This window comes from Sphingobium sp., from assembly GCF_036170395.1.
Classification (GTDB): Bacteria; Pseudomonadota; Alphaproteobacteria; order Sphingomonadales; family Sphingomonadaceae; genus Sphingobium.
Genome location: NZ_JAVHPD010000011.1, coordinates 1 through 54,751, shown reverse-complemented (window position 1 = coordinate 54,751; position 54,751 = coordinate 1). Strand labels below are relative to the sequence as shown.

Annotated in this window: 52 protein-coding genes and 1 tRNA gene; 38 read left to right on the top strand and 15 right to left on the bottom strand. The window is 66.4% G+C overall.

Features of this window, described 5'->3' with window-relative positions:
* A partial coding sequence (locus tag V2B31_RS04635) for an Ig-like domain-containing protein (RefSeq protein ID WP_328275833.1) occupies window positions 1–2,543 on the top strand: 2,543 nt, incomplete at its 5' end.
* Window positions 2,544–2,672: 129 nt separating this feature from the next.
* Entirely contained in the window at window positions 2,673–2,870 is a 198-nt protein-coding gene (locus V2B31_RS04630; RefSeq protein WP_328275831.1) for a hypothetical protein, read from the top strand.
* 44 nt (window positions 2,871–2,914) lie between these two features.
* Here V2B31_RS04630 and V2B31_RS04625 read toward each other — a convergent pair whose 3' ends face one another.
* Entirely contained in the window at window positions 2,915–4,549 is a 1,635-nt protein-coding gene (locus tag V2B31_RS04625) for an alkaline phosphatase family protein (protein WP_328275828.1), read from the bottom strand.
* A gap of 231 nt (window positions 4,550–4,780) precedes the next feature.
* Between V2B31_RS04625 and V2B31_RS04620 the strand changes: the two genes are divergently transcribed.
* The 10 genes from V2B31_RS04620 to V2B31_RS04575 all read left to right on the top strand — a co-directional run bounded on the left by V2B31_RS04620 (window position 4,781) and on the right by V2B31_RS04575 (window position 14,910).
* Complete coding sequence (locus tag V2B31_RS04620) at window positions 4,781–6,808, top strand: protein-disulfide reductase DsbD family protein (protein WP_328275826.1); 2,028 nt, start codon at window positions 4,781–4,783, stop codon at window positions 6,806–6,808.
* A gap of 1 nt (window position 6,809) precedes the next feature.
* A complete protein-coding gene (locus V2B31_RS04615) occupies window positions 6,810–7,547 on the top strand; it encodes a TlyA family RNA methyltransferase (RefSeq protein WP_328275824.1) in 738 nt (245 codons plus the stop codon).
* A gap of 96 nt (window positions 7,548–7,643) precedes the next feature.
* Window positions 7,644–8,693: an efflux RND transporter periplasmic adaptor subunit gene (locus V2B31_RS04610; protein WP_328275822.1), complete on the top strand. Its 1,050-nt coding sequence runs from the start codon at window positions 7,644–7,646 to the stop codon at window positions 8,691–8,693.
* A gap of 4 nt (window positions 8,694–8,697) precedes the next feature.
* Window positions 8,698–11,802 (top strand): efflux RND transporter permease subunit, encoded by a 3,105-nt coding sequence (locus tag V2B31_RS04605; RefSeq protein ID WP_328275819.1) that lies wholly within the window; start codon window positions 8,698–8,700, stop codon window positions 11,800–11,802.
* A gap of 28 nt (window positions 11,803–11,830) precedes the next feature.
* Window positions 11,831–12,382 (top strand): TspO/MBR family protein, encoded by a 552-nt coding sequence (locus tag V2B31_RS04600; protein WP_328275815.1) that lies wholly within the window; start codon window positions 11,831–11,833, stop codon window positions 12,380–12,382.
* 41 nt (window positions 12,383–12,423) lie between these two features.
* Window positions 12,424–12,675, top strand: coding sequence for an accessory factor UbiK family protein (locus V2B31_RS04595; protein WP_328275813.1), 252 nt, complete (start codon window positions 12,424–12,426; stop codon window positions 12,673–12,675).
* A gap of 57 nt (window positions 12,676–12,732) precedes the next feature.
* Entirely contained in the window at window positions 12,733–13,239 is a 507-nt protein-coding gene (locus V2B31_RS04590) for a YbjN domain-containing protein (protein ID WP_328275811.1), read from the top strand.
* 66 nt (window positions 13,240–13,305) lie between these two features.
* Window positions 13,306–14,058, top strand: a complete 753-nt coding sequence (locus V2B31_RS04585; protein WP_328275893.1) for a pyrroline-5-carboxylate reductase family protein — start codon at window positions 13,306–13,308, stop codon at window positions 14,056–14,058.
* 12 nt (window positions 14,059–14,070) lie between these two features.
* Window positions 14,071–14,574: an asparaginase domain-containing protein gene (locus V2B31_RS04580; RefSeq protein WP_328275809.1), complete on the top strand. Its 504-nt coding sequence runs from the start codon at window positions 14,071–14,073 to the stop codon at window positions 14,572–14,574.
* Window positions 14,575–14,652: 78 nt separating this feature from the next.
* On the top strand, window positions 14,653–14,910 hold the full coding sequence (locus V2B31_RS04575; protein ID WP_328275807.1) for a hypothetical protein: 258 nt from the start codon (window positions 14,653–14,655) through the stop codon (window positions 14,908–14,910).
* A gap of 203 nt (window positions 14,911–15,113) precedes the next feature.
* Here the strand turns inward: V2B31_RS04575 and V2B31_RS04570 are convergent, their stop codons facing one another.
* The 4 genes from V2B31_RS04570 to V2B31_RS04555 form a co-directional block, all read right to left on the bottom strand.
* Window positions 15,114–15,641, bottom strand: a complete 528-nt coding sequence (locus tag V2B31_RS04570) for a CarD family transcriptional regulator (protein WP_328275805.1) — start codon at window positions 15,639–15,641, stop codon at window positions 15,114–15,116.
* A 239-nt stretch (window positions 15,642–15,880) separates the two neighbouring features.
* On the bottom strand, window positions 15,881–16,219 hold the full coding sequence (gene fdxA, locus V2B31_RS04565; protein WP_328275803.1) for a ferredoxin FdxA: 339 nt from the start codon (window positions 16,217–16,219) through the stop codon (window positions 15,881–15,883).
* A 96-nt stretch (window positions 16,220–16,315) separates the two neighbouring features.
* Window positions 16,316–16,609 (bottom strand): RNA-binding S4 domain-containing protein, encoded by a 294-nt coding sequence (locus tag V2B31_RS04560; RefSeq protein WP_328275800.1) that lies wholly within the window; start codon window positions 16,607–16,609, stop codon window positions 16,316–16,318.
* Complete coding sequence (locus tag V2B31_RS04555) at window positions 16,602–19,304, bottom strand: helicase-related protein (protein ID WP_328275796.1); 2,703 nt, start codon at window positions 19,302–19,304, stop codon at window positions 16,602–16,604. Before V2B31_RS04555 ends, V2B31_RS04560 begins: the two co-directional genes overlap by 8 nt.
* Window positions 19,305–19,530: 226 nt before the next feature.
* Between V2B31_RS04555 and V2B31_RS04550 the strand changes: the two genes are divergently transcribed.
* Complete coding sequence (locus V2B31_RS04550) at window positions 19,531–21,048, top strand: M23 family metallopeptidase (protein ID WP_328275792.1); 1,518 nt, start codon at window positions 19,531–19,533, stop codon at window positions 21,046–21,048.
* Between the two features lie 40 nt (window positions 21,049–21,088).
* A complete protein-coding gene (locus tag V2B31_RS04545; protein WP_328275790.1) occupies window positions 21,089–21,892 on the top strand; it encodes a nucleotidyltransferase family protein in 804 nt (267 codons plus the stop codon).
* 250 nt (window positions 21,893–22,142) lie between these two features.
* Here the strand turns inward: V2B31_RS04545 and purL are convergent, their stop codons facing one another.
* The 3 genes from purL to V2B31_RS04530 form a co-directional block, all read right to left on the bottom strand.
* Window positions 22,143–24,320, bottom strand: a complete 2,178-nt coding sequence (gene purL, locus V2B31_RS04540) for a phosphoribosylformylglycinamidine synthase subunit PurL (RefSeq protein WP_328275788.1) — start codon at window positions 24,318–24,320, stop codon at window positions 22,143–22,145.
* 63 nt (window positions 24,321–24,383) lie between these two features.
* Complete coding sequence (locus V2B31_RS04535) at window positions 24,384–24,662, bottom strand: hypothetical protein (protein WP_328275786.1); 279 nt, start codon at window positions 24,660–24,662, stop codon at window positions 24,384–24,386.
* A gap of 111 nt (window positions 24,663–24,773) precedes the next feature.
* Window positions 24,774–25,157: a hypothetical protein gene (locus tag V2B31_RS04530; protein ID WP_328275784.1), complete on the bottom strand. Its 384-nt coding sequence runs from the start codon at window positions 25,155–25,157 to the stop codon at window positions 24,774–24,776.
* A gap of 181 nt (window positions 25,158–25,338) precedes the next feature.
* On the opposite strand from V2B31_RS04530, the gene V2B31_RS04525 reads away from it, so the two are divergent.
* From V2B31_RS04525 to queA, 5 genes are all read left to right on the top strand, one after another.
* Complete coding sequence (locus V2B31_RS04525) at window positions 25,339–25,593, top strand: exodeoxyribonuclease VII small subunit (RefSeq protein WP_328275782.1); 255 nt, start codon at window positions 25,339–25,341, stop codon at window positions 25,591–25,593.
* A gap of 7 nt (window positions 25,594–25,600) precedes the next feature.
* The gene (locus V2B31_RS04520; RefSeq protein ID WP_328275780.1) at window positions 25,601–26,500 is read left to right on the top strand and encodes a polyprenyl synthetase family protein; all 900 of its coding nucleotides are present in this window, start codon (window positions 25,601–25,603) and stop codon (window positions 26,498–26,500) included.
* A gap of 4 nt (window positions 26,501–26,504) precedes the next feature.
* Window positions 26,505–27,017 (top strand): pantetheine-phosphate adenylyltransferase, encoded by a 513-nt coding sequence (gene coaD / locus V2B31_RS04515; protein ID WP_328275778.1) that lies wholly within the window; start codon window positions 26,505–26,507, stop codon window positions 27,015–27,017.
* Window positions 27,018–27,118: 101 nt separating this feature from the next.
* The gene (locus V2B31_RS04510; protein WP_328275776.1) at window positions 27,119–27,856 is read left to right on the top strand and encodes a peptidylprolyl isomerase; all 738 of its coding nucleotides are present in this window, start codon (window positions 27,119–27,121) and stop codon (window positions 27,854–27,856) included.
* Window positions 27,857–27,957: 101 nt separating this feature from the next.
* The gene (gene queA, locus V2B31_RS04505) at window positions 27,958–28,986 is read left to right on the top strand and encodes a tRNA preQ1(34) S-adenosylmethionine ribosyltransferase-isomerase QueA (protein ID WP_328275891.1); all 1,029 of its coding nucleotides are present in this window, start codon (window positions 27,958–27,960) and stop codon (window positions 28,984–28,986) included.
* 5 nt (window positions 28,987–28,991) lie between these two features.
* On the opposite strand, the gene V2B31_RS04500 is transcribed toward queA, so the two are convergent.
* Complete coding sequence (locus V2B31_RS04500; protein WP_328275774.1) at window positions 28,992–29,330, bottom strand: DMT family protein; 339 nt, start codon at window positions 29,328–29,330, stop codon at window positions 28,992–28,994.
* 121 nt (window positions 29,331–29,451) lie between these two features.
* Window positions 29,452–30,384 carry a DUF2171 domain-containing protein gene (locus V2B31_RS04495; RefSeq protein ID WP_328275771.1) on the bottom strand — a complete coding sequence of 311 codons (933 nt, stop codon included), beginning with the start codon at window positions 30,382–30,384 and terminating at the stop codon, window positions 29,452–29,454.
* A 201-nt stretch (window positions 30,385–30,585) separates the two neighbouring features.
* Here V2B31_RS04495 and V2B31_RS04490 point away from each other — a divergent pair.
* The 3 genes from V2B31_RS04490 (at window position 30,586) to V2B31_RS04480 (ending at window position 32,225) form a co-directional block, all read left to right on the top strand.
* Window positions 30,586–30,661, top strand: a tRNA-Ala gene (locus V2B31_RS04490).
* Between the two features lie 33 nt (window positions 30,662–30,694).
* Window positions 30,695–31,465, top strand: a complete 771-nt coding sequence (locus tag V2B31_RS04485) for an NUDIX hydrolase (RefSeq protein ID WP_328275768.1) — start codon at window positions 30,695–30,697, stop codon at window positions 31,463–31,465.
* Between the two features lie 34 nt (window positions 31,466–31,499).
* Complete coding sequence (locus V2B31_RS04480; RefSeq protein WP_328275766.1) at window positions 31,500–32,225, top strand: extensin-like domain-containing protein; 726 nt, start codon at window positions 31,500–31,502, stop codon at window positions 32,223–32,225.
* Between the two features lie 133 nt (window positions 32,226–32,358).
* On the opposite strand, the gene trpE is transcribed toward V2B31_RS04480, so the two are convergent.
* Both trpE and V2B31_RS04470 read right to left on the bottom strand, forming a co-directional pair.
* A complete protein-coding gene (gene trpE / locus V2B31_RS04475; protein WP_328275764.1) occupies window positions 32,359–33,873 on the bottom strand; it encodes an anthranilate synthase component I in 1,515 nt (504 codons plus the stop codon).
* A 4-nt stretch (window positions 33,874–33,877) separates the two neighbouring features.
* Window positions 33,878–35,830: a SurA N-terminal domain-containing protein gene (locus V2B31_RS04470; protein WP_328275762.1), complete on the bottom strand. Its 1,953-nt coding sequence runs from the start codon at window positions 35,828–35,830 to the stop codon at window positions 33,878–33,880.
* A 205-nt stretch (window positions 35,831–36,035) separates the two neighbouring features.
* On the opposite strand from V2B31_RS04470, the gene tpiA reads away from it, so the two are divergent.
* From tpiA to V2B31_RS04450, 4 genes are all read left to right on the top strand, one after another.
* Window positions 36,036–36,797: a triose-phosphate isomerase gene (gene tpiA / locus V2B31_RS04465; RefSeq protein ID WP_328275760.1), complete on the top strand. Its 762-nt coding sequence runs from the start codon at window positions 36,036–36,038 to the stop codon at window positions 36,795–36,797.
* 136 nt (window positions 36,798–36,933) lie between these two features.
* Window positions 36,934–37,821, top strand: a complete 888-nt coding sequence (locus V2B31_RS04460; RefSeq protein WP_328275758.1) for a hypothetical protein — start codon at window positions 36,934–36,936, stop codon at window positions 37,819–37,821.
* Window positions 37,822–37,909: 88 nt separating this feature from the next.
* Window positions 37,910–38,284, top strand: coding sequence for a preprotein translocase subunit SecG (gene secG, locus V2B31_RS04455; protein WP_328275756.1), 375 nt, complete (start codon window positions 37,910–37,912; stop codon window positions 38,282–38,284).
* Window positions 38,285–38,369: 85 nt separating this feature from the next.
* Window positions 38,370–40,004: a CTP synthase gene (locus V2B31_RS04450; RefSeq protein ID WP_328275754.1), complete on the top strand. Its 1,635-nt coding sequence runs from the start codon at window positions 38,370–38,372 to the stop codon at window positions 40,002–40,004.
* Between the two features lie 31 nt (window positions 40,005–40,035).
* Here V2B31_RS04450 and V2B31_RS04445 read toward each other — a convergent pair whose 3' ends face one another.
* Both V2B31_RS04445 and V2B31_RS04440 read right to left on the bottom strand, forming a co-directional pair.
* Window positions 40,036–40,800, bottom strand: a complete 765-nt coding sequence (locus V2B31_RS04445; protein WP_328275752.1) for a hypothetical protein — start codon at window positions 40,798–40,800, stop codon at window positions 40,036–40,038.
* 71 nt (window positions 40,801–40,871) lie between these two features.
* A complete protein-coding gene (locus V2B31_RS04440) occupies window positions 40,872–42,008 on the bottom strand; it encodes a PQQ-dependent sugar dehydrogenase (protein ID WP_328275750.1) in 1,137 nt (378 codons plus the stop codon).
* A 252-nt stretch (window positions 42,009–42,260) separates the two neighbouring features.
* Here V2B31_RS04440 and rimP point away from each other — a divergent pair, with 252 nt between their 5' ends.
* The 9 genes from rimP (at window position 42,261) to V2B31_RS04395 (ending at window position 50,363) form a co-directional block, all read left to right on the top strand.
* Window positions 42,261–42,785 carry a ribosome maturation protein RimP gene (rimP, locus tag V2B31_RS04435; RefSeq protein ID WP_328275748.1) on the top strand — a complete coding sequence of 175 codons (525 nt, stop codon included), beginning with the start codon at window positions 42,261–42,263 and terminating at the stop codon, window positions 42,783–42,785.
* Between the two features lie 13 nt (window positions 42,786–42,798).
* Complete coding sequence (gene nusA / locus V2B31_RS04430) at window positions 42,799–44,373, top strand: transcription termination factor NusA (RefSeq protein WP_328275746.1); 1,575 nt, start codon at window positions 42,799–42,801, stop codon at window positions 44,371–44,373.
* 6 nt (window positions 44,374–44,379) lie between these two features.
* Window positions 44,380–44,616, top strand: coding sequence for a tautomerase family protein (locus tag V2B31_RS04425; protein ID WP_328275744.1), 237 nt, complete (start codon window positions 44,380–44,382; stop codon window positions 44,614–44,616).
* 162 nt (window positions 44,617–44,778) lie between these two features.
* Window positions 44,779–45,441, top strand: a complete 663-nt coding sequence (locus V2B31_RS04420; RefSeq protein ID WP_328275742.1) for a DUF448 domain-containing protein — start codon at window positions 44,779–44,781, stop codon at window positions 45,439–45,441.
* Between the two features lie 68 nt (window positions 45,442–45,509).
* Entirely contained in the window at window positions 45,510–48,071 is a 2,562-nt protein-coding gene (infB, locus tag V2B31_RS04415; RefSeq protein WP_328275740.1) for a translation initiation factor IF-2, read from the top strand.
* 95 nt (window positions 48,072–48,166) lie between these two features.
* Window positions 48,167–48,562: a 30S ribosome-binding factor RbfA gene (rbfA, locus tag V2B31_RS04410; RefSeq protein ID WP_328275738.1), complete on the top strand. Its 396-nt coding sequence runs from the start codon at window positions 48,167–48,169 to the stop codon at window positions 48,560–48,562.
* A 140-nt stretch (window positions 48,563–48,702) separates the two neighbouring features.
* A complete protein-coding gene (locus V2B31_RS04405; RefSeq protein WP_328275736.1) occupies window positions 48,703–48,876 on the top strand; it encodes an AbrB/MazE/SpoVT family DNA-binding domain-containing protein in 174 nt (57 codons plus the stop codon).
* Window positions 48,877–48,905: 29 nt separating this feature from the next.
* Window positions 48,906–49,772: an alpha/beta hydrolase family protein gene (locus tag V2B31_RS04400; protein WP_328275889.1), complete on the top strand. Its 867-nt coding sequence runs from the start codon at window positions 48,906–48,908 to the stop codon at window positions 49,770–49,772.
* Window positions 49,773–49,784: 12 nt separating this feature from the next.
* Window positions 49,785–50,363 (top strand): thymidine kinase, encoded by a 579-nt coding sequence (locus V2B31_RS04395; protein ID WP_328275734.1) that lies wholly within the window; start codon window positions 49,785–49,787, stop codon window positions 50,361–50,363.
* Between the two features lie 3 nt (window positions 50,364–50,366).
* Here V2B31_RS04395 and V2B31_RS04390 read toward each other — a convergent pair whose 3' ends face one another.
* On the bottom strand, window positions 50,367–51,062 hold the full coding sequence (locus V2B31_RS04390; RefSeq protein ID WP_328275732.1) for an HAD family hydrolase: 696 nt from the start codon (window positions 51,060–51,062) through the stop codon (window positions 50,367–50,369).
* Between the two features lie 77 nt (window positions 51,063–51,139).
* Between V2B31_RS04390 and truB the strand changes: the two genes are divergently transcribed.
* From truB to pnp, 3 genes are all read left to right on the top strand, one after another.
* Window positions 51,140–52,132 (top strand): tRNA pseudouridine(55) synthase TruB, encoded by a 993-nt coding sequence (truB, locus tag V2B31_RS04385; protein ID WP_328275730.1) that lies wholly within the window; start codon window positions 51,140–51,142, stop codon window positions 52,130–52,132.
* 17 nt (window positions 52,133–52,149) lie between these two features.
* Window positions 52,150–52,419 (top strand): 30S ribosomal protein S15, encoded by a 270-nt coding sequence (rpsO, locus tag V2B31_RS04380; RefSeq protein WP_328275728.1) that lies wholly within the window; start codon window positions 52,150–52,152, stop codon window positions 52,417–52,419.
* 306 nt (window positions 52,420–52,725) lie between these two features.
* The coding region (gene pnp, locus V2B31_RS04375) for a polyribonucleotide nucleotidyltransferase (protein ID WP_328275726.1) at window positions 52,726–54,751 on the top strand (2,026 nt) is incomplete at its 3' end.

The following is a 54,751-nucleotide window of genomic DNA, read 5'->3' as shown; positions in this document are numbered from 1 at the left end:
TCACCGCCAAGCAGGGCAGCACCAGCACCGACCGGGCTGTGACGATCAATGTCACCGACGTGAACGAGGCACCGGTTGCGTTCGACCGCACGGCTTCGGTTGTCGAGGACGCCAGCACAAGCGGCACGTTGGCGGCGCTCGATCAGGATCTCGACGCGCTGCTTACCTACACGCTCGACACGCCGGTAGCGGGGCTCACCCTCAATAGCGACGGCAGCTGGAGCTTCGACGCCGGCAATGCGGCTTATCAGTCGCTTAAGGCCGGCGCGACGCAGGATGTCGTGGCCCACTATATGGTGAAGGACCAGCATGGCGCGACATCGACCGCCACGCTGACGATCACCGTGACGGGTGCGAACGATGCGCCGACGGCCCTGTCGATCGACGGCACCCAGCTGGCCGAATATGCCGCTGCCGGCACGCTCATCGGCCAGCTCGGCGGGTCCGATCCGGATGGCGATGCGCTCAGCTACAGCCTGATCGACGATGCCGGCGGTCGCTTTGCCATCGTCGATGGGAAGCTTGTGGCCGGGGCTGTGCTGACCGACTATGAACAAGCCGGGCAGCATAGCGTCACCATCCGCGTGTCCGACGGCCAGGGCGGTCACTTCGACCGCACGATCATGGTCTCGATCCTCAATGTCGATCCGGAGAATGTCACCGGGACGGCCGCGGCCGAAACGATCGTCGGTGGTGCGGGTGACGATGTCATCAAGGGTCTGGGCGGCGCCGACATCATCGACGGCGGCGCCGGCGTCGACACGGCCGACTATAGCGACAAGCTGGAATCGGTGGTGGTCACCTTGCAGGGTGCCGTCAATTCAACGGTCTCGGTCGGCGGCATCGCCGAAGACGTGCTGCGCAACATCGAAAATCTGATCGGCGGCAGCGGCGCGGATCAGTTGACGGGGGACAATGGCGCGAACGTGCTGAATGGCGGCGCTGGGGCGGACATCCTTGCAGGCGGACTGGGTGACGACGTTTATCATGTCGACAATGTTGGCGACAGGGTCGTGGAGGCGACCGGGCAGGGCAACGACCTCATCTACAGCTCGGTCTCCTACGGCCTGAATGGCCGTAACATCGAGACGTTGGTCCTGACGGGCAACGGCAATATCAATGCGACCGGCAACACCAACGCCAACCGTCTGGTCGGCAACAGCGGCAACAATGTACTGAATGGCGGCGCCGGGGCCGATCAGATGGAGGGCGGACAGGGCAACGATGCCTTCATCGTGGATGCTGCCGGGGATGTGGTTGTGGAGTTGACAGGTCAGGGCATCGACGAGGTCAAAACCGATCTGGCCGCGTACATCTTGGCCGCCAACGTCGAAAATCTGACCGGCACCGCGCTGACAGGTCAGACGCTGACCGGCAACGCGCTTGCCAACACCATCCTCGCTGGTGCTGCCAACGACATCCTCAATGGCGGCGGGGGAGCGGACACGCTGACCGGCGGTCTCGGGGACGACATTTATTTTGTCGACAATGTAGGTGATAAGGTCGTGGAGGCGACCGGGCAGGGCAATGACCTCATTTACAGTTCGGTTTCCTACGGGCTGAGCGGCCGCAACATCGAAACACTTGTGCTGACCGGCAGCGACAATATCAACGCGACCGGCAACACCTACGCCAACACGCTGATCGGCAACAGCGGCAACAATGTGCTGAACGGCGGGACGGGCGCTGACCACATGGAAGGCGGTCAAGGCAACGACGTCTATGTCGTCGATGTCGTTGGCGACGCGGTGGTGGAACTGACAGGCCAGGGCATTGACGAGGTGCGGACCGGCCTTGCTAGCTACACGCTGGGCGCCAATGTCGAAAATCTGACCGGCACGGCTACCACAGCGCAAACGTTGACAGGCAATGACCTCGACAATGTCATTACCGGAGGCGCAGCCAATGATACGCTGAATGGCGGAATCGGCGCAGACACGCTGATCGGCGGCGCTGGAGCGGACACCATAGCAGGTGGGGCTGGCGACGACACCTATTATGTCGACAATGCCGGCGACAGGGTGGTCGATGTCGAGGTGCAAGGCTTCGACCGCATCTTCAGTTCGGTCAGCTATGGATTAACGGGACGGCTCATCGAGCAGTTGACGCTGACCGGCACGGCCAACATCAACGCGACCGGCAACACCAAGGCGAACGAGCTGATCGGCAATAGCGGCAACAACATCCTTGACGGTGGGCTTGCGGCCGACATTTTGACCGGCGGCGCGGGGGCGGACCAGTTCCGTTTCTCGACGGCGCTCGGGGCCAGTAACGTCGATACCATCACCGACTTCAGCGTCGTCGACGATACAATCTCGCTTGCTTCCGCCATCTTCGCGGCGGCGGAGCCGGCGGGCGTGCTGCAGGCGGATGCCTTCGCGATCGGCGCGGCGGCGGCCGATGCATCGGATCGGATCATCTATAACAGTGCAACCGGGCAGCTATTCTACGATGCCGACGGTTCGGGCAGCGGCGCGGCGGTGGTGTTCGCCACGATCGGCACCGGTCTGGCGCTGACCAGCGCGGACTTCATCCTCGGCTGACCGGGGAAGGCAAGCCAGGGCGGGGCCTGTTTGCGGATCATGCAAACAGGCCCCACCTCGTTCCGCCGCACGGCACAAAGCTGGCCGCCCTTCGTTGGCGCGGTATCACCCTCTTGCAGGAGCAGGCCCGTGCCGGACGAATTGAACGAAGCCCTGGAGCGGTTCCAGTTGTTCGTCGGCCGCTTCCGTCTTGACGAGGTGATCGACGCCGATAGCGGCTTTACCGGCAATGATGCTGCGCTGCTGGCCGGGGAGGTGGAAATGGCGATCCAGACCAGGGGGATGCACGACGATCCCGAACCCGATGTCGATGGGAGCCTTTTCTAGCCTAGCGGCCTAAAGCGAACAGCGAGTGGGACAGCTGTTTGGCGTTATCGCGCCGCGCAGCTATCCCCTTCGCCCGCCACCAGATCGAGGCATCGCCCGTCTATTTCGGTCGCCGGGACAGGCAGCCCGATCACAGCGGCGAGGGTCGGCATGATGTCCACCGTCTCCACGCCCATGGGCTGCTCGAAGGGCCGCATCCCCTTCCGCCAGAACAGGATCGGCACGCGGCGATCGGCGTCCCAGGGGGAACCATGGGTCGCGACATAGCCCTTGGTCGGATCGGGGATCGGGGTGATTCGGGGTTTCAGCATCAGCAGAAGGTCGCCCGACCGCGCGGGATCGAAACTCGCGCGCGCTTCCTGGAGCAGGCTCCAGCTTTCGGGCGGGCCGGAGGGGGCAGGGGCGGCGGCGATCTCCGCCTTCGTGAAGACACGCTCGACCTGCGGATGGGCGCGCAGGAGCTTGAGCGTCTCGGCTTCCACTGTCGCGCGCTGCGCGGCGTTCAGGCCCTTGTCGAAGTAAAGATCGCCCGCCGGCCCGTCGCCCCAGATCAGCTTGCGCCCGGCCAGCCCGGTCCGCTCGCCGATCGTCGCCGACAGCGCCTTGGGCGTCAGCGCCGGATCGACCCGCGCCGCCGTCGGGATGCCATTTTCCCGATAGCGCTCGGGCAGATCGTGGCCGCCATGGTCGGCGGTCAGCACGACCATATAGTCGATCCCGTCGCGGTCGAGCCGATCGAAGAATGACCCCAGCTCCTTGTCCAGCCGGTCGATCTGGATGCAGCTTTCGGTTCCTTCGGTGCCGTAGGTGTGGCCGATATAGTCGGTCGCCGACAGGCCGATCGAGAGGATGTCGGTCTGCGCCTGTTTGCCAAGGCCCATGCTTTCGACCGCCGCGGCCGCCAGCACCAGCGTATAGGCATCCTGCTCGGGCGAGGCGCGGAATGCCTTGTAATCGCCCGCCTCGCGCGCGAAGCGGCCAGTGCCCACCGTCTTGCCCGCGCCGATCAAAACCGGAAAATCGCGCGCGGCGCATTGCGGCGGCAGGTCGTAGCCCGCGCTCAGCCGCGCCAGTTGCTCGGCCAGAGCCGCGTTCACCTTCGCCACCAGCGGCGGGACGGCAATGCCCTTATAGCTCACGAACCCCTGCGCGCCGCTCATCCACCATGTCTGGTCGGCGGTCGGCCCGCCCATCATGATCGCCGCGCGGTCCTTGCCCGACACCGACACCACGCGGGTCGCGGGATTGGCGATCTTCATCCGGCCGCCGAGCGTCGGCACCTTGAGGTGGATCGGCGAGGCGACATAGGCGTCGCTGTTGGTCCCCGGCTGGGTCTCGTCCTCGGCGCAATAGACCGCCTTGTCGGCGCGCGCGGTGGAGAGGTCGAACCAGGTGTTGGCGATGATGCCGGTGCGCGACGGGCGGCTGCCGGTCAGGATGGTCGAATGGCCGGGACAGGTCTCGGTAGCGGCATGGCTCTGATAGCCGCGCGGGAACACCGCGCCGTGTTCGGTGAGGCGCTTCAGGCCGCCGCTATAATATTGGCGATATTCGCTGAACAGATCGCCGGAGAATTGATCGACGCTGATCGCGACGATGAGTTTGGGCGGGGCGGGACTCTGCGCCGCCAGCGGCGCGGCGGAAGCGAACAGGAGGGCGGCGGCGAGTTTCTTCATCATATCATCCCACTAATATCCTCCCCTGGAAGGGGAGGTGGCAGGCGCGCAGCGCCTGACGGAGGGGTGTCAGCCTATCGAGAGGGCGACACCCCTCCACCATTTGCTCCGCAAATGGTCCCCCTCCCCTTCCAGGGGAGGATGGGGGATCATCGGAGCGTCGGCGCTGCCAGCGGCCTTGACGGCGGATGACCAGCGACCTAGCCCGCAATCATCCAGCCGACCAGAGGCCCGATGCGGATTTTTCACGTCATTCTGATGACAGTCGCGCTGCTCGCGGGGCTTCCGGCCGCTTATGCGCAGGGCGCCTTCGGCGGCGGGCCGGCGCATATCGCCGCGCGGCTGGCGGCGGAAAGCGCTTCGCCCAAGGCGGGCGAGGGCACGACTATCGCTTTCGCCATGAACCCGGAGAAGGGGTGGCACGGCTATTGGGAAAATCCGGGCGACGCGGGCCTTGGCATGACGGTCGAATGGACGCTTCCCAAGGGCGTCAGCGTCGGCCCGCTGCGCTATCCGGTGCCAGAGACGCTGCTGATCGCGGGCCTGATGAACCATGTCTATGAAGGCCCCTATGCGGTGCTGGCGACGCTGAAGGTCGCGGCCGATGTCGCGCCCGGCACGCGCCTGCTGGTGCGGGCGAAGGCGAACTGGCTCGCCTGCACCGACAAGGTGTGCGTGCCCGAAAGCGGCGACCTCGCGCTCGATCTGGTCGCGGGCGAGGGCATTGTTTCGGATGCGGAACGAAATCGCTTCGATGCGTGGCGAACCCGTCTGCCCCGGCCGCTCGGGTCGGAGGCGACCTATGCGGTCAAGGACGGCAAGCTGCGCCTGTCCGTGCCGTTCCCGGCCGACGCACCGGCGAGCGCGGTGCATCTCTTCCCGCTCGCCGAAGGGCTGGCTCGCTACGCCGCGCCGCAGACGGTTTCGCGCGAAGGCGACCGGCTGCTCATCGAGACCGACGCGGCGGAAGCGCCCAAGGGCGACAAGGCGCAGGCGGTGCTGCGCACCGGCGATCATGTCGGTTTCCTGCTGACCGCCCGCCCCGGAGCCGTCCCCGAGGCAGCGGGGCCGGGGCAATGGTCCGCGATCCTCGTTGCGCTCGGCGGCGCGATCCTGGGCGGCTTGCTGCTCAACATCATGCCCTGCGTGTTTCCGATCCTTGGCCTCAAGGCGATGAAGCTGGCGAAAGCCGGGGGCGATGAGCGCGTCGTGCGGAGGGAGGCGCTGGCCTATGCGGCGGGGATCATCCTCACCTGCCTTGCGCTGGGCGGCCTGCTGCTCGGCCTGCGCGCGGCGGGCGGGGCGGTCGGCTGGGCGTTCCAGCTTCAAGACCCGCGCATCATCCTCGCGCTGCTGCTGCTGGTGACCGCCATCGCCTTCAACCTCGCCGGGCTGTTCGATCTCGCCGCGTTCGGCGGCGGCGAGCGGCTTGCGGGCAGGGGCGGGTTGGCCGGCGCATTCTGGACCGGCGCGCTGGTCGCCTTCGTCGCGACCCCCTGCACCGGACCGTTCATGGCCGCGGCGATGGGCGCGGCGCTGCTGCTGCCGCTTGCTGCCGCGCTGGCGGTGTTCGCCGGGTTGGGGCTGGGGCTTGCGCTGCCCTTCCTGCTGCTCGCCTATGTGCCGGCGTTTCGCAGTCGTTTGCCGAAGCCTGGGGCATGGATGGGTCGCTTTCAGAAAACCCTTGCCTTGCCGATGTTCTTGACCGCGCTCGGCCTCGCCTGGCTGCTGGGGCAGCAAAGGGGCGTCCCCGGCATGACCATCGGCCTTGGCGCGGCGCTGCTGCTGGCGCTGCTGCTCTGGTGGCTGGGCGGGCGGCAGCGGGCGGGGCGGGGCGGCGGTATAATCGTTGGCGTTGCGGCGCTGGCGCTGCTGGCGGGCGCGGCTCTGGCCCTGCCGGCGAGCGCTCCAGCGGCGCAGGCGAAAGGCGATTCAGCTGTTCCGTTCGCTGTTCGCGACCTCGACCGGCTGCGCGCCGCCAACAAGCCGGTCTTTCTCTATTTCACCGCCGACTGGTGCCTCACCTGCAAGGCCAATGAAGCCGCCGCGATCGACCGCGCCGAAACCCGCGCGGCGTTCGACAAGGCCGGCGTCACGGTGATGGTGGGCGACTGGACCAATGCCGACCCCGCCATCACTCGCTTCCTCGAAAGCCAGGGCCGCTCCGGCGTCCCCCTCTATCTCTGGTATGCGCCGGGCAAGGAGGCGCAGACCCTGCCGCAGTTGCTGACGCCATCGACCCTCACCGATCTGGTGCGTTGACATGGCAAAGGTCCGCGCCGACCAGCTGCTCGTCGACAATGGCCTCGCCGAAAGCAAGGCGCGCGCCCAGGCGCTGATCCTTGCCGGGCTCGTCTATCTCGGCGATCGCAAGGTCGAGAAAGCGGGGCAGCAGGTGGCGGCCGACGCACAGCTCGACGTGCGCGGGCGCGACCATCCCTGGGTCTCGCGCGGCGGCATCAAGCTCGCCCATGCGCTCGACGCCTTCGCCATCGACGTGACGGGCATGGTGGCGATCGATGTCGGCTCCTCGACCGGCGGCTTTACCGACGTGTTGCTGACGAACGGCGCGGCGCGCGTCTATGCGGTGGACAGCGGCACCAACCAGCTCGCCTGGAAGCTGCGCGCCGACGACCGCGTCATCGTCCACGAACAGACCAGCGCCCGCATCCTGACCGATGCCCATATCCCGCAAGCCGTCGACATCATCGTCTGCGACGCCAGTTTCATCAGCCTCGCCAAGGTGCTGGAGCGGCCCATCGGCTTCGCCCGCCCCGGCGCGCATCTCGTCGCCCTCATCAAGCCGCAGTTCGAGGCGCGGCGCGAGGAAGTGGGTAAGAATGGCGTGGTGCGCGATCCCGCCGTGCATGATCGGGTCTGCGCCGAGGTGCAGGATTGGGTCGCCAGCAAGGGCTGGACCGTCGCTGGTCTCACGCACAGCCCGATCACCGGGCCGCAGGGCAATGTCGAATTCCTGCTCCACGCCCGGCTTGGCGGATAAGCGGCCACGGTTCGTTTTCATGGCCGATACGATTTGATACAGGCCGGCACAAAGGGCCGTCTTGTATCCTTGCCCAAGGCCCGATAGCCCGCGACCATGCGTTCCCTGTTGCTTTTCCCCGCGACCCTGCTCTGCCTCGCCGGCTGCGGCGGCCAGCCCGACCGCAAGCCCAGCGCCCCGCCTCTGGTAAGCGCCGCGCCGATCGCGCGCGCGACCTTCACCGACGCCATCGAAGCGGTGGGCACCGCGCTCGCCAATGAGCAGGTGGTGCTCTCCGCCCCCGTCACGGAGCGGGTCGAGTCGCTGAACTTCGCCGATGGCGGCTATGTGCGCCAGGGCCAGGTGGTCGCGCGCATGGCGGTGGCGCAGGAACAGGCGGAGCTTGCCGCCGCGCAGGCGCAGGCGCGGCAGGCGCAACAGCAGCTCGACCGGGTGCAGGCATTGAAGGCGCGCGGCTTCGCCACCGCCGCCTCGCTCGACCAGCAGCTCGCGCTCGCCAATGCGGCGAAGGCGGCGGCCGACCAGTCGCGCGCGGCGATCGGCGACCGGGTGATCCGCGCGCCCTTTTCCGGCTATGTGAGCCTGCGCACCATTTCCGCCGGCGCGATCATCCCGGCCGGGACAGCGATCGCGACGGTCAGCGACCTCAGCCGCATCAAGCTCGACTTCACCGTGCCCGAAACGCGGCTGGCGATGATCCGCGAAGGGATGGCGATCCGCGCCGTCTCCGCCGCTTTCCCCGACCGCCCCTTTGCCGGGACGATCGCCACCATCGATCCCGTCATCGACCCGGCGACCCGCGCGGTGCGCGTCCGCGCGATCCTGCCCAATCCCGATCGCGCGCTCAAGCCCGGCATGTTGCTGACCGTCACCGTCGCCGCGCGCCAGCACCAGTCCCTCGCCGCCCCTGAGCTGGCCGTTGTGGGCGATGGCGAGGATCGCTTCCTGTTCGTGCTGGAAGGGCGGGAGGCAAAGCGCGTGAAGGTCGACACCGGCATCCGCCAGAACGGCCTTGTCGAAATCACCGGCGGGGTGAAGCCGGGGCAGCGGATCGTGACCGAGGGCGTCGTGAAGTTGCGCGACGGCATCAAGGTCCGGCTGGCGGGCGACAAGGCGGAACCCGGCGTATCCCGGCGCGCGGGCTGACGCGATGCAGCTGTCCGACCTCTCCGTCCGCCGCCCGGTGTTCGCCGCCGTCGTGGCGGTGCTGCTCTGCATCGTCGGCGTGGTCGGCTGGCTCAGCCTGTCGGTGCGCGAATATCCCGATACCGACCCGCCGATCGTGTCGGTCGAAACCAGCTATACCGGCGCTGCCGCATCGGTCGTCGAAACCCGCATCACCCAGCTGATCGAGGATGCGGTCGCGGGCGTGCAGGGGATCGAGACGATCACCTCCACCTCGCAGGACGGCACGTCGAACATCAACATCGAATTCGATCCCTCGCGCGACATAGACAGCGCCGCCAACGATGTGCGCGACCGGGTGGGATCGGTGGTCGAGGATCTGCCGGAGGACGCGCTCGCGCCCGAAATCCGCAAGGTCGACTCGGACGCCCGCCCCATCCTCTTCCTTGCTTTCTCGCGGCCGGGCTGGTCGCCGATCCGCATCAGCGATTATCTCGATCGCAATATCGTCGATCGCTTCGCCGCGATCGACGGCGTCGCCCGCGTCAATATCGGCGGCGAGGCGAGGCCCTCGACGCGCATCTGGCTCAACGCGGAAAAGCTCGCCGCCTTCGGTCTGACGCCGGCCGATGTCGAAAATGCGCTGCGCACTCAGAATGTCGAGCTGCCCGCCGGCCGCTTCGAATCGCGCGACCAGAACCAGACGCTGCGCGTCGAGCGGCCCTTCGCCACGCCCGACCAGTTCGCCAATCTGGTCGTCGGGCGCGGCGCGGACGGCTATCTGGTGAAGCTCGGCGATGTCGCCCGGATCGAGGAGGGCGCGGAAAACCGCTACAGCAGCTTCCGCTCCAACCAGGGCACGGCGATCGGCCTCGGCATCATCCGGCAGTCGGGCGCGAACACGCTGGAGGTCGCGCAGCGCGCCAAGGCGCTCATCAAGGAACTGGAACCGACCCTGCCGCAGGGGATGCGGGTCGCGATCGGCACCGACGAATCCTTGTTCATCGAGCGCGCGATCGAGAATGTCTATGACACCCTGATCGAGGCGGCCTTGCTCGTCATCCTCGTCATCTTCCTGTTCCTGGGGTCCGTCCGCGCGACGTTGATCCCGGCGGTGACGGTGCCGATCTGCCTGCTCGCGACCTGCGCGGTGATGTGGCTGCTCGGCCTCTCGATCAACCTCCTGACCCTGCTCGCCTTCGTTCTCGCGATCGGCCTCGTCGTGGACGATGCGATCGTGGTGCTGGAGAATGTCTATCACCGCGTCGAACAGGGCGACGATCCGCTCGTCGCCGCCTTTCTCGGCACGCGGCAGGTGGGCTTCGCCATCATTTCGACCACGCTGGTCGTCTGCGCGGTATTCGTGCCGGTCATGTTCCTGGCGGGGCAGACCGGCCTCCTCTTCCGCGAACTCGCGATCGCGATGATCGCGGCGATCGCTTTCTCCGGCTTCATCTCCCTGAGCCTCGCGCCGATGCTCTGTTCCAAGCTGCTCAAGACCGCCGAGCGCGGGCGGCTGGCGCGCTGGGTAGATGCGCGCTTTCAGCGGCTGGAGGGCGGCTATGCCCGCTGGCTCGACCATGCGATCCGCCGCCCGCTGCTGCCGCTGCTGGGCGTGCTGCTGTTTCTAGGGATAGCTGGCTTCTTCTTCACCCGCCTGCCGAGCGAGCTGGCCCCGGCCGAGGATACGGGCGTCGTCGAAGGGCAGATCAGCGCCCCCGAAGGCACCGGCTTCGACCGGATGATGGCCTATATGAAAAAGATCGAGGACGATCTCGCTTTCCTGCGGAAGGACGGGACGCTCCAGAATCTGGTTATCCGCACGCCATCCGGCTTCGGCTCCACCGACGATTATAATGGCGGCAACGTCATCGCCTTCCTGCGCCCCTGGGAGGATCGCAGCATCACGACGAGCGAAGTCGCCGCGATCGTCAACAAGGTGATTGCCGACCAGCCCGGCGTGCGCGGCAATGTCGCGCCGCGATCCGGGCTGGGACGCGGGCGCGGGCTGCCGGTCAATATCGTGCTGGCGGGATCGACCTATGAAGGGCTGGCGGCGGCGCGGGATCGGATCATGGCGGCGGCGGCCGACTATCCGGGCCTCGTCAACCTCGACAGCGATTACAAGGAATCGAAGCCGCAGATGCGGATCGAGACCGACCTAGCCCGCGCCGGCGACCTTGGCGTGTCGGTGAACGACGTCAGCCAGGCGCTGCAGAGCCTGTTGGGATCGCGCCGTGTCACCACCTATGTCGACCGGGGCGAGGAATATCGCGTGCTGGTGCAGGCGGAAAATGAAGGGCGCGAGACGGTCGCCGATCTGGAGCGGATCAACGTCCGCAGCCGGACCGGCGCGCTGGTGCCGCTGTCCGCGCTGGTGACGGTGCGCGAGGTCGCCGGGCCGCGTCAGCTCAACCGCTACAATAAGCTGCGCGCCATCACCCTGTCCGCCGCGCTCGCGCCCGGCACGTCGCTGGGCGATGCGCTCGGCTGGCTGGAGGGGCAGGCGCGCCAGTCGCCCGAAGTGCTGGCGATCGGCTATCGGGGCGAAAGCCAGTCGCTGCGCGAGACGGGCAGCGCGATCTGGCTGGTGTTCGGCCTTACCATATTGATCGTCTTCCTGCTGCTCGCCGCCCAGTTCGAGAGCTTCATCCATCCCGGCGTTATCATCGCCACCGTGCCGCTGGCGGTAGCGGGCGGTGTGCTGGGGCTGGCGATCACCGGCGGCACGATCAACCTCTACAGCCAGATCGGCATCGTCATGCTGGTGGGCCTTGCCGCCAAGAACGGCATCCTGATCGTGGAGTTCGCTAATCAGCTGCGCGACGAGGGGCGGGAGGTGGCGGCGGCGATCCGGGAAGCGGCCAAGCGCCGGCTGCGCCCCATCCTCATGACCTCGATCGCGACCGTCATCGGCGCGGTGCCGCTGGTCATCCGGGGCGGGGCGGGGGCGGCCGCGCGCCAGTCGATCGGCGTCGTCGTGGTGTTTGGCGTCAGCCTCGCGACGCTCATCACGCTGTTCCTGATCCCCATATTCTATTCGCGCGTTGCCAAGCGGACGGTTTCTCCGCAAACCGTCAGCCGCAAGCTGGAATCGGCGCTGAAGGATTCGCCCGAACCGGCCGAATGAGTGACATGCGTGGGGAGTGTTGCTTTCGATGAATGAGATTGCGTCCCAAGGTCAGTTGCGCCTTGCCTATCTGCGCTGGGCGCTGGTTACCGTTCCGGCGATCGTCTTCCTGGGGTTTCTATCGGGACAGCTCGCCAATAGCGGCTATGGCAATCGCTGGTTCGACGCGCTGGACAAGCCGACGCTGATCCCGCCCGGCTGGGTGTTCGGCGTCGCCTGGACCATCCTCTATATCCTGATGGCGCTCGCCTTCGCCATCGTCCTCCACGCGCGCGGCGCGAAGGGGCGGGGCGCGGCGATCGCGCTGTTCCTTGTCCAGCTTCTCATGAATCTCGCCTGGTCGCCGCTTTTCTTCCGCGCGCATCAGGTCGGCAGTGCGCTTGTCCTGATCGTCGCTTTGTTCCTGACGGTTGCGGCCACCACGGCGCTGTTCTGGCGCATCCGCCGGCTCGCAGGCGTGCTGCTGCTCCCCTATCTCGCCTGGCTGGCCTTCGCCTCCTACCTCAATTATGAGATCGGCCGGCTGAACCCCGATGCCGAGACCCTTGTCGCGCCTGCGCTGCGAACCCAAGTAAGATAGATAGCGGCGCACCCGGCGCGCCCGACATGAGGACAAGAGCAATGCAGAGCGAGAACCGCTTTTTCGACGATCTGGCGAAGCTGGTGAACGGAGCGGCCGGTACGATGGCGGGCATGACCCGCGAGTTCGAGTCCAACGCCCGCGAGCGCGCGCGCGAATGGATCGGCGGCATGGACTTCGTCTCGCGCGAGGAGTTCGAGACGGTGAAGGCGCTGGCCGCGGCGGCGCGCGAGGAAGTGGAATTGCTGAAAGCCCGTATCGATGCGCTGGAAGGCAAGGGCGGCACGGCCTGATCGCTTGCCGCTGCGATCCATCTGTCCTTTGGCTGCGCGCGATGATAAAGCGCGGCGATGATGGATAGCGACGAATTTGAACATGGCGGTCAGGAAGCCGCGCCGATCGACATGCTGGCCGCCTATTTCGAGGCGCATGGCTGGAGCTTCGACCAGGTCGGCGACGACGAGATCGTCGGCAACACCCAAGGGTCATGGGCGCAATATGAGCTGCGCGGCATCTGGCGCGACGAGGATCAGGTGCTCCAGCTGCTCGCCATGCCCGACATTCGGGTGACGGACGAAAAGCGCGCGACCATCTACGAGACGCTGGGCCTCATCAACGAGCAGCTGTGGATCGGCCATTTCGAGCTGTGGTCTTCGAGCGGCATCATCCTGTTCCGCCATGGCGCTTTGCTGGGCGCGGGCGGCACGCTGACGCTCGATCAGGCGCAGATGCTGGTCGAAACCGCGATCGACGAATGCGAGCGCTTCTATCCGGTGTTCCAGTTCGTCCTGTGGGGCGGCAAGTCGCCCGCCGAAGCCATTTCCGCCAGCCTGATCGAAACCCGCGGCGAGGCCTGAGGGGTGGCGGCAATTGCATGGCCCGACCATCTGTTCCTGGTCGGCTGCGGCAATATGGCGGGGCAGATGCTCGGCCGCTGGCTCGACTGCGGCCTTGATACGGCGCGGGTCACGGTGCTTCGCCCCAGCGGGCGGGCGGTGGCGGCGGGCGTGAGCGTCGTCACAGACTGGCCCGCATCGCTGCCGGCGGGAACCACCGTGCTGCTGGGGATGAAGCCCTACCAGATTGAGGATGTGGCAGGGCGGCTGGCGCCGATTTGCGCGGCGGATACGCGGATCGTCTCGATCCTTGCCGGCACCACGCTTGCTACATTGCGTGGTCATTTCCCGAGCGTCGCCGGCATCGTTCGCGCCATGCCCAACCTGCCCGTGGGCCTGGGCGAAGGAGTGACGGCGCTGTTCACCGATGACCGCACCGGCCCGGACACGCGGGCAGCGGTCGAAGCGCTGATCCGGCCGCTCGGCCTCGCTGAATGGATTGCGGACGAAGGGCTGTTCAATAGCATCACCGCGCTATCGGGCTGCGGCCCGGCCTTTCTCTTCCGCTTCGTCGACGCGCTCGCGCGGGCGGGGGAGGCGATCGGGATTCCGGCGGATCAGGCCGCGCGCATGGCGCTGGCGACGGTGCAGGGATCGGCCAACATGGCCGCCCGCGCCAGTGTCAGCCCTGCCACGCTCGCCGATCAGGTCGCCTCGCCCGGCGGCATGACGCGCGAGGGGCTGAACGTCCTTGACGCCGAGGACCGGCTGCTGACCCTGCTCACCGACACGCTGACCGCCGCCCGCGACCGGGGCGAGGCGATGGCGCGCGGCGCTTAGAGGAACCCTCTTATGCTCACGCCCGATACGCCGATCCTGCTGCTGACCACCGGCGGGACGATCGACAAAATCTATTTCGACGCTCTATCGGACTATCAGGTGGGCGAGACGGTGATGGCCAAGCTGCTGGAGATCGCGCGGGTCAAGCGGCCCTTCCGCGTCGAGGAAGTCACGCGCAAGGACAGTCTGGAACTGGACGATGCCGACCGCGCGCTGATCTACGCCCGCGTCGCCGCCGCCCCGGAGCGGCATGTCGTCATCACCCACGGCACCGACACGATGACCGAGACCGCGAAGCAGCTCCACGCCATCGAAGGCAAGACCATCGTGCTGGTCGGCGCGCTCGCCCCCGCGCGCTTCGGCGAGAGCGACGCCAGCTTCAACCTCGGCATGGCGTTCGCGACAGCGCAGGTGGCGGAGCCGGGCGTCTATATCACCATGAGCGGATCGGTGTTCCGCGCCGACAAGGTGGTGAAGGACAGGGCGAAGGGGGCGTTCGTCCCCATGGAGGACTGACGCCTCACTCACTTTTGGGAACCTCATCCCATATTACAGCATTGTTGCTGCCGGGTGGCGTGACGAGGAGGAGACACCATGACCGAGTATCGCACCGACTATCAGGACCGTCCGGCAACGACGACGACCGTGATCGAAAAGCGCAGCGGTGGCGGCGGAATGACCTTCGCCATATTGCTGCTGGTGGTCGTGGTGGCGGTTGCCGCCTTCTTCCTTATCAGCAGCGAAACCAGCAAGGACAATGCCGTGACGAGCGCCGCGACCCAGGTCGGTCAGGCGGCGAGCGACGTCGGCGACGCGGCCAAGGACGCGGCGGGCGCTGCCAAGGGCGAGTAACGCCAACATGCGTGGTTCGAGCCGCTATATTGTTCCCCGGCGCAGGCCGGGGTCCAGTCCCGCGCTCTGAACTGGGCCCCGGCCTGCGCCGGGGAACGCACTTGATCCCTGCGGCAGCTCGTCATTGGCGCAGCTTCATGCGGATCGACAAAAAGGGGCGCTCCGATGGCTCGGAGCGCCCCTGTTTTCGCACCTATTATGGCTCAGCCCTCGAGTTTCACATATTTCGGCGCGGCTTCGTTCAGGATGCGCAGGATCTTCTTGAGCGCGCTCGGCTCGTCGGTCTCTTCCATCGCGGCCAGTTCGCGGGCGAGGCGGCTCGAAGCGGCCTCGAAAATCTGGCGCTCGGAATAGCTCTGCTCGGGCTGGTCGTCGGCGCGGAAGAGGTCGCGGGTCACTTCGGCGATCGATACCAGGTCGCCCGAATTGATCTTCGCTTCATATTCCTGCGCGCGGCGCGACCACATGGTGCGCTTGACCTTGGGCTTGCCCTTGAGCGTTTCCATGGCTTCCTCCAGCGTCTTGTTGCTGGAGAGCTTGCGCATCCCTACGCCTTCGGCCTTGTTGGTCGGCACGCGGAGCGTCATCCGCTCCTTCTCGAACCGGAGCACATATAGCTCCAGCTCCATGCCGGCGATCTGCTCCTTTTGCAGCTCTATGACCCGGCCAACGCCATGCTTGGGGTAAACGACATAATCACCAACGTCAAAGGACAGCGCCTTGGCAGCCATTTGATACCTTTCCAATTCCACCGGGGGAACGGGTCGTCGCGGGAGCGCAGGAGCCAGAAAGCCCAGAGCCGGATGATCCGCGGCGTCGCCCGTCAAGACATGAAGTATATTCTCCAGGGCCGGATAAGGGGGCATCCGGCCGTTGCGGACCTTTTTAGCAGATTCGTAACAAAATTACCACCCCTGGACATAATGTCCGGGGTGGCGCAGATTCCAACCCGAAACGGGACGGGTTTGCTTTAGCTGCCCTTGCCCGGTTCGGGGGAGAAAAACTGCTCCAGCTTGTTGGCGACGCCGTTCATCGCCTCTGCGTCATCGGGCGCGTCGCCCTTGACCGTGATATTGGGCCATTCCGCGCTGAACTTGGTGTTCAGCTCCAGCCATTTTTCGAGGCCATTCTCGGTATCGGGCAGGATCGCTTCGGCCGGGCATTCGGGCTCGCACACGCCGCAGTCGATGCACTCATTGGGGTTGATGACCAGCATATTCTCCCCTTCGTAGAAGCAATCGACGGGGCAGACCTCCACGCAATCCATATATTTGCACCGGATGCAGTTGTCGGTCACGACATAGGTCATTGGCTGGCACTCTTGGGGTTGTGAACGGCGGCCCTGCTATGCCCGCCTGCCGCCAAGGTCAATGAGGATATTGTTGGCGGGGATATGAGCCGGGCTTCACCCCCCGACCGTCAGTTCCTCATAGCAGGCCTGCGCCTCCGGGGCGGGGCCGCGCCGGGCCGGCAGCGCCACGACGCGGACCACGCGGACCTTGTCGACATGGGGGAAGGTGATGAGGTCACCGGCGCGCACGGGCGCATGGGCGCGATCGATGCGGCGGCCGTTCAAGCGGATGTGGCCGTCCTCCGCCAGCGCCTGCGCGACCGACCGGCTTTTCGACAGGCGCGCGAACCAGAGGAACTTGTCGATGCGAAGGCTGGGGCCGTGCCCCACCGCCGCCGCCTCAGCCATTGCGGCCAAGCAACTCGGCAAGGCCGGCAAAGGCGTTGTTGGCGGGCGCGGGCGTGCCGCCGGTCGAAGCGGGGCGCGGGCCGCGATCGCGTGGCGGTCGGCGGTCGCCTTCGGGCTTGCCCTCCGCCTTCGCCCCGCGCGGCTTGCCGCCATGGGGCTGGCGATCGGGGCGCGGCTTCTGCCGGCCCCGGAAGGCCCAGTTCGCGCCGGCGGGGGCGGCCGGGGCGGGTTCGGCGAGCTCTGTGCCCTCGACCGGTTCGGCTGCTTCCGCAACCGGAGCGGGCGCGGCCGGCTCGACCGGGCGGAAGCCGGCGAGGCGCATCAGCGCCAGGAACGCCGGCTCGTTGAGGCCGAGCGAGACGATCTGCGGGCTGGTGGCGGTGAAGCGCTCGTTCTTCGCGATCGCCTCATGCGCGGCGCGCGCCATGCGCTCGGCCATGTCGATGCGCAGCATCTGGTCGGCGAAACCCCGGAAGCCGGCGATCCGCGCGCCCATCTGCGCCGGCTTCTCGCCCAGCGGCAGCAGGGTGAGGCCAGGGCCGGGCAGCGGCAGGCAGGGTTTGGCGATGCGCGCGGCCAGCAGCGCCGAGCGCCAGCGCGCCGCGCCTGGCTTCAACAGACCCGGATGATAGATGTCGAGCACGCCGATATCGATGCCGGCCTTGCGCAGCAGGTGCCGCTGGTCCTTGTCGAGGTGGCCGAGCGCGGCGTCGAGATCGGTCCGCGCGATCACGCCGCCGGCATCGGCAAGCTGCGCGAAGACGGCGCGCACGACCGGCGGCACAGCTGGGTCGGCGGCGCTCTCGCTCATCTTGACGAGGGGCAGGAGATGCTTCTGCTTCTGCGCGTCGAACCAGGCGGCGAGGCGGGCGACGACCTGCTTCTGCACATCCTGCCCCAGCGCCAGCAGCGCGCGATCGAGCCGGATCTCGGGCGACAGCAGAGCGGGGCCAGCGAGCAGCGTCGCAACGGGCACGCCGCCCCAGCCGATGCCCGGCGCCAGTCCCGCCTCGTCCAGCAGCGCGAAATCCGCGTCCTGCGCCGCCACCAGTTCTTCAGCCTTCACGCGCAACACCTTTCCAAGCCGGCGTTCGGCCGCCGCCAGCAACAATTTGCGATCGGCAAGCCGCGTAGCGGGATCGACCGAGAATCGGAAGCCGTCAAGTCGCCCGATCGTTTCGCCGTCGACGCAGACGGTTCCGTCCGGCTCCACCGTGACGGGGAGGTTGCTCGCATTCTGGCCGATGTCGCGCAGAAGGACGGCGGTGCGGCGATCCACGAAACGCTGGGTCAGCGCGGCATGGAGCGCATCGGACAGCTTTTCTTCAAGGGCGCGGGTGCGCTCGGCCATTTCGGCGGGGTGGGCGAGCCAGTCGGCGCGGTGGGCGATATAGGCCCAGGTCCGCGCGGCGGCGATGCGGCCCGAAATCGTGTCGATATCGCCCTGCACCGAATCGAGTCGCGCGATTTGCTGCGCGAACCAGTCGCGCGGAATATGTCCGCTGCCTTCGGACAGGAAACGCCAGATGCGGCTCACCATCCGGGCATGATGGTCCGCGCCCAGCTTCTGGAAATCGGGCAGGCTGGATGCTGCCCAGAGCCGCTCCACCTGCCGCCTGCCGCGCGCCCGCTCGATCACCAGCGGATCGTCGGCCAGCCGCTTGAGCACGGCCAGGTCCACCGCCTCGGGCGCGGCGCGCAGTTCGGGCCGGTCTGGCTTCTCCTCCAGGTCGGCGATCAGGTGCGCCAGGCTGTCGGTGCGCGGCGTGCCGTCTCGCCAGTAAAGCTGGTCGATCGGCGGAAAGCGATGCGCCTCGATCGCCTCGATCTCCTCGGGGGTGAAAGCGGCGTCGCCATCCTCATGGCCGAGGCTCCCGAAGCTGCCGTCCTTGTGATGCCGCCCGGCGCGCCCGGCGATCTGCGCGATTTCGCTGACGGTCAGGCGGCGGGTGCGGCGGCCATCGAACTTGCGGAGCGAGGCGAAGGCGACATGCGCGACATCGAGATTGAGGCCCATGCCGATCGCGTCGGTCGCAACCAGATAATCGACCTCGCCGTTCAGGAACATCTGCACCTGCGCGTTGCGGGTGCGGGGCGAAAGCGCGCCCATCACCACCGCCGCGCCGCCGCGAAAGCGCCGCAACATTTCGGCCACGGCATAGACCTCCTCCGCCGAGAAGGCGACGATGGCCGAGCGTTTGGGCAGGCGGGAGAGCTTCTTCGCGCCGGCATAGGAGAGGGTGGAGAAGCGCGGACGGCCGATAATCTCTATGTCGGGCACCAGCGCCTTCACGACGCGCGCAATGCTGGCGGAACCCAGGATCATCGTTTCCTCGCGCCCCCGCGCGCGCAGGATACGGTCGGTGAAGATATGCCCGCGCTCCGGGTCCGCGCCCAGCTGCGCCTCGTCCAGCGCGACGAAGGCGAAGTCGCGCTCCAGGCTCATCGATTCGGCGGTGCAGAGGAAATAATGGGCGTGCGGCGGGACGATCTTTTCCTCGCCGGTGACGAGCGCGACCTTGTCCGCGCCCTTGATCGCCACCACCCGGTCATAGACCTCGCGCGCCAGCAGCCGCAGCGGAAAGCCCATCATGCCGCTCGAATGGCCGCACATGCGCTCGACCGCGAGATGGGTCTTGCCGGTGTTGGTCGGTCCCAGGACCGCAGTGACGGGAGAACGTGCGAACTGGGCCATGGTCGTCCCTATGTCGGGGAGCGGGCGGCGGGGCACAAGGGGAATCGACAGTTCCCTGTCGCGGGGCCACTCTGGCGGGCCGGTCGCACGGTTCGTCGCAGCCAACCCGGCCGCACGGCCATCTTTATTTGACTTTAACCCTGTCGCTTCACAACAGTCCGGCCCACGCGCGGCGCGGGGGACGTTGCCGGCGCGGCGATGATAAAAGCCTTTGGGGTCGCGGGGTTTGTTTCAGGAAAATTCGTTCGGGTCACAGCAGGGCGGCGCGTCCGTGTCGCTATGGCTGGCCGATTCGCTGGGCCGCACCCCGGCCGCGCCGCCGCCGCCGGATTGGCGCGCGCGGCTGCGCGCCTGGGCGGACGAGGTGGAGCTGGTGCCCGACCTTGGCCGCAACATCGGCAGCGCCACCTGGTTTCGTGGTCTCGCCACCTGCTTTGGCCTGTGCGCCACCGCGCTTTATCTTTCCCCCGGCTTCCAGCCTGTTCCCGGCGCGCCCGGCCCGACGCTGAGCGATGCGCATTATGACGAAGTGCGCAGCCAGATGATGACGCCGCTCGCGCTCGGCGCGGACAGCGGGCGGCATATGGGATCGACCGACGCGGTTCAGCCGCTGCGCGAGACGCCCGAACGGCCGCAGATCGAACTCAGCGCGCAGGTCGGCAGCAGCGACACGCTGCCCCGCGCTTTGTCGCGCGCCGGCGTCAGCAGCGGCGATGTCGCGACGATCATGGGGCTGGTCGGCGGGGATATCGACGCCGGGGTGAAGCCCGGAACCCGGCTCGACATCATCCTCGGCCGCCGCGCCAGCCGCGACCGGCCGCGCCCGCTCGACAAGCTCGCCTTCCGCGCGCGGCTCGACCTTGGCGTCGAAATGACACGTAATGGCGGCGCGCTGTCAGTGCGGCGCATTCCCATCCGCGTCGACGACACGCCGCTGCGTATCCAGGGCGTCGTCGGCGACAGCATCTACCGCTCGGCCCGCGCCGCCGGCGCGCCGCCCAAGGCGGTGCAGGCGTTCCTGCGGGTGATCGCGCAGCAGGTCGACCTGGGCGGCATCGGCGCGGGCGACCGCTACGACATCGTCACCGCCTATCGCCGCGCGGAGACGGGCGACGTGGAGGTGGGCGATCTCCTCTACGCCGGCCTCAAGCGCGCGCGCGGCCGGTCGATCGACATGCTCAAATGGACCAAGGACGGCCGGACCGAATGGTTCGAGGCGTCGGGCGTCGGCGAGCGGCGGGGCGTGCTGTCCTCGCCAGTGTCGGGCCGTATGTCGTCGGGCTTCGGGATGCGGCGGCACCCGATCCTGGGCTATACCCGGATGCACGCCGGCATCGATTTCGCCGCGCGCTACGGGTCGCCCATTTATGCCGTCACCGATGGCGTCGTCGCCTATGCCGGGCGGCACGGCGGACATGGCAATTATGTCCGCATCCAGCATGGCGGCGGCCTCGCCACCGGATATGCGCATATGAGCCGGATCGCGGCGGCGCCGGGACAGCGGGTGCGGCAGGGGCAGGTGATAGGCTATGTCGGATCGAGCGGCCTGTCCACGGGTCCGCATCTCCACTATGAACTCTATCGCAACGGCGCGACGGTCAATCCGCTGTCGGTGCGCTTCACCACCATGGCGCAGCTCGCCGGGGCGGAACTCGCCGCCTTCCGCGCGAAGCTGGCCCAATATCGCGGGCTGCGGGTCGGGACGCATGAGGGCTTCGCCGCGCCCGTTGCGAGCGGGAAATAAGCCGCTTCCCGTCGTCCCTTCGCTCGGCTAACCCACGGCGATGACAGCCCCGATCACCGCCATATTGCTGGCAGGCGCACGCCCCATTCCCGATCCGCTGGCGCAGGCGGCTGGCGTTCCGGTCAAGCCGCTCGCCCCGGTCGGCGGCGAGCCGATGATAAACCGGCCCGCGCGCGCGCTGCTCGGTCATCCGGCGATCGGCCGGGTCATCATCCTCACCCAGCGGCCCGACGCCTTTGCCGATCATCCCGCTGCCGCCTGGCTCGCCGCCGATCCGCGCGTCCGGTTCGAGACCGGCGGGCAGGGGATCGCCTCCTCGCTGCTGGCGCTGATGGAGGGGCACGCCTTGCCCTTCCCGATCCTGCTGACCACCGCCGATCATGTGCTGCTCGACCAGGCGATGCTCGACCAGTTTGTGGCCGAGGCGGAAGGGGCGGACATCGCGGTCGCCATGGTCGAGCGGGCAACGCTGATCGCCCGTTATCCGGGGTCGCGCCGCACCTGGCTCAAATTCCGCGACGGCTGGTGGTCGGGTGCGAACATTTTCTGGATCGGCAGCGCCCGCGCCCGCCCGGTGATCGCCCTGTGGCAGGAGGTCGAGCAGGACCGCAAGAAGGGCTGGAAGATATTGGCCGCCTTCGGCCTGTTCGCGCTGCTGGGCGCGCTGCTGCGACTGCTGACGCTGCGCGGCGGGATCGCGCGCATGGGGCGCAAGTTCGGGCTTGAAGCGCGGCTGGTGGCGATGGCGCAACCCGAAGCGTGCATCGATGCGGACAAGGCGGAGGATGTCATGCTGATCGAAGGGATTTTGCGGGATAGGCACTCAACGCATCCGCCTCTGTAGGGCGATCGTTGCAACAATAGCCTCTGAATTGATTCATTGAGTCGATCAGGAAGCGCAAGTGGTTGGCGAGTTGCCATAAGGTCAGCGCCCGACCATCCGTCATTGCTTTCGCAAAAACGCAATTCCGCAACGATCCGCAGAACGGAAAGGGGCTGTAGGGCGTCGGCGCGGCTTGATATGAGACCGAGTGCGGGAACAGATGCGCGATGACGCGGCTCCGGCTTGCGCTGGAGCCTGGCATGCGTCGGCCCTATAGCTCGCTGCCCATCAGCGCCGGGAAGAAGCCTTCATGCGCGGCGCGCAGGTCGGTGAGCGAGACGCCCGCTACGGTCTCGCCGCCGACCGTGCCGATCCGCACCGCGCCCGGAACCTCGACGGCCGGCGCCGTCGTCACGATATAGCGGCCCTGATCCTCGCCAAAGGCGCTTGCAGGCGTGAACATGGTCGTCACCTCCGCGCCCATGCCGCCCGCCAGCGCCATCTCCGCCAGCGCGACCAGCAGGCCGCCATCGGACAGGTCGTGCACCGCCGTCGCTTTGCCCTCGGCAATCAGCGAGCGGACGAGATCGGCGTTGGCGCGTTCCGCCGCCAGATCCACCTTCGGCGCTTCGCCTGCCTCGCGGCCGGCGATCTCGCGCAGCCAGATCGACTGGCCGAGATGCGTTCCCTCGCCCCCGATCAGCCAGATCGCGTCGCCTTCATTCTTGAACGCAACCGTGGCCATCACGTCCACATCGGCCAGCAACCCGATCCCCCCGATCGCCGGCGTCGGCAGGATCGCGCTGCCACCGCCGCTTGCCTTGCTCTCATTATAGAGCGAGACATTGCCCGACACGATCGGGAAGTCGAGCGCACGGCAGGCGTCGCCCATGCCGTCGAGGCAGCCGGTGAGCTGCGCCATGATCTCGGGCCGCTGCGGATTGGCGAAATTGAGGCAATTGGTGACGGCGAGAGGGGTCGATCCCACAGCACTCAGATTGCGATAGCATTCCGCGATCGCCTGCTTGCCGCCCTCATAGGGATCGGCATAGCAATAGCGCGGGGTGCAATCGGTGCTGATCGCGATGCCCTTGCGCGTGCCATGCACCCGCACCACCGCTGCGTCGCCGCCGGGGCGCTGCACCGTGTCGGCGCCGACCATATGGTCGTACTGCTCCCAGATCCACCGCCGGCTGGCGATGTCGGGCGATGCCATGAGCTTGAGTAAATCCGCGCCGATATCGGTCAAATCGGGAATATCGCCCAACGGCTCGACCTTAGCCCAGGCCTTATACGCCTCGCGCGACAGCGAAGGCCGGTCGTAAAGCGGCGCGTCGTCCGCCAGCGGGGCCAAGGGGATGTCGCAGACGATCTCGCTTTTATGCTCCAGCACCATGCGCCCGGTGTCAGTAACATGGCCGATGACCGCGAAGTCCAATTCCCATTTGCGGAAGATCGCTTCTGCAAAAGCCTCCTTGCCGGGCTGGAGCACCATCAGCATCCGCTCCTGGCTCTCCGAGAGCATCATCTCATAGGCGGTCATGCCGGTTTCGCGCTGCGGCACGTCATCCATCTTGAGGTGGATGCCGACGCCGCCCTTGGACGCCATCTCGACGCTGGAGGAGGTGAGACCCGCTGCGCCCATATCCTGAATGGCGACGATCGCGTCGGACGCCATCAGTTCGAGGCAGGCCTCGATCAGCAGCTTCTCGGTGAAGGGATCGCCCACCTGCACGGTTGGGCGCTTGGCGTCCGCGTCGTCGCCGAAATCGGCCGACGCCATGGTCGCGCCGTGGATGCCGTCGCGTCCGGTCTTGGACCCCACATAGACGATCGGATTGCCGACGCCAGAGGCCGCGCTGTAGAAGATCTTGTCGGTGTCGGCGACGCCCACGGTCATCGCGTTGACCAGGATGTTGCCGTCATAGGCCGGGTGGAAATTCACCTCGCCGCCGACGGTCGGCACGCCCACGCAATTGCCATAGCCGCCGATGCCATGCACCACGCCGCTGATGAGATGCTTCATCTTCGGGTGGTCGGGCCGTCCGAAGCGCAGCGCGTTCATGTTAGCGATCGGCCGCGCGCCCATGGTGAAGACGTCGCGCAAAATGCCGCCTACGCCGGTCGCCGCGCCCTGATAGGGTTCGATATAGGAGGGGTGGTTGTGGCTCTCCATCTTGAAGATGGCGGCCTGGCCGTCGCCGATATCGACCACGCCGGCATTCTCGCCGGGGCCGCAAATGACCTGCGGGCCGGTGGTGGGCAGCTTCTTGAGATGAATGCGGCTCGACTTATAGCTGCAATGTTCCGACCACATGACCGAGAAGATGCCGAGTTCGGTCAGGTTCGGCTCGCGTCCCAGCGCGTTCAATACACGGTCATATTCTTCCGGGGAAAGGCCATGTTCGGCGACGATTTCCGGGGTGATCTGGGGAGCGGTGCTGGACATGCCCGCGCCTTTAGCGGCGGCGGGCGGCAAGGGCAACCGCTGCCCGAGGCTGGGTCGCCCCCGTCAGAAAATGCCGACCGCAGCCTCAGCCCAGATGAGAAGCGCCGCGGCGACCACCGCCGAGCACGCCAACGCCCGCGCCGGCGCGCTCGCCATGACGCGCGTCGCCAGTTCGACCCCCAGCCCCACGCCACCCAGCAGCAGCCCCGCCGCTGCAAAATCGCCAAGCCCCCAGCGCACTTCGCTCGTGAAGGCCATGGCGACGGCCGGCAGCGCGAGAAGCAGAGCGAGCGCAGCCCACAGCGTTCGGTGCGGGTTTTGCAAGACGATCATGGGCATCATGCGGCTTTCTCCTTCGACTGCGCCTGTCTATCACGCGCGCCGGCCAAAGAAAAAGGCCGGACCTTCAGGGAAAGGTCCGGCCGGTGATGAATTTCGGCGAAACCGCGTCGATCAGACGTGGCAGCTCTGCGCGCTCTTGCCCGGCACGGTGATGGTGACATCATTGCCCTGGCCCGACACTTCGTAGCCGCCCTCGGCGACATAGGGCTTGCCCGCTTCGGGCGCGGCGAGCTTGGTCGCTGCGCCGGTCTTTTCGGTGCGCAGCAGCGCGGTCTTGTCGTCGCTCATGAAGTCGACGAAGATCAGGCTGTTATCCTTGCAGCGATACTGCTTGTTCGCTTTCACCGACGGCGGCAGTTCGACCGGCGCGGCGTTGGCGAGCTTTTCGGCCATCGGATCGGCAGGGCCGCCGACGACTTCGGGCTGGTCGTTGTTGTTGCAGGCCGACAGCAGCGTCAGGCCGGCGGCGGCGATCAGGGGGAGATAAGATTTCATAGCGATCCTTTTATGTGCATGTGCAACATCATGCGTCAACGCAAAATCGGCCATTTTCCGCCATGGCTGTGAAATGGCGTCATGACAGCATGATGACAGGCTTGCGACGGCGCGGCTCGGCCAGGTCCGTCCAGGTCGCAGGGCTTGACCGCAGGCGCGGGCGCGGCCAATGCAGGACGCGATGGCTGAGGATATGTCCACCCCCGATGTCGAGGCGCTGTCCTTCGAGGAAGCGCTGCGCGCGCTCGAACAGATCGTCCGCCGGCTGGAAAGCGGGGACGTGCCGCTGGACGAGTCGATCTCGCTCTATGCGCAGGGGGAGGCGCTGCGAAAGCGCTGCGCCGACCGGTTGCAGGCGGCCGAGGCACGCATCCAGAAGTTGACCGTCGATGCCGGGGGCGCAGTGACGGGCGCCCAGCCGTTCGGCGCGGACTGAGGCGGCCATGGCGGGGGCAGCCGCGCTGGTCATGCTGCGCGCCCGCGACGTGGCGCGCGAAATCGACGCTGCGTTCGACCATTTGCTCGCTATGCCGGGCGATCCGCGCGACCGCCTCTACGCGGCGATGCGCCATGCCGCGATCGGCGGCGGCAAGCGGCTCCGTCCGCTGCTGGTGCAGGCGGCGAGCGACCTGTTCAACATCTCGCGCGATTCGGCGCTGCGCGTCGGTCTCGCGATCGAGTGCATCCATGTCTATTCGCTTATTCATGACGATCTGCCAGCGATGGACGACGACGATATGCGCCGGGGCAAGCCCACCGTCCATAAGGCGTTTGACGAGGCGACGGCGATCCTGGCGGGCGACTGCCTCCACGACCTTGCCTTCCAAATCCTGTCGGACGAGGAGACCCATCCCGATCCCTTCGTCCGTATCGAACTGGTGCAGGCGCTTGCGCTTGCCAGCGGCCCGGCCGGCATGGCGGGCGGGCAGATGATGGACCTGGAGGCGGAAAAGACCCGCTTCGATCTCGCCACCGTCACCCGGCTCCAGAATCTCAAGACCGGCGCGCTGATCGCCGTCTGCGTCGAGGCCGCCGCGATCATGGCGCGCTTGCCGGCCGAAGCGCGGTTGCGGCTTCACGGCTATGCCCGCGACATCGGCCTTGCCTTCCAGATCGCTGACGATCTGCTCGACGTGGAGGGCGACGCGACGCTCGCCGGCAAGGCGCTGGGTAAGGATGCGGCGGCGGGCAAGGAAACCTTCGTCTCGCTGCTCGGCGTCGATCGCGCGCGCGAACAGGCGCATATGCTGGTCGATCAGGCCAAGGCGCATCTGCATGGGCATGGCGCGGAAGCCGACCTGCTGCGCGCTATCGCCGACTATATCGTGGAGAGGGACCGCTAAACCCATGACCAAGCCGCGCATCGGTGTCTATCCCGGCACCTTCGACCCCATCACCCTCGGGCATATGGACATCATCCGGCGCGGCGCGAAGCTGGTCGACAAGCTGGTAATCGGCGTCACTACCAACATCTCCAAGTCGCCCATGTTCACCGATGAGGAGCGGCTGGACATGGTGCGCCGCGAATGCGCCGACATCGACACGGAGATCGTCGTCACCGGCTTCAATTCGCTCCTGATGGACTTTGCCGAATCGCAAGGGGCGAGCGTCATCATCCGCGGCCTGCGCGCGGTCGCGGACTTCGAATATGAATATCAGATGGCGGGCATGAACCAGCAGATCAACGGCCGGGTCGAAACCGTCTTCCTGATGGCCGACGTGTCGTTGCAGCCGATCGCCTCGCGTCTGGTCAAGGAAATCGCACTCTATGGCGGGCCGATCCACAAGTTCGTCAGCCCGGCCGTGCGCGAAGAGGTGGAAGACCGGGTCGAGAAGATCGGGCGCAAGGGCACTGTCTAAGCCGCTTTTTAAGCCTTCGTTCAGTTGCCAATCGCGATCAGCGCGTTATCAGGGCCGCTTCGACCGAGAAGCCGGCAAGAGATTTGAGGAACATCACCCCCATGCGTTTCACTCGCGCGCTCAGGACCGTGGCGATCGGCGTCGCCCTCACCACGTCGGGGCTGGCCTATGCCCAAGGCGGCGGGGGCAATAATGCCGAGGAAATGAAGAAGGCCGAGGCCGCCGTGCGCGCGGCCGAAAACGCCAAGTCGCTTGGGCAGGAGACCGCGCCCAAGCTGCCGCCCGCGACAGTGCCGGCCGACCCGCAGAATATCTGGGATCTGGACCTGTCGAGCGGCGGCCGCGTGCGCATTCAGCTCCGCCCCGACATCGCGCCGGCCCATGTCGAGCGGATCAAGGAGCTGACGCGCCAGGGCTTCTACAACGGCCTCAAATTCCACCGTGTCATCCCCGGCTTCATGGCGCAGGGCGGCGATCCCAAGGGCGACGGCACCGGCGGATCGCAGCTGCCCGACCTCAAGGCCGAATTCAATCCGATGCCGCACCTGCGCGGCACCGTCTCGATGGCCCGCGCGCAAAGTGAGGACAGCGCCAACAGCCAGTTCTTCATCGTCCTGTTGCCGCGGATGCAGCTCGACAAGAAATATACGGTCTTTGGCCGGGTGATCGAAGGCATGACCTATGTCGACGCGATCGCCCAGGGTGAGCCGCCGGAGAACCCGACCCTTATTCTCCAGGCGTCGATCGAGGCGGACGGCAAGCCGCCGGTCGCTGCCCCGGTCCCTGGGCCGGTCGCGCCCGCCGCGCCGTCCATCACCGCGCCCGCCCCGGCGCAGTAAGCCGGCGCTTACCCTTTCCCGTTCGCTTCGAGCGAAGTCGAGAAGCCTGTAGCGCACCCGCGCTCGATCCGAACGGCTGTTTGACGAAGGTCCGTTTCACCATGCGCGTCGACCTGTTCGATTTCGACCTGCCGCCGGAGAATATCGCGCTACGGCCTGCCTCGCCGCGCGACAGCGCGAGGCTGCTGCATGTGCCGGGCGAAGGCGCGATGAGCGACCATATCGTGCGCGATTTGCCGTCGCTGCTGTACGCGGGCGATGTGCTGGTGTTCAACGACACGAAGGTCATCCCCGCCCAGCTCGAAGGGCGGCGGGGCGAGGCGCGGATCGGCGCGACGCTGCACAAGCGGCTCGGCCTGCGCCATTGGGAGGCCTTCCTGCGCAACGCCAAGCGGGTGCGCGCGGGCGACCGGATCGATTTCGGCGCGGGCGTGACCGCCATCGCCGGTCCGCGCGACGCCGACGGCGGCGTGACGCTCGATTTCGAGGGCGATGAGCCGGTCGAACTGCTGCTCGAACGGGCAGGGACGATGCCGCTGCCCCCCTATATCGCCAGCAAGCGTCCCACCGACGAGCGCGACCGCAGCGATTATCAGACGATGTTCGCACGCGAGGATGGCGCGGTCGCCGCCCCCACCGCCGCCCTCCATTTCACGCCCGAACTTGTGTCGGCCATCGCCGAAGCCGGCATCCGCACCGAGACGCTGACGCTCCATGTGGGCGCAGGCACCTTCCTGCCGGTCAAGGCGGAGGATACCGACGACCACCATATGCACGCCGAATGGGGCCGCATCGACGCCGCCACCGCCGATCGCCTCAACGCCGCGCGGTCGGCTGGCGGCCGGCTCATCGCGGTCGGCACCACCTCGCTCCGCCTGCTCGAAAGCGCGTGCGGCGAGGATGGCGCGATCCGCCCCTTCGCCGACGAAACCCGCATCTTTATCACGCCCGGCTACCACTTCCGCGCGATCGACGGGCTGATGACCAATTTCCATCTGCCCAAATCGACCCTGTTCATGCTGGTGTCGGCGCTGATGGGGCGGGAGCGGATGCAGGAAGCCTATGCCCTCGCGATCGCACGCGGCTATCGCTTCTATAGCTATGGGGACAGCAGCCTGCTCCTCCCCTAACGCCGTCAGCCCCGCCCCACGAACAGAAACGCCACCGCCGCCATGATGCAGCCGAACGCGGCGAAATGCCGCCAGTGGATCGGTTCGCCGAGCACCGTCACCATGAAGCCGCCGAAGATGATGAGCGCGATCGCTTCCTGCGCCACCTTGAGCTGGCCCGCGCTCCAGCCATGGGCGTAGCCGATGCGGTTGGCCGGCACCGCCAGGCAATATTCGAACAGGGCGATGCCCCAGCTGATGAGGATGACGAGCAGGATCGGCTTCTCCATCCCGCCCTTGAGGTGCCAATACCAGGCGACGGTCATGAACAGGTTGGAGAGGATCAGCAGCAATATGGTGGGCATGGCGCGCTCGGCAGCGTGAAAGGGAGCGCCGCTTTAGGGCCGCCCCCACGCCCCATGCAAGCGGCCACAGGAAAAGGCCCGGCGTCGCCACCCGGCCTTTCCGTTGCGTAGTCCGCGCGATTCAGCGGCTGCGGTCGGTGTAGCTGCTGCTGCTGCCGGCATAGCTCTGGCTGCTCCAGCCGCCGCGCTCCGCGTCCCGGTCGCCGAACATCGCGCCCTGTTCGCGCTCGGCGCGCCAGGCGTCCTGCGCCTGTTGTGCCGTCTTTTCCAGCGTCACCTTGGTCGCGTCGACAGACTTGATCCAACTTGACGGGATCGAATGATGCACGCCGCCGGAATCCTGGTCGTTCTTGGTCAGGATGATGCGGTCGCCGCGCAGCTTGTCGACAGTGCCGACATGCTCGCCGTCGCTGCCCACGACCTCCATATGCTCTCTCACCTGCTGCACCGCCTGGCGCTGTTCGCCGCGACGGGTGCGCCAGCTGTTGAACTCGCTGCTGAAGCGGTCGCGATTTTCGCGCTGATATTCGGCATAGTCGCGATCCAATTCATCGATCCGCTGCTGCCGCCAGCTATGATAGTTGCTGTCGTGATGCGAGCCATAATCCTGCTGCGGGCCGTAGGCGCGGGTGCGATAACCATGATCCTCGCTGCCAAAGCCGCTACGCTCGTTGGTGTAGGGGGCATAGCCGCGATTGGGGAGATAATCGCTGCGCGCGGCCGACGCAAAGCCCTGCCGGCTCGACGGATCGCGCGGGTCGCCATAGGGACGATCATAATATTCGTCATATTCGCGCCGGCGCTCAGCTTCCTCGTCGCCGAACCAGCTGCGCACTTCGTCGCCGGCGCGATCGAAGAAGCCGCGCTCGTCGGGGTCAAAGTCACGCGGCCGATCGCGATAGTCGCCGCCGCCGAACTGACCGCGCGTGCCATAGCGATAGCCGCCACGATCGTCGCGGCGATCATCGCTCGACCCGCGATAGCGGTCGGTGCCTCGATCCCAGCCGCTTCCTGAGCGATCCTGGCCGTACCGGCCTCCGCCTTGGTAACCCATAGTCCTTCTCCTTGTCGTCCTGGCGACGCAGCGCCTGCGCCGTCGATGCAACAATTGTTGGTAAGGGCCATCGTTCCGGCCGTTACGGCGGGGTAATGTCGCGTCGCGACGGCATTTCGACGCGCGGCGGCGGCGCGCATGTCTTGCGCAAAAAGATCGTTGCGCGGTCTCCCTTGCTCGCTTATACGCGGCCTTCCTTCGGGGGCCTTAGCTCAGCTGGGAGAGCGCGTCGTTCGCAATGACGAGGTCAGGGGTTCGATCCCCCTAGGCTCCACCAACCCCTCAAAGGGTTGTTTCCGAAGGTTTCCCTATGACAGATGATGCAGTGACCAGCCGACCCGCCGCGACCCTGATCGTGGCGCGAGACCGGCCGGCCCTGCCGCCCGAGATATTGATGGTCGAGCGATCGGCGAAAATGGCCTTCGCCGCCGGCGCGCTGGTCTTTCCCGGCGGCGCGGTGGATGCAAGCGATCATGATCTGGCGGCACGGCAGGGCGGGCCGCTGTCGATCGACGAAGCGGCGGCGCGCGTCGCTGCGATCCGCGAGACGATCGAGGAAGCGGGGATCGGCGTCGGCCTGACTGGCGCGATCGATTCGGCCGCGGTGCTGCGCCTGCGCGATGGCCTGCATGACGGGCAAGGTCTCGGCGACTTGCTCGGTCGGCTCGGCCTCGGCCTCGATCTCGATGCGCTGATACCCTTCGCCCGTTGGCACCCCGCACCTTTCGACAAGGCGGTGCGCGTATTCGACACGCGCTTCTACCTCGCCCGCGCGCCCGAGGGGCAGGTGGCAAGCGTCGACACGACCGAGAATGTCCGCCTCTTCTGGAGCAGCGCGGCCGACACGCTGGCGCTGTGCGCGGCTGGCGGGGTGAGCGTCATCTACCCCACGCGCCGCAATCTGGAGCGGCTGGCGCTCTGTCCCTCCTGGCAGGCGCTGGCGGATCATGCCGCCGCCTTTCCGGTGGAAAGGATCAGCCCCTGGCTGGAGGAGCGGGAAGGGGAGAAGCATCTGTGCATCCCCACGCATCTGGGCTATCCCGTGACCTCGCAGCCGATGCGGCAGGTGCGACGCGGCTGAACCGCTCCGATCCGTCGCGCGTTGAGCTAGGCACATGCGCCGCCTCCATCTGATCCTGCGCCGTCTCGTCCTGCTCGCGCTGCTCTCGCTGGCGCTGCTGCTGGCCTATGCCTGGCTGCGCCAGCGCCCGCAGGATATGCCCTGGACCCCGCTCGACCTGTCGCAGCCGATCGGGATGTTCACCGGCCGCAAACTGACGGCGCTGACCGGCGACGCTGCGGCATGCAAGGCGCTGCTAGACCGGGCCGGTGTGGCCTATACCGCATTGGGGCCAGGCGGCGGGGATCAATGCGCCTATGCCGATGCGGTGCGCCTGAAGCGGGATCCCGACGCGATCGCTCTGTCGCCCGCCTCGGTCGCGCCGTCCTGCCCGGTGGTCGCCGCGCTCAAGCTCTGGGAATGGCAAGTGGTCCAGCCCGCCGCCCAGCGCCTCTACGGCCAGCCGGTCCGCACAATCCGCCATTTCGGCAGCTATAGCTGTCGCCGAATGTATGGCCGCAGCGCCGGCGACTTCAGCGAACATGCGACCGCCGACGCGATCGACATCGCCGGTTTCGTGCTGAAGGACGGGCGGCCGGTGAGCGTGGTAGGCGACTGGACAGGGAAGGGCAAGGACGCAGCCTTTCTTCGCGCCGTGCGGGATGGCGCGTGCGACCTGTTTGCGACCGTCCTCTCGCCCGATTATAACGCTGCCCACCGCGACCATTTCCACCTCGATCAGGCGGAAAGGGGCGCGAAGGGCTGGCGGGCGTGCCGCTAAGGAAGGCATCCTCCCCTAGAAGGGGAGGTGGCTGGCCGCAGGCCAGACGGAGGGGTGTCACCCCCTTGATAGGGCGACACCCCTCCGTCACGCGCTTCGCGCGCGACACCTCGCCTTGCAGGGGAGGATGTCCTTACTGCCCGAATCCCGCCTCGCGCGCGACCTTCACCGCCTCGCGCGCGGCGGCCAGTAGCGCGCCGCTCTTCGCCTCGCATTCGCGCTGCTCATAGTCGGCGTTCGAGTCCGCCACGATGCCCGCGCCCGCCTGCACATGCATGATGCCGTCCTTCAGCACCGCGGTGCGCAGGACGATGCAACTGTCCATATTGCCGTCCGGTCCGAAATAGCCGACCCCGCCGGCATAGGCGCCGCGCGTTTCCGGCTCCAGCTCGGCGATGATCTCGCAGGCGCGGACCTTGGGCGCGCCCGATACGGTGCCGGCGGGGAAGCCCGCGAACAGCGCGTCGATCGCATCCTTGTCGTCCGCCAGACGGCCCACGACGTTCGAGACGATATGCATGACATGGCTGTAGAATTCGACGGTGTAGCTTTCCGTCACGGTGACGCTGCCAGCGCTTGCCACCCGGCCGACATCATTGCGGCCAAGGTCGAGCAGCATCAGATGTTCGGCCCGCTCCTTTGGGTCGGCGAGCAGGCTTGCCCGGTTGGCGGCGTCCTCGACCGCGCTTTTGCCGCGCGGCCGGGTGCCGGCGATTGGCCGGATCGTGACCTCGCCATTGCGGGCGCGCACCAGGATTTCCGGGCTGGAGCCGATCAGCGCGAAGCCCGGCAGATCGAGATAGTAGAGGAAGGGCGACGGGTTGATGCGCCGCAGCGCACGATAGAGCGCAATGGGCGGCAGGGTGAAGGGGCTGGTGAAGCGCTGCGCCAGCACCACCTGAAATATGTCGCCCGCGACGATATAGTCCTTGGCCTTCCCTACCATGTCCGCATAGCGGCCCGGTTCCAGCACCGGCGTCACCGCCACATCGGCGATCTCCGCCGGCGGCGACAGCGCGGGAAGGGGGGCGGCCAGCTTTGCAGCGGTGGCATCGATCCGCTCCAGCGCGGCCTCGATCGCCTTGTCGGGATCGGTGAAGCTGCCCTTCCACACCGGCGCGACCAGATAGAGCTGATCCGCCAGCCGGTCGAAGATCAGGATCACGGTCGGGCGAACGAACAGCATGTCGGGCACGCCGATCGGATTGGGGGCGGGGCGGGGGAGTTTCTCGACAAGCCCCACGGTTTCATAACCGAAATAGCCGACGAGACAGGCCAACGCGGCGGGCAGTTCCGGGTCCATCGCCGCCCGACATTCCGCCACCAGCGCCCGCAATGCGTCAAGCGCGCCGCCCGGCTCGGCGACGAAGGCGTCGCGGTCGGTCGCCCAGTGCCGGTTTATCTCGGCCCGGTCGCCATTCGCGCGAAAGACGAGATCGGGGGCAAGGCCGATCAGGCTGTGGCGACCTCGAACCGCGCCGCCCTCGACCGATTCCAGCAGATAGTCGCCGCGATCGGGCTCGAACAGCTTGAGCGCGGCGGAGATGGGCGTGTCGGTGTCGGCAATCTGCCGCCGCCACGCCAGCGCCGAATCGCCGCGCGCCAGCGCCGCCCGGGCGCTCGCGACGCCATTGTCCGCCCCCGTCATCGGCTTACTGGCCGCTGTTGGTGGCCGTCAGCGCCTGGCGCACCTGCGCCACCGCCTTGGGATTGCGGGTGACACCCAGCTCCTTCTCGACCGCGCGCTCGAACTGCTGCGCATATTCGACCCCGGTCGCCTGCCCCAGTTCGCGGCGCAGCGGCGTCAATATGTCGGTCCGTCCTTTTGCATCGCCGCGCTCGATCTTCGTCAACTGCACGATGAAATAGCCGCGCCCGCCGCCGATCGGCAGCGTCTTGACCGTATTCTGCGCCATCGAGAACAGGATCGCGACCTCGGCCGGCGGGCGCTGCTGCCCGCGCATCAGTTCGGCGCGGCTGCCGCCCAGAACCTGCGGCGGCGGCAGCCGGACGCCAGCCTGTGCGATGGCGTCGGCCAGGGCCATGCCCTTGGCGACCTTCGCGCGCACCTGCTCGGCCAGCGCCTTCGCCTTCTGGTTGGCGGCGTTGAGCTTGTACTGAAGGACCACCGCCGACTTGACCTCGGCCAGCGGCGGCGGCGCGGGGGCGATAATCTCGCTCGGCGCGGCCAGCGCATAGCGCTTGTCGGCGGTGATCGGGATCAGCTGCGCGTCGTCATCGGCGCTCATCGCGAAGACCGGCGCGAGCAGCGGCTTCACATCGTCCGCCGGCACATAGGCCTGATCCCTCACCTGCTTGCCGGTGGCGAGCAGCGGCGGCGTCACCTCCAGTTTCAGGCCGTTATCCTTCACCACCTGATCGAAACTGTCGCCATTGGCGACGGCATCTTCGATCCTGCCGGTGAACTCGGACAGAAGCTGCTTCTCCTTCTGCGCGCGCAGCGTCGTGACGATCTCGTCGCGCACCGCCGTCAGCGGCCGCGCCGGGGTCTCCTTGATCGCGGTCACGCGCAGCAGCAGCCAGCCGAGCGGCCCACGCAGCGGCCCGACGAGATCGCCCTGCTTCGCGCCATAAGCCGTATCCGCCACTTGCTTGCCGCTGCCGGCGGTCAGCGCCTCGCGGCTCTGATCGGTCGCGACCGACACCGCCAGCCCCGCGTCCTGCGCCGCGGCGGCGAGTGACGTGCCGGCCTTCACCTTGTCGGCGATCGCCTTCGCGCCCGCCTGGGTCGGCAGCACCAGCTGCTCGACGCTGCGGGTCTGCCTGGCGGCATAGGCTGCCTTGTTCTGGTTGTAATAGGCCGCGATCTCCGCATCAGTGGGCTGCGCCGCCCGGGCGAAGCGCTCGGCGGCGATCACGGCATAGCGGATGCGCCGCTGCTCGGGGATGGTGAAGCGCGCGCTGTTCTTCTTGTAGAAGTCCGCCAGTTGCGCATCGCTCGGGTCTTTCTGGTCGATCAGCGCCACCGCCGGGATCGCCGCGACGCTGCCCTGCCGCTTTTCGAGCAGCAGCGAGGCATAGGGCAGCACCATCTTGTCGGTCAGCGATGCGCCCAGCGCAACCGGCGCGGTCAGCTGGCGTTGCAGGATTTCGCGGCTGATGTCGTCACGCAGCGCCTGCTCGGTGATGCGCTGGCGCAGCAGCAGCTGGCGAAAGGCGTCCTGGCTGAAATTGCCGGCCGCGTCCTGGAAGGCGGGAATTTGCGCGATCTGCGCATCGACCAGCCGCTTGCTGATATGCACGCCCTGGTCGTCGGCGAAGGCGCGCAGGGCGAGCGCGTCGACCAGCTGGTCGTAGACCTGCTCGCCGCCGCCCTGCGCGAAGAAATCATTGATCTGGAGCGTCGGGTTGGATTGGCGCGCATTCTCGAACACGCGCTGCACCCGGTCCTGCACCTCCGCGACGCTGAGGCTATACCCCTTGGCTTTCGCTGCCGTCCCGCCGCTTCCGAACAGCGATCCAGTGCCGAACTGGCCGCTGGTAACATCGCCCATCACAAAGGCAGCGGCGATCACCCCCAGGAACAGGACAGCGAACAGCGCGCCGAATTTGGAACGGATGAAGCGACGAAAGACAGAAAGCATGGGATCGTCCGGCAAGGGGGCTTTGGCGGCACGCTTTAGGGCGGGACGGTCGCGGCGGCAAGGCTTGCACTGGACAAATGCGCGGGGGCCGTCCATCGGCTTTGCCAAGCTCTGAAGGCTTCCGGGGAGACGGACGCGGGCGCAGACCTGCGACGGCGGAAGCGCAAGGGCGACGTGCAGCAATAACGACAAGGGAACCAAGCGGATGAACAGGCGCAAGCTGGTTGTCGGCAACTGGAAGATGAACGGGATGCGCGCGCATCTCGACGAGGTGGAGGCGATCGGCCGGATCGCCGCGCAGCATCCGGCGGTGGAGGTGGGCCTGTGCCTGCCCGCGACGCTCATCATGGCGGGATCGGAACGGCGCGGCGCGGCCTTCATCGGCGCGCAGAACTGCCATATGGATATCAGCGGCGCCTATACCGGGTCGCTGTCGGCGGACATGCTGGCCGAAGCGGGCGCGACCTGGGTCATCACCGGCCACAGCGAGCGGCGCGAGGCGCGCGGCGAAACCAATGCCGACATCGCCGCCAAGTCCGAAGCGGCGCACCAGGCGGGCATCAACGTCATATTGTGCGTCGGCGAAACATTGGCCGTGCGCGACGCGGGGAAGGCCGAGCAGGTCGTCGCCGACCAGCTGCTCGCCTCGCTGCCCGATGGCGCGGCGGCCGACTGGCTGGCCATCGCTTACGAACCCATCTGGGCGATCGGCACCGGCCGCATCCCGACGATGGAGGCGGTCGCCGCCATGCACGCCGCGCTGCGCAAGGCACTCGCCAGCCGCATCGGCGCGGAGGCGGACAAGATGCGCATACTCTATGGCGGATCGATGAACGGCGACAATGCCGCCGACCTCATGGCCCTCCCCGACGTCGATGGCGGCCTGGTCGGCGGCGCAAGCCTCTCCGCCGCCAAATTCGCGCCGATCATCGAAGCCGCCGACCAGAGGATGAAGGCAGCGGCCTGAGGTCATGCAGCGCGGCAGGTGGGTTCTGAAGCAGCGCCATATCGGATCATAAGGGCGCCGCCACCAGGATCGTTGCAATTGCGTTCCGGCTGCACAGGGTTATCATGCCTCCATCGCCCATGGAGAATGCTGAGCCATGCAGCCGGACGACATGCGTGCCTATCTCGCCAAGCACTGCGCTGCGCCGGCGGACGGATCGACCGAGGCCGTGCCGGCCTTGCCCCCCTCCGCCGCTGCGTTAGCCCAGGATGATGCTGCGCCTGACGCGGATATCGGCAGCGACGCAAGCCATTTGGAAGAAAGTCTCTTCAAGACCATTTCGGAGAGCTATTTTCGTCAGCGTATCGGCCTTGCCATCCTCTCCTTTCTGATGCCGCTGTTCCTCGTCTTTTGGGGCTTTCCCGCCTTGCAGGGATCGATGAGCGCTTATTATCATTATGGCGACCCGGCCAACATCATCTATGGCGGCGGTGGCGCGAGGCGGGACGTGCTGGTCGGGGTGCTGTGCGCCGTCGGCTGCTTTCTGAACCTCTATAAAGGCTATTCGAAGCAGGAGGACATCGCCCTCAACATCGCGGGCGTCACGGCGATCGGCGTGGCGCTGTTTCCCATGGACTGGCCGTCTGCCTGCGCGCCGGACGACTCGTTTCTCGCCTGCGCTTCGCCGGTCTGGCAAGTCCATGCGGCTTCGGCTGTGATCTTCTTCCTCATGATCGCCTATGTCTGCGTGTTCCGATCGCGCGATACGCTGGAACTGACAAGGGACGACAATAGGCGGCGTCGGTATCAGACGATCTATAGCATCCTCGGCACATTGATGATCGCTGTCCCGGCCACTCTGCTGCTGATGAATTGGCTCGTTGGTTTGGGTCAGCGGGCCGCGCCCCCAGCCGTGCAGGCGCCGCAGGAACGACCGCTGTCCTATCTTGTGCTTGCGCTGGAATGGGCTGGGGTCTGGATATTCTCGTTTTTCTGGATCGTCAAAAGCAGAGAAATCTACCTTCTGGAACGGCGCTCGCCCTGACAGGTCGGGCGCAGGCACAGGTTGCCCCCGCGCGCCATCGTCGCTATGTGCGCGGCAACGCACCCATCACCGGACAGAAAATCGTCGCATGTTCACCTTCCTCCTCGTCGTGCAGGCCATCGTGGCGGCCATGCTGGTCACCGTCATCCTGATGCAGAAGTCGGAAGGCGGCGGGCTGGGCGTGGGCGGCAGCCCCTCGGGCTTCATGTCGGCGCGCGGCGCGGCGGATTTCCTGACCCGGTCGACCACGGTGCTGGCGACCATCTTCGTGTCGCTGTCGATCGTCATGGCAGTGATCGCCTCGGTCCGCCACGCGCCGACCGACATCGACACCTCGCTGGTGAAGCAGGCCCCCGCCACGCAGGGCGCGCCCGCGCCGGCGGGCAGCGCCGATCCGCTCGGCAGCGCGGCCGGCAATGCGGCGGCCCCCGCGTCCAACGGCGCGGTCCCGCTCGCCAACTAATCCGTCGATCTTCGATCTTTTTTTAGGCGCGCGTGGATTCGCGCGCTTGCCCTTTGTCGTTCCGAAAGGCTAAGCCTCTCCTCCCATGACGCGGTATATTTTCATCACCGGCGGCGTGGTCTCCTCGCTTGGAAAGGGCCTGATGGCCGCATCCCTTGCAGCCTTGCTGCAAGCGCGGGGTTTCCGTGTGCGAATCCGGAAGTTCGATCCCTATCTGAACGTCGATCCGGGCACGATGTCGCCCTATCAGCATGGCGAAGTCTATGTGACCGACGACGGGGCGGAGACTGACCTGGATTTGGGCCATTATGAGCGCTTTACCGGCGTTTCCGCGCGCCAGAGCGACAATGTGACGCAGGGCCGCGTCTATCAGACGATCATCACCAAGGAACGGCGCGGCGACTATCTGGGCGCCACGGTGCAGGTGATCCCGCACGTCACCGACGAGATCAAGGCGTTCGCCACCGCCGATACCGAGGATCTCGATTTCGTCCTCTGCGAAATCGGCGGCACGGTGGGCGATATCGAATCGCTGCCTTTCATGGAGGCGATCCGCCAACTCCATAACGACCTCGATCGCGGTCAGTCGATCTTCGTCCATGTGACTTTGGTGCCCTACATCGCGGCCGCCGGCGAGCTGAAGACCAAACCCACTCAGCACAGCGTGCGCGAACTCACCTCGCTCGGCATCCAGCCAGATATTTTGCTGTGCCGCTGCGAGCATCCGCTCCCCGAGAGCGAGCGGCGTAAGATCGCGCTCTTTTGCAATGTCCGCCCCGAAGCCGTCATTCCCGCGCTGGACGCCAGCAGCATCTATGCCGTGCCCCAGCAATATCATGCCGAGGGGCTGGACCGCGAAGTGCTGCGCGCTTTCGGCATCGCTGACGCGCCCATGCCCTCGCTCGACCGCTGGGCCGACATCATGGACCGGCAGCAGAATCCCGAAGGCGAAGTCACCATCGGCGTCGTCGGCAAATATGTCGGCCTGCCCGACGCCTACAAGTCGCTGCACGAGGCGCTGACCCATGGCGGCTTCGCCAACCGGGTGAAGGTCAACATCAAATGGCTCGACGCCGAGCTGTTCGAGGAAGAGGGCGCGGATATCGCCGCCCGCCTCGAACCGATGCACGGCATCCTCGTCCCCGGCGGCTTCGGCGTGCGCGGGTCGGAGGGCAAGATCGCGTCCGTCCGCTTCGCCCGCGAGCGCGGCGTGCCCTTCTTCGGCATATGCCTGGGGATGCAGATGGCCTGCATCGAGGGCGCGCGCAACACGGCGGGCATCGCCAGCGCCTCCACCACCGAATTTGGCGAAACATCCGAGCCGGTCGTCGGCCTCATCACCGAATGGATGAGCGCGGAAGGCTTGCAGAAGCGCACCGCGCAGACCGATCTGGGCGGGACGATGCGGCTGGGCGCTTACCCTGCGCGCCTCACCGGCAACAGCGTCGTCGCCGGCATATACGGCACGAGCGACATCAGCGAACGCCACCGCCACCGCTACGAAGTCAATGCCGGCTATCGCGAGCCGCTGGAGAAGGGCGGCCTCATCTTCTCTGGCATGTCGCCCGACGGCCAGTTGCCGGAGATCGTGGAGCGGCCCGACCATCCCTGGTTCGTTGGCGTTCAGTTCCACCCGGAACTGAAGTCCAAACCCTTCGATCCCCATCCGCTCTTCGCCAGCTTCATCGAGGCGGCGGTGAAGCAGAGCCGGCTCGTGTAAATAAAACGGGGCCGAATGGCCCCGTTTTATTTCATTTGACGGTCGGATCCAACATCGGTTTGCCCGGTTCGAAGCGCGGAGCGTCATGGGCGGACGGTCCGTCCTGCATGACGGGTGCGTCCATGGTGGCAGGCGCGCCGCCCACCCGTTCGTTTATCTGGAAGGGCGCGGCGTTCTTCGACCGTTGTGCCGGGTCGCAACCGGCTGCGCGCAGCTTGGTGTCGATCGCACCCAGGCGCATGATGTCGCGCGAGGTCGATCCGATGGCGGCACCCAGCGAACTGCGGTCGTCCGATCCGGGGGCGGGGCCGCCGTTCAGCAACTGCTCCACCAGTTCGTCGCAATGCGCCCCCCAGGCCATCGTCAGCTTGTTGACCTGGGTTTCCAGCGCGGCGGCGAACAGGCCGAGCGTGATCTTTTCCGAGCGGAAGGCGGGGGAAGTGATGTCGTCAGGCGCGTCGCCCCGTTCGACCGAGGCGGTGATGCGGGTGGCGGTGCCGTCCTTGATCGGCTCCAGCGTGGCAATCATGCGGGTCGCGACCTTGTCGCCGGCCATGACCAGCCAGGTCATCTTGCCCCGCTCGCGCTCCAGCTTGAAGTCGGGTAGCACGCCGCCCGACCGCGACGGGTCGGTGCCGGGCGATCCCGGTTCCTTGCGGACGTCCAGCCCTTCCAGACTGGCCATGACCTCCTGCACCGGCCGCTCGACATCGCGCGAATAACCAGAACTGAAGAAGCCGCCAAAGTAGAGGATGGCTGCTGCCAGCGGCCCGACCGGGATCAAGAATCGCAACATGGAATAGTTCACCCTGTTGCAGCTTGCGATAGACAACAGGGGTTAAAGGACTTTGAAGGGCGCGCCCCGCCTCACCCCGCCGGCGTCAGCTTCAGCAGCCGCCCCTGCGATCCATCGCCGCCATCCTCCAGCACCCATAGCGCGCCGTCCGGCCCCTGTTCCACGTCGCGGATCCGCGCGCCCATGTCCCACTGGTCGCCCTTGCTCGCGCTCTCGCCATTCAGTTTCACGCGCACCAGCGCCTGGCTCGACAGGCCACCGATAAAGAGCGAATCCTTCCATTGCGGGAACATATCTCCCGAATAATAAAGCAGCCCACCCGGCGAAATCACCGGGTTCCACCAGAGCTTGGGCGGCTCATAGCCGTCGCCGGGCTTATGGTCGGGAATGTCGCGCCCGTCATAATGGCTGCCGTTCGACACCTTGGGATAGCCATAGTTGAGGCCGGGCTTGATGAGGTTGACCTCGTCCCCGCCCTTCGGCCCCATTTCCTGCTCCCACAGCCGCCCCTCCTTGTCGAACGCGATGCCCAGCAGATTGCGATGGCCGTAGGACCAGACCGCTGGGTGAAAGCCCTTCGCGGCCAGCGGATTCTCAGCCGCCGGCGTGCCGTCGAGGTTCAGGCGCAGCACCTTGCCCAAAGTCGCTTTCGGGTCTTGCGCCGGATCGAACTTCTGCCGCTCGCCATTGGTGAAGAAGAGATATTTGCCGTCGGGCGAAAAGGCGATGCGCCCCGAATAATGGCCGTTGCCCTCGACATAGGGGGTCGCGCGGAAGATCACCTGCACCCCCTCCAGCTTCGTCGTCCCGTCGCTCGCCTGGTTGAACGCGCCCTTCGCCAGCGCCACGCCCTTGCCGCCGTCGCGCGCCTCGGAAAAGCTGAAATAAACGGTCCGGTCCTGCGCGAACTTGGGGGAAAGCACGACGTCCATCAGCGCGCCCTGGCCCGCGCTATCGACTGCGGGAATGCCGGCCACGGGAATCTTCGTGCCGTTCTTCGGATCGAACAGGATCATTTCGCCCGCCTTCTCCGTCACCAACGCGCGCCCGTCCGGCAGGAAAGCCATCGCCCAGGGCGCGTCGAAATCGGCGATGATGGAGGTCTTGAACGGCTTTTCGCCGGACGCGGGCGCGTTCTGGCCGGTGGCGTTGTCGGCCGAACAGGCGATGAGAATGAGGGGCAGGGTCGCAACAAAAGGCCGGTCCATCTTTTTCTCCGTTCGCCCTGAGCGAAGTCGAAGGGCTCTGCTGAGCGCAGCGAAGCACCTCCCTCCGGTCGGTGAAGGGCTTCGACTTCGCTCAGCCCGAACGGAGAGAATACAGGGACACGAATAATGTTGCAGAAATTCGACGCCCTGCCTATATCGGCAATGCTTCCTTACATCGTCACACATGTCGGGGTCGCGGGCGGATCGCTCGCGGCGCGGGAAGCTACGCATTTTTGAGCATCTGGAGACCGCATGGCGGACATCGCCGAACTGACCGCATTGATCGAGCCCGAGGTGAAGGCCCTGGGCTTCGACCTCGTGCGCGTCAGGCTGTTCGGGTCGGGCGACGATCACACGCTCCAGATCATGGCCGAAAACCCGAAGACGAAACAGCTCGTCATCGAGGATTGCGCCACCATCTCGCGCCGCCTGTCGGACGTGCTGGATGAGGCCGATCCGATCGAGGAAGCCTATCGTCTGGAAGTCAGCTCGCCCGGTATCGACCGGCCGCTCACTCGCCTGCATGATTTTCAGGAGTGGGCCGGGCATGAGGCGAAGATCGCCGCGACCGAACTGGTCGAGGGGCGCAAGAGCTTTCGCGGTGTGCTCAACGGCGTGGAGGGCGAGGATATCCTCTTCGCCGACGCCAAGGCCGGCGATGTCCGCATCCCCTTCGCCTTGGTCCATGACGCCAAGCTGCTGCTGACCGACAAGCTGATTTCTGCTACGATGCCGCTCTCTTCCGATGGGGCGGATGAATTTGAAACCGAGGAATAAGGGTTCATAAGCCATGGCCAACGCCATTTCCGCCAACAAGGCCGAACTGATCGCCATCGCCAATTCGGTGGCGAGCGAGAAGATGATCGATAAGGCCATCGTCATCGAGGCGATGGAGGATGCGATCCAGCGCGCCGCGCGCGCCCGCTATGGCGCCGAGAACGACATCCGCGCCAAGCTCGATCCCGACAGCGGCGACCTGCGCCTGTGGCGCGTGGTCGAGGTGGTGGACACGGTCGAGGATTATTTCAAGCAGGTTGACCTCAAGCAGGCGCAGAAGCTGAAGAAGGACGCCGTCGTCGGCGACTTCATCGTCGACCCGCTGCCCCCCATCGACCTCGGCCGCATCGACGCCCAGTCCGCCAAGCAGGTGATCTTCCAGAAGGTCCGCGACGCCGAGCGCGAGCGCCAGTTCGAAGAGTATAAGGACCGCGTGGGCGAGATCATCACCGGCGTCGTCAAGTCGGTAGAATTCGGCCATGTCGTCGTCAATCTCGGCCGCGCCGAAGGCGTCATCCGCCGCGACCAGCAGATCCCGCGCGAAGTCGTCCGCGTCGGCGACCGCATCCGTTCGGTCGTGCTGAACGTCCGCCGTGAAAATCGCGGGCCGCAGATTTTCTTGAGCCGCGCGCATCCCGAATTCATGAAGAAGCTGTTCGCGCAGGAAGTCCCCGAAATCTACGACGGCGTCATCACCATCATGGCCGCCGCCCGCGATCCGGGCAGCCGCGCCAAGATCGGCGTCATCAGCCGTGACAGCAGCATCGATCCCGTCGGCGCGTGCGTCGGCATGAAGGGCAGCCGCGTCCAGGCCGTCGTGCAGGAGATGCAGGGCGAAAAGATCGACATCATCCCCTGGAGCGAGGACACCGCGACCTTCGTCGTCAACGCGCTCCAGCCCGCGCAGGTCGCCCGCGTCGTCATCGACGAGGAGGAAGAGCGGATTGAAGTCGTCGTCCCCGACGATCAGCTCAGCCTCGCCATCGGTCGTCGCGGCCAGAATGTCCGTCTCGCCAGCCAGCTGACCGGCAAGGCGATCGACATCATGACCGAGGCCGACGCTAGCGAGAAGCGCCAGAAGGAATTCATACAGCGCTCCGAAATGTTCCAGAACGAGCTGGACGTGGATGAAACCCTCTCGCAGCTTCTGGTCGCCGAAGGCTTCGGCGAACTGGAAGAGGTCGCCTATGTCGAGATCGACGAACTGGCCTCGATCGAAGGTTTCGACGACGAACTCGCCGCCGAGCTTCAGAGCCGCGCGCAGGAAGCGCTGGAACGCCGCGAAGCCGCTGCCCGCGAGGAACGCCGGGCGCTCGGCGTCGAGGATGCGCTGGCCGACATGCCGCATCTGACCGAAGCCATGCTGGTGACGCTCGGCAAGGCGGGCATCAAGACGCTGGACGATCTCGCCGACCTTGCCACTGACGAGCTGGTGCAGAAGAAGCGCGTCGATCAGCGCCGCCGCAAGAATGACAGCGGCAATGAGGACAAGGGCGGCATCCTCGCCGCCTACGGTCTCAGCGACGAGCAGGGCAATGAAATCATCATGGCCGCCCGCGCCCACTGGTTCGACGAAGAGGAAGCGTAAGAGCCCATGCCCTTCGTCGACATCCGTCTGGCCGGCAGCGCCACCCGCGAGCAAAAAGCCGCGTTGGTCGCTGACGTAACCCGGTCGCTCGTGGAGCGGCTGGGCAAGCCGGCGGCTGCCGTCCAGATCGTCATCTCCGAAATCTCGACCGAAAATTACGCAGCCGGCGGGCAATTGCTCGCCGACCGCGCCGCGCCGCCTCAACCAAGGGAGGACGCCCATGCTGCGGACACTCCCCGATGAGAGGCTGACGAAACGACATTGTGATTCCGCTCATCCTCCCCTGGAAGGGGAGGTGGCATGGCGAAGCCATGACGGAGGGGTGTCACGCTATCGAGAGGGCGACACCCCTCCACCATTTGCTACGCAAATGGTCCCCCTCCCCTTGCAGGGGAGGATGATCCCATGACCGAACGCAAATGTATCCTGACCGGCGACCGGGCCGATCCCGCCATGCTGATCCGCCTCGCAGTCGGGCCGGAGGGGCAGGTGCTGCCCGACATTCGCGCCAAGGCGCCGGGCCGCGGCGCATGGATCGGCGTTACCCGCGCCGACCTCGAAACCGCGCTTGCCAAGGGCAAGCTGCGCGGCGCACTCGCCCGCGCATTCAAGACGGGCGACCTTACCATCCCCGCCGATCTGCCCGCGCTGATCGAGGATGGCCTGCGCCGCGCCTTGCTCGACCGGCTCGGGCTGGAGGCGCGCGCATCGATGCTGCTTACCGGCTCGGAAAAGATCGACGTCGCCTGTCGCAAGGGGCAGGTGCAGCTGCTGCTCCACGCCGCCGATGCGGCGGCCGACGGCAACCGCAAGCTCGACCAGGCGCTGCGCGTCGGCCAAGAGGCGGAAGGCACGGATTTGGCGGGTATCACCTTGCCTGTGGACCGCGACGCCCTATCTATGGCAATGGGGCGGGATAATGTCGTCCATATCGCGGTGACCGACTCGCGTGCAGCGTCGCGTCTGCGCGCGGCCATAGGCCGCTTGGAAAGCTATCTGGGTTGCGCTACGCAAGCGCCCGCGCAAGGGGAGCCGGTCTCCACCGATGCGCCGGGCGTTTCCGGCTAGGCATTGAAAAATAAGGCGTCGGCGGGCCTATCCGGCCGAAGCGGAAGTGAAGGGTTAAGTTCGATCGTATGAGTGACAGCAAGGAAGACAAGCCGGTTCTGGGCCGCAAGCCGCTGGGCATCAAGCGGACCGTGGAATCCGGCCAGGTGCAGCAGCAGTTCAGCCATGGCCGCAAGAATACGGTCGTGGTTGAGGTGAAGCGGCGCCGCGTCCTGGGCAAGCCCGGTGAGACGACCGGTGGCGCGCCTGCGGTTGCGCCTCAGGCCGACCCGACCCCCGCGCCGCGCCCCGCCGCGCCCGCGCCGCAGCAGACCCGCGCGCCGCAGCCGCCCGCCCCGCGTCAGGCGCCGCCGCAGAGCCTGATGTCGCGTCAGGAATTGCAGGCCAAGCTGCTGCGCGAGGCCGAGGAAGCCCGCATGGCCGCGCTGGAGGATGCGCGCCGCCGCGAGGACGCCGCGCGCCAAGCGGCCAGCGAGGAAGAGAAGCGCCGCGCTGAGGAAAACCGCCTCGCTGCCGAAGCCGGCCCGGCGCCTGCCGAAGCGCCCCAGGCCGAGCCCGAAGCCCCCGCTCCGGTCGCCGAAGCGCCTGCGGCCGCCGCGCCCGAGCCGCGCGAGGACGCGACGCCTGCGCCCGCCGCCGCCACCGTGCCGCCGCCGCGTCGCTTCACCCCCGTCGCGCCGGTCAAGCGTCCCGAGCCGGCCAAGCCCGATCGCGCCAAGAAGGGCGAGGATAATCGCCGCCAGTCCGGCAAGCTCACCGTCACCCGCGCGCTCGCCGATGACGACAGCGCCCGCGCGCGCAGCCTCGCGGCCCTGAAGCGCGCCCGCGAAAAGGAAAAGCGAGCCCATTATTCGGGCGGCGCGCAGCAGCGCGAAAAGCAGTCGCGCGATGTCGTGGTGCCCGAAAGCATCACCGTGCAGGAACTCGCCAACCGGATGGCCGAAAAGGGCGCGGACCTGGTGAAGGCGCTGTTCAAGATGGGCACCGCTGTCACGCTTAATCAGCCGATCGATCAGGATACGGCGGAGCTGCTGGTCGAGGAATTCGGCCACCGCATCCAGCGCGTGTCCGACGCCGACGTCGAAATCGGCATGGAAGGCGAAGTGGATGCGCCCGAAACGCTCCAGCCGCGTCCGCCGGTCGTAACCATCATGGGCCATGTCGATCATGGCAAGACCAGCCTGCTCGACGCGCTGCGCGGCACCAATGTCGTGTCGGGCGAAAGCGGCGGCATTACCCAGCATATCGGCGCCTACCAGATCAAGACGAAGGGCGGCGATCTCATCACCTTCCTCGATACGCCGGGTCACGAAGCGTTTTCGGAGATGCGCGCGCGCGGCGCGAACGTCACCGACATCGTCATCCTGGTGGTGGCGGCCGACGACGGGCTGATGCCGCAGACGATCGAGGCGATCAACCATACCAAGGCGGCCGGCGTACCGATGATCGTGGCGATCAACAAGGTCGACAAGCCCGAAGCCAACCCGCAGAAGGTGCGCGAGCGCCTGCTGAGCGAGGAGATCGTGGTCGAGGATATGGGCGGCGACGTGCAGGATGTGGAAGTCTCGGCGCTCAAGCGTACCGGCCTCGACGAACTGCTCGAGAAGATCCTGCTCCAGGCCGAACTGCTCGAACTCACCGCCAACCCTGATCGCCCCGCCGAAGGCAATGTGGTCGAGGCGCAGCTCGACAAGGGTCGCGGCGCGGTCGCCACCGTGCTTGTCCGCAAGGGCACGCTCAAGATTGGCGACACCTTCGTCATCGGATCGGAAAGCGGCAAGGTCCGCGCGATGATAAACGACAAGGGCCAGCAGGTGAAGGTCGCCGGCCCCTCGACCCCGGTCGAGGTGCTGGGCCTCTCCGGCGTGCCGATGGCGGGCGATCAGCTCACCGTGGTCGAGAATGAGGCCCGCGCCCGCGAAGTCGCCGCTTACCGTCAGGAACAGGCGACCAAGAAGCGCACGACCTCCGCGCCGACTAGCTTTGAACATATGTTCTCGGCGCTCAACACCACCGTCATCGAATATCCGGTGGTGGTGAAGGGCGACGTGCAGGGTTCGGTCGAAGCGATCGTGTCGTCGCTGAACCGCATCTCGACCGACGAGATCAAGGTCCGCATCCTCCATTCGGGCGTCGGCGCGATCACCGAAAGCGACGTAACGCTGGCCGCCGCCAGCCGCGCGCCGATGATCGGCTTCAACGTGCGGCCCAATGCGAAGGCGCGCCAGTTGGCGGAGCGCGAGAAAATCTCGCTGCGCTATTATGACGTGATCTACGACCTGCTGGAGGAAGTGCGCGGCGAAATGGCGGGCCAGCTCGCGCCCGAACGTATCGAAACCATCGTCGGCCGCGCCGAGGTGCTTCAGGTGTTCCCGGCGGGCAAGAAGGACAAGGCCGCTGGTCTGCTCGTCCTCGACGGCATCATCCGCAAGGGTCTGGCTGCGCGCCTCACCCGCGACGATGTCATCGTCTCGCGCACTAACATCGCCTCGCTCCGCCGCTTCAAGGACGACGTCTCCGAAGTCCGCGCCGGCATGGAGTGCGGCGCGGTGCTGCAGGACACGAACGACATCAAGGTCGGCGACACGCTCGAACTGTTCGAGGTCGAGGAACGCCAGCGGACGCTGTAACAGGAAAGTGCGTCACCCCAGCGAAGGCTGGGGTCTCGTGCCGCTTACGCTGCCGCCTGAGACTCCAGCCTTCGCTGGGGTGACGAGGATTGCATATGGTTGCTTCATCTGAAGGCCCCTCCGTCCGCCTGCTCCGCGTGGGCGAGCAGGTGCGCCACGTCCTGTCCGACATCCTCCAGCGCGGCGACGTGCATGACGATGTGCTCGCCAGCCATGTCGTCAGCGTCACCGAAGTCCGCATGTCCCCGGACCTGCGCCACGCGACCGTGTTCGTGAAATCGCTCTTGGGGCAGGACGAGGAAGCGGTGCTGAAGGCGCTGCGCACCAACACCGCCTATCTGCAGCGCGAAGTCGCGCACCGCATCCGCCTCAAATATGCGGCCAAGCTAAAATTCCTCGCCGACGAAAGTTTCGATGAGGGCAGTCACATCGACAAGCTGCTCCGCGATCCCAAGGTCGCGCGCGATCTCGATACGCCGGAGGAAAACTAAGAGGCGGTCACCGGCGGGCCATGCCGGGTGTGTGCAGCGTCAGCTGCCGGCCGGGCGCTTACCTGATAGCGCGAGCATGAGTGCCGTGAATTTGTGTAGGGCTGGTTGTCCCGGATCATTCGCTAAGGCATAGTTGAATCATGCAGGTCAGGATAGACAAAAGGGGACGGCTCACCTTGCCAAAAAATCTGCGCGATCAGCTCGGCATGAAGGCGGGCGATCAGTTTGAATGGATCGTGCGTGGCATGGCCTTGCAAATGCGACCTGTAGACGGTGCGGATCGCGGCAAGGGCGAGAAGGCGGACAGCCAGTGATAAAATATCAAATCGTGATTGCGACGGGGTTGTTGGTTGCTCTGTCACCCGCCCTCGCCAAAGACCCCGTGCCGCTCTCCGCTGTCGTCGCCGACCCCAGGCCCGATGCTGCCTACCCCGCCGGCATGAGCGCCTTCGTCTTACCGGCTGAAAATGGCGCGATGAACGCCGTCATGTACACCGCCGCCGGTCCCGGCACGCATCCGACGCTCCTCCTGCTCCACGGCTTTCCTGGCAATGAGCAGAATCTCGACCTGGCGCAGGCCGCCCGCCGCGCGGGATGGAATGTGCTGACCCTCCATTATCGCGGCTCGTGGGGCAGTCCCGGCGCCTTCTCCTTCGGCAATGCGTCGGAGGATGCCTTCACCGCGCTCCAGTTCCTGCAACAGCCCGCCACGGTCGCCAAATATCGCATCGACACCAGCGCGATCGTCGTAGCGGGGCATAGCATGGGCGGCTTCATGGCGGCCGACGCTGCGGCGGCCGAACCGCGCGTCGCCGGCCTGTTCCTGATCGACCCCTGGGATCCCTCGCAGACCGCCGCGTCGCTCGCCACGCCGGAGGGCGAAGCCGGCTGGAAGGCCGAAGTCGCAGGCGATCTGCCGCCGCTTGCCGGCGCGACCTATGAAAGCCTGACTGCCGAGATCAAGGGCGACACGGCGAAGTTCGACCTCGGCCGGCGGCTAGCCGTCTATGCCCGCCGCTCGCTCACCATCGTCGGCGCGGAGCGCGGCATCGGCGCGCAGGCGCGCAAGGTCGCCGCCGACGCGCAGGGCGCGAACCCCGACGCGCGGCTGATGGTCTGGCCGACCGACCACAGTTTTTCCGACAAGAGGATCGCGCTCGCCGACGCGCTGCTGCGCTTCCTGGCGGGTGTCGCCCCCACGGTCCGCTGATCCGCTCGCTCCATGGCGAAGCTCTATTTCTACTACAGCTCGATGAATGCGGGCAAATCGACGACCCTGCTGCAATCGAGCTTCAACTATCAGGAACGCGGCATGGCGACGATGCTGTGGACCGCCGCGATCGACGATCGTTATGGCGCGGCGCGCATCGCCTCGCGCATCGGGCTGGAGCAGCCCGCCCACCTCTTCGATCCGCACATCGACCTGTTCGCTGCCATCGCCGACCAGCACGCCGCGACCCCGCTCTCCTGCGTGCTGGTGGACGAAGCCCAATTTCTCAGCCGCAACCAGGTGTGGCAATTGGCGGCGGTGTGCGACCGGCTCGCCGTCCCTGTCCTCTGCTATGGCCTGCGCACCGACTTCCAGGGCGCGCTGTTCGAGGGCAGCGCCCATCTGCTTGGTCTCGCCGACACGCTGAGCGAGATCAAGACGATCTGCGAATGCGGCCGCAAGGCGACGATGAACCTGCGCGTCGACGCACATGGGCGCGCCGTCCACCAGGGCGCGCAGACGCAGATCGGCGGCAATGACGATTATGTCGCGCTCTGCCGCCGCCACTTCGTCGAGCGCATGGCCCGCTGACGCTCAGCCCAGCGTTGCGATCCAGCCGGGCAGATCGGCCAGCCGCTCCAGCTGCACGAACCGCGCATGGTCCGACGGCGCACGAGCGCGTTCATGCGCCCACGCCCCTTCCTGCGGGATGAACGCGGCCCAGGCGCCCGCCTCCAGCGCCGGCAATATATCCGACCGCATCGAATCGCCCGCCATCACCGCGCTTGCCGGCTCGACATCGTGCCGCGCGAACAGGCCGCGAAACGTGTCCGCCGTTTTGTCGCTGACGATCTCGATCCCCGAAAACAGGTCGCCCAGCCCCGATGCCGCCAGCTTGCTTTCCTGATGCAGCAGGTCGCCCTTCGTCACCAGCACCAAAGGCGCGATGTCGGCCAGCGCGCGCAGCGTGTCCTCGACCCCGTCGAACAGCTGAACCGGATGCGCGAGCAGCGCCCGGCCCGCCGCCAATATCTGCTCGATCATCGTGGCCGACAGCGCATCGCCGGCCAGCTCCACCGCCGTCTCGATCATCGAGAGGGTAAAGCCCTTCGCGCCATAGCCATAGAGCGGCAGGTTGCGCGTCTCGCAGGTTATCAGCCGCTCGCGCGTTACATCCGCGTCTGCGAAGGGGCGCAGCATGTCGAGCAGCGCATCCTCGGTCGCATTGAAATGGCGCATATTGTGCCAGAGCGTATCGTCGGCATCGAGGCAGATGAGCTGGATCGTCATGCCTGCCCCTTATCGCGCGTTGGGCTTTCACGACAAGGGGCTGACAGGGCAGGGCAGGGGGGCTAGGGACCGCCGCCATGCACGGCTGGATCATCCTCGACAAACCGCATGGTCTCGGCTCGACCCAGGCGGTGAGCGCGGTCAAGCGCGCGCTCCGCACGGCAGGGGCGGGCAAATGGAAGGTGGGTCATGGCGGCACGCTCGATCCGCTGGCGGCCGGGGTGCTGCCGATCGCGGTGGGCGAAGCGACCAAGCTCGCCGGCCGGATGCTCGATGCGAGCAAGATTTACGAGTTCACCCTCTCATTCGGAGTCCAGACCGACACGCTCGACCTTGAAGGCAAGGTGATCGCGACCAGCGACCACCGGCCCACGCGCGCGGACGTGGAGGCGATCCTCCCCCGCTTCACCGGCGGAATCGAACAAGCCCCACCCGCCTACAGCGCGATCCTGATCGACGGCCAGCGCGCCTACGACCTCGCCCGCAAGGGGGAGGCGGTGGAAATGAAGACAAGGGCGGTGACGATCTACGCGCTCCAAATCAAATCCTCCCCCATAGGGGGAGGGGGACCGCGCCCGAAGGGCGTGGTGGAGGGGTGTCGCCCTATCGAGACGGTTACACCCCTCCGTCTGGCCTGCGGCCATCCACCTCCCCTTCCAGGGGAGGATGTTCAAGAGATCACCCTCACCGCCCATGTCTCCAAGGGCACCTATATCCGCTCCCTCGCCCGCGACATCGCGCTGGCGCTGGGCACGGTGGGGCATGTCACCATGCTCCGCCGGATCAAGGCCGGGCCGTTCACCCTGCAATCGGCGATTTCGCTGGACAAACTGGACCAAGCTGCTAGGGGCGGCGACCTCGGCGGCGTGATGCTGCCGTTGACGGCGGGGCTGGACGACATCCCGGCTCTCCCCGTCACTCCCGATGAAGCATTGGCTCTCCGTCAGGGGAAGATGCTCATGGGGAAACCGCACACCGGTCTCCTGCTGGCGATGTTGGGCGAAACGCCCGTCGCGCTGGTGGAGTCCAGTGGCCCGGAGGTCCGGGTGGTGCGCGGCTTCAATCTCTAGATACGAAAGGAAGCCCGATGTCGATTACCGCTGAGCGCAAGGAAGCGCTGATTAAGGAACATGCCCGCGCCGAAGGCGACACGGGTTCGCCCGAAGTCCAGGTCGCGATCCTCTCGGAACGCATCTCGAACCTGACCGAGCATTTCAAGGGTCACCACAAGGATAACCACAGCCGTCGCGGCCTGCTGATGCTGGTCAACAAGCGTCGCTCGCTGCTGGACTATCTCAAGCGCAAAGACGAGGGCCGCTACACCGATCTCATCGGCAAGCTGGGCCTGCGCAAGTGACCTGATCGTTCGGCCCGCTTCGGCGGGCCGTTTACGTATCAGGCCATCCCGGCGAAAGCCGGGATCCAGGGGATCGGGCGCAGCCTTTGAAACCCTGTGCTCCGGCTTTCGCCGGAGCGCGATAACAGATATAGGGCGTTCGGATTGAACGCCTTCTCCCCATGGGAGCAAGACCAAGGGAAGGTCACGCAATCCGGCGTGATCCTCGCACACGGGGCCAGATGATGCCCCACGCCGCAGCGGGCCGGATAGCCCGCAGATGAGGCCCCGCCCGGCAATAGGGCCGCAGCGGGCAAAGGAAAAACCATGTTTGATGTAAAGAAAGTTTCGATCGAGCTGGCAGGCAAGACCCTGACTCTCGAGACCGGTCGCATTGCGCGTCAGGCCGACGCCGCCGTGCTGGCGACCTATGGCGAGACGGTGGTGCTCTGCGCCGTGACCGCCGCCAAGTCGGTGAAGGAAGGACAGGATTTCTTCCCGCTGACTGTCCACTATCAGGAAAAATATTCGGCCGCCGGCCGCATCCCCGGCGGCTTCTTCAAGCGCGAACGCGGCGCGACGGAAAAGGAAACGCTGGTTTCCCGCCTGATCGACCGCCCGGTCCGCCCCCTTTTCCCCGAGGGCTTCTATAACGAGATCAACGTCATCGCTCAGGTGCTGAGCTTCGACGGTGAGAGCGAGCCCGACATTGTGGCGATGATCGCCGCGTCGGCCGCCTTGACCCTCTCGGGCGTGCCCTTCTTGGGTCCGATCGGCGCCGCGCGCGTCGGCTACAAGGATGGCGAATATCAGCTCAATCCGTCGCTCGACGAGGTAAAGACCGGCGAACTCGACCTGGTCGTCGCCGCCACGCATGACGCGGTGATGATGGTCGAATCCGAAGCCAAGGAATTGTCGGAAGACGTGATGCTCGGCGCTGTCCTCTTCGCGCACGAAGCGTCGAAGAAGATCGTCAACGCGATCATCGATCTTGCCGAACAGGCCGCCAAGGAGCCGTGGGACATCGCCAAGGGCGACGATCTGGGCGACCTCAAGAAGAAGCTGACCAAGCTGATCGGCAAGGACATCGCGGCCGCCTACAAGCTGACCGACAAGTCCGCCCGCTCGAACGCGCTCAACGAAGCCCGCGCCAAGGCGAAGGCCTGGTTCGCGGAAGAGGGCCTCGACGCGCAGACCGTCATGGCCGGCATCAAGCTCACCAAGAAGCTGGAAGCCGAAATCGTCCGCACCGCCATCCTGAAGGACGGCAAGCGCATCGACGGCCGCACCACGACCCAGATTCGCCCGATCGAGGCGATGGTCGGCTTCCTGCCGCGCACCCATGGTTCGGCGCTGTTCACCCGCGGCGAAACGCAGGCGATCTGCACCACGACGCTTGGCACCAAGGACGCCGAGCAGATGATCGACGGCCTCACCGGCCTGCATTATGAAAACTTCATGCTGCATTACAACTTCCCGCCCTATTCGGTCGGTGAAGTCGGCCGCTTCGGCGCGCCGGGTCGTCGTGAAGTGGGTCATGGCAAGCTCGCCTGGCGCGCGCTGCACCCCGTGCTGCCGAGCAAGGACGAGTTCCCCTACACGATCCGCGTCCTCTCCGACATCACCGAGTCCAATGGCTCCTCCTCGATGGCGACCGTCTGCGGCGGCTCGCTCTCAATGATGGACGCGGGCGTTCCGCTCAAGCGCCCGGTCTCCGGCATCGCAATGGGCCTGATCCTGGAAGGCAAGGATTTCGCGGTCATCAGCGACATTCTCGGCGACGAGGATCATCTGGGCGACATGGACTTCAAGGTGGCGGGTACGGAAGCGGGCATCACCACCATGCAGATGGACATCAAGGTCGCCGGCATCACCCAGGAAATCTTCGAGGTCGCGTTGCGGCAGGCGAAGGAAGGCCGCGCCCATATCCTGGGTGAAATGAGCAAGGCGCTATCCTCGACCCGCACCGAATTGTCGGCCCATGCCCCGCGTATCGAGACGATCCAGATCGACAAGTCGAAGATCCGCGACGTCATCGGCACCGGCGGCAAGGTCATCCGCGAGATCGTCGCGGAAACCGGCGCGAAGGTCGATATCGACGACGAAGGCATCATCAAGATCAGTTCGTCCGACATCGCCCAGATCGAAGCGGCCAAGAAGTGGATCCTCGGCATCGTCGAGGAAGCGGAAGTCGGCAAGATCTACACCGGCAAGGTAGTCAACATTGTCGACTTTGGGGCCTTTGTGAACTTCATGGGCGGCAAGGACGGCCTCGTCCACGTCTCCGAGATGCGCAACGAGCGCGTCGAAAAGCCGACCGACGTCGTGTCGGAAGGCCAGGAAGTGAAGGTCA

Excerpts from the sequence above, each read along its gene's own strand:
- V2B31_RS04625 (WP_328275828.1), bottom strand. The coding sequence starts at position 4,549 with ATGATGAAGAAACTCGCCGCCGCCCTCCTGTTCGCTTCCGCCGCGCCG.
- V2B31_RS04620 (WP_328275826.1), top strand. The coding sequence starts at position 4,781 with ATGCGGATTTTTCACGTCATTCTGATGACAGTCGCGCTGCTCGCGGGG.
- V2B31_RS04615 (WP_328275824.1), top strand. The coding sequence starts at position 6,810 with ATGGCAAAGGTCCGCGCCGACCAGCTGCTCGTCGACAATGGCCTCGCC.
- V2B31_RS04610 (WP_328275822.1), top strand. The coding sequence starts at position 7,644 with ATGCGTTCCCTGTTGCTTTTCCCCGCGACCCTGCTCTGCCTCGCCGGC.
- V2B31_RS04605 (WP_328275819.1), top strand. The coding sequence starts at position 8,698 with ATGCAGCTGTCCGACCTCTCCGTCCGCCGCCCGGTGTTCGCCGCCGTC.
- V2B31_RS04600 (WP_328275815.1), top strand. The coding sequence starts at position 11,831 with ATGAATGAGATTGCGTCCCAAGGTCAGTTGCGCCTTGCCTATCTGCGC.
- V2B31_RS04595 (WP_328275813.1), top strand. The coding sequence starts at position 12,424 with ATGCAGAGCGAGAACCGCTTTTTCGACGATCTGGCGAAGCTGGTGAAC.
- V2B31_RS04590 (WP_328275811.1), top strand. The coding sequence starts at position 12,733 with ATGATGGATAGCGACGAATTTGAACATGGCGGTCAGGAAGCCGCGCCG.
- V2B31_RS04585 (WP_328275893.1), top strand. The coding sequence starts at position 13,306 with ATGCTCGGCCGCTGGCTCGACTGCGGCCTTGATACGGCGCGGGTCACG.
- V2B31_RS04580 (WP_328275809.1), top strand. The coding sequence starts at position 14,071 with ATGCTCACGCCCGATACGCCGATCCTGCTGCTGACCACCGGCGGGACG.
- V2B31_RS04575 (WP_328275807.1), top strand. The coding sequence starts at position 14,653 with ATGACCGAGTATCGCACCGACTATCAGGACCGTCCGGCAACGACGACG.
- V2B31_RS04570 (WP_328275805.1), bottom strand. The coding sequence starts at position 15,641 with ATGGCTGCCAAGGCGCTGTCCTTTGACGTTGGTGATTATGTCGTTTAC.
- fdxA (WP_328275803.1), bottom strand. The coding sequence starts at position 16,219 with ATGACCTATGTCGTGACCGACAACTGCATCCGGTGCAAATATATGGAT.
- V2B31_RS04560 (WP_328275800.1), bottom strand. The coding sequence starts at position 16,609 with ATGGCTGAGGCGGCGGCGGTGGGGCACGGCCCCAGCCTTCGCATCGAC.
- V2B31_RS04555 (WP_328275796.1), bottom strand. The coding sequence starts at position 19,304 with ATGGCCCAGTTCGCACGTTCTCCCGTCACTGCGGTCCTGGGACCGACC.
- V2B31_RS04545 (WP_328275790.1), top strand. The coding sequence starts at position 21,089 with ATGACAGCCCCGATCACCGCCATATTGCTGGCAGGCGCACGCCCCATT.
- purL (WP_328275788.1), bottom strand. The coding sequence starts at position 24,320 with ATGTCCAGCACCGCTCCCCAGATCACCCCGGAAATCGTCGCCGAACAT.
- V2B31_RS04535 (WP_328275786.1), bottom strand. The coding sequence starts at position 24,662 with ATGATGCCCATGATCGTCTTGCAAAACCCGCACCGAACGCTGTGGGCT.
- V2B31_RS04530 (WP_328275784.1), bottom strand. The coding sequence starts at position 25,157 with ATGAAATCTTATCTCCCCCTGATCGCCGCCGCCGGCCTGACGCTGCTG.
- V2B31_RS04525 (WP_328275782.1), top strand. The coding sequence starts at position 25,339 with ATGGCTGAGGATATGTCCACCCCCGATGTCGAGGCGCTGTCCTTCGAG.
- V2B31_RS04520 (WP_328275780.1), top strand. The coding sequence starts at position 25,601 with ATGGCGGGGGCAGCCGCGCTGGTCATGCTGCGCGCCCGCGACGTGGCG.
- coaD (WP_328275778.1), top strand. The coding sequence starts at position 26,505 with ATGACCAAGCCGCGCATCGGTGTCTATCCCGGCACCTTCGACCCCATC.
- V2B31_RS04510 (WP_328275776.1), top strand. The coding sequence starts at position 27,119 with ATGCGTTTCACTCGCGCGCTCAGGACCGTGGCGATCGGCGTCGCCCTC.
- queA (WP_328275891.1), top strand. The coding sequence starts at position 27,958 with ATGCGCGTCGACCTGTTCGATTTCGACCTGCCGCCGGAGAATATCGCG.
- V2B31_RS04500 (WP_328275774.1), bottom strand. The coding sequence starts at position 29,330 with ATGCCCACCATATTGCTGCTGATCCTCTCCAACCTGTTCATGACCGTC.
- V2B31_RS04495 (WP_328275771.1), bottom strand. The coding sequence starts at position 30,384 with ATGGGTTACCAAGGCGGAGGCCGGTACGGCCAGGATCGCTCAGGAAGC.
- V2B31_RS04485 (WP_328275768.1), top strand. The coding sequence starts at position 30,695 with ATGACAGATGATGCAGTGACCAGCCGACCCGCCGCGACCCTGATCGTG.
- V2B31_RS04480 (WP_328275766.1), top strand. The coding sequence starts at position 31,500 with ATGCGCCGCCTCCATCTGATCCTGCGCCGTCTCGTCCTGCTCGCGCTG.
- trpE (WP_328275764.1), bottom strand. The coding sequence starts at position 33,873 with ATGACGGGGGCGGACAATGGCGTCGCGAGCGCCCGGGCGGCGCTGGCG.
- V2B31_RS04470 (WP_328275762.1), bottom strand. The coding sequence starts at position 35,830 with ATGCTTTCTGTCTTTCGTCGCTTCATCCGTTCCAAATTCGGCGCGCTG.
- tpiA (WP_328275760.1), top strand. The coding sequence starts at position 36,036 with ATGAACAGGCGCAAGCTGGTTGTCGGCAACTGGAAGATGAACGGGATG.
- V2B31_RS04460 (WP_328275758.1), top strand. The coding sequence starts at position 36,934 with ATGCAGCCGGACGACATGCGTGCCTATCTCGCCAAGCACTGCGCTGCG.
- secG (WP_328275756.1), top strand. The coding sequence starts at position 37,910 with ATGTTCACCTTCCTCCTCGTCGTGCAGGCCATCGTGGCGGCCATGCTG.
- V2B31_RS04450 (WP_328275754.1), top strand. The coding sequence starts at position 38,370 with ATGACGCGGTATATTTTCATCACCGGCGGCGTGGTCTCCTCGCTTGGA.
- V2B31_RS04445 (WP_328275752.1), bottom strand. The coding sequence starts at position 40,800 with ATGTTGCGATTCTTGATCCCGGTCGGGCCGCTGGCAGCAGCCATCCTC.
- V2B31_RS04440 (WP_328275750.1), bottom strand. The coding sequence starts at position 42,008 with ATGGACCGGCCTTTTGTTGCGACCCTGCCCCTCATTCTCATCGCCTGT.
- rimP (WP_328275748.1), top strand. The coding sequence starts at position 42,261 with ATGGCGGACATCGCCGAACTGACCGCATTGATCGAGCCCGAGGTGAAG.
- nusA (WP_328275746.1), top strand. The coding sequence starts at position 42,799 with ATGGCCAACGCCATTTCCGCCAACAAGGCCGAACTGATCGCCATCGCC.
- V2B31_RS04425 (WP_328275744.1), top strand. The coding sequence starts at position 44,380 with ATGCCCTTCGTCGACATCCGTCTGGCCGGCAGCGCCACCCGCGAGCAA.
- V2B31_RS04420 (WP_328275742.1), top strand. The coding sequence starts at position 44,779 with ATGACCGAACGCAAATGTATCCTGACCGGCGACCGGGCCGATCCCGCC.
- infB (WP_328275740.1), top strand. The coding sequence starts at position 45,510 with ATGAGTGACAGCAAGGAAGACAAGCCGGTTCTGGGCCGCAAGCCGCTG.
- rbfA (WP_328275738.1), top strand. The coding sequence starts at position 48,167 with ATGGTTGCTTCATCTGAAGGCCCCTCCGTCCGCCTGCTCCGCGTGGGC.
- V2B31_RS04405 (WP_328275736.1), top strand. The coding sequence starts at position 48,703 with ATGCAGGTCAGGATAGACAAAAGGGGACGGCTCACCTTGCCAAAAAAT.
- V2B31_RS04395 (WP_328275734.1), top strand. The coding sequence starts at position 49,785 with ATGGCGAAGCTCTATTTCTACTACAGCTCGATGAATGCGGGCAAATCG.
- V2B31_RS04390 (WP_328275732.1), bottom strand. The coding sequence starts at position 51,062 with ATGACGATCCAGCTCATCTGCCTCGATGCCGACGATACGCTCTGGCAC.
- truB (WP_328275730.1), top strand. The coding sequence starts at position 51,140 with ATGCACGGCTGGATCATCCTCGACAAACCGCATGGTCTCGGCTCGACC.
- rpsO (WP_328275728.1), top strand. The coding sequence starts at position 52,150 with ATGTCGATTACCGCTGAGCGCAAGGAAGCGCTGATTAAGGAACATGCC.